Raw genomic sequence first — 54,827 nt, 5'->3', positions numbered from 1 at the left:
GCGAGCGCTGGAACGCGGAGCGCCCCCGGGTGTTTAGATTGATCGTCTGCGACGAGTTCCACTCGAAGACCGGGGGGCCTGCATGGAACGCCGAACGATGTTGAAAGCACTTCTGGCGGTGCCGTTCGCCGCGGCCTGCAGCGGTTCGGACGGTGCCGCCGCCCCGCGCGCGTCTCGTTCTTCCGGGCCGGCGGCCCCTCAGAGCCCCGCCACCACGGCGACGCCGGCCCTCAGTGTCGAGCCGGCGCTGCGGCGCCTGGAGAAGCGCTTCGGAGTCCGTCTCGGGATCTCGGCCACGGACACGGCCAGTGGGCTGTCCGTCGGATACCGGCAGGACGAGCGGTTCGCGATGTGCTCGACCTTCAAGACGTACGCCGTCGCCGCGGTCCTCCGCGCCCATGCTTCGGACTCCGGTCTCCTCGGCCGCAGGATCCGCTTTTCCCGGGCCGACCTGGTGCCGCACTCCCCCGTCACCGAGAATCGCGTGAACAGCGGGATGACGGTCGCCGAACTGTGCGGGGCCGCTCTCCTCCAGAGCGACAACACCGCCTCCAACGCGTTGCTCGACCTTCTGGGCGGGCCTTCCGCAGTGACCTCCTTCGCCCGCTCCATCGGTGACCCGACGACCCGGCTGGACCGCCGCGAACCCGAGCTCAACGACGTCACTCCCGGTTCCCTCCTGGACACCACCACTCCGGCCGGCATGGCCGCCGGATACCGCGCGCTCCTCCTCGGCGACGCCCTCGCCCGGCCCGAACGCGACCGGCTCACCCGCTGGATGAAGGCCAACCGCACCGGCGAGGACCGCATCCGCGCGGGTCTCCCCGAAGGCTGGACGGCCGCCGACAAGACCGGCACCGGCGAGTACTCCGCCGTCAACGACGTCGGAGTCGCCTGGGCTCCCGACGGCCGTTCCCTGACCATCGCCGCCTTCGCCGACAAACCCGCCAAAAACGGCACCTACGAGGACCGGGTCATCGCCGAAGCCACGGAGATCGTCGTCAAGGCCCTCGCCTGAGGCCCTCCGCCGTTCCCCGCCGGAGGAGGTTCTTACCGATCGCGAACGGTCGTGTCCGGGCCGGGGCTTTCAGGGAGGCGCGCTTCTAGGGTGACGCCGTGACTGAGATCAAATGGGGTGTCATCGGCGGGTCCGGGCTGTACGAGTTGCTGGACGACGTGGAGGAGGTGAAGATCTCCACTCCGTTCGGGGAGCCCAGCGACTCGCTCTTCGCGGGTGAGGTCGGCGGGCGCGGGGTGGTGTTCCTGCCCAGGCACGGGCGGGGGCACCGGGTGCCGCCGCACCGGATCAACTACCGGGCCAACCTGTGGGCCCTGCGGTCGCTGGGGGTGGAGAGGGTCCTGGCGCCCTCGGCGGTCGGCGGGCTGCGGGCGGAGTACGGGCCGGGGACGCTGCTCGTCCCCGACCAGTTCGTGGACCGGACGTCGGGCCGCGTGCAGACCTTCTACGACGGTGAGTCCCTTCCCGGCGAGGGGCCGGACCTGCCCGGGGGAGCGGAAGGCGTCGTGCACGTCTCGCTCGCCGACCCCTACTGCCCGGACGGCAGGGAGGCCGCGCTCGCGGCGGCCCGCGCCCACGGCTGGGAGCCGGTGGACGGCGGCACTCTCGTGGTGATCGAGGGACCGAGGTTCTCCACCCGGGCGGAGTCCCGCTGGTTCGCGGAGAACGGCTGGTCGGTCGTGGGCATGACCGGCCATCCCGAAGCCGTCCTGGCCCGCGAACTGGCCCTGTGCTACACGCCCCTGTGTCTGGTGACGGATCTGGACGCCGGTGTCGAGCGCGGCGACGGCGTGACGATGGCCGAGGTGTTCGCGGAGTTCTCCCGCAACGTGGACCGCCTCAGGTCCGTCCTGTTCACCGCCCTGGAGCGCCTCTCCACACGACGGGACTGCGCCTGCTCCCGCGTCCTGGACGGCATGGGGGCGGCATGAACGTCCTGGTGACCGGAGGAGCCGGGTTCATCGGAAGCGCCGTCGTGCGCCGGCTGCGCGCGCAGGGCCACCACGTCCGGATCCTCGACGCCCTGCTGCCCGCCGCCCATCCCGCCGGCCCGCCGGAGCACTGGCCGGCGTCTGGGAGCCGGTCCGCCCGTCCGGCGGAGCCGCCGGCGGTGAGAGCGGGCCCGCCGTACGCGGGGGACGTCGAGTTCCGGGTCGGCGACGTGCGGGACGTCCAAGCGGTGGAGGACGCGCTCGACGGGATCGACGTGGTGTGCCACCAGGCGGCGATGGTCGGTCTGGGGGTGGACCTGGACGACGCGCCGGACTACGTGGGCTGCAACGATCTGGGGACCGCGGTGCTGCTGTCGGCGATGGCGCGGCGCGGGCTGAAGAGGCTGGTCCTGGCCGGGTCGATGGTCGTCTACGGCGAGGGCCGGTACGAGTGCGGGCTGCACGGGGACGTGGCGCCCGGCCCCCGGACGAAGGCCGATCTCGACTCGGGCATGTTCGAGCCTCCCTGCCCGGCCTGCGGGGCTCCCCTGCGACCGGGCCTCGTGGGGGAGGACGCGCCCCTCGATCCGCGCAACGTCTACGCCGCGAGCAAGGTGGCGCAGGAGCATCTGGCCTCCGCCTGGGCCCGTGCGTCCGGCGGCCGGGTGATCGCCTTGAGGTACCACAACGTGTACGGCCCGGGAATGCCGAAGGACACCCCCTACGCGGGTGTGGCCTCGCTGTTCCGGTCCGCGCTGGCGCGGGGCGAGGCTCCCCGCGTGTTCGAGGACGGCGGCCAGCGGCGCGACTTCGTCCACGTCGACGACGTCGCGGACGCGAACACGACGGCCGTCGCGGCGGTCGCCGAGGCTCCGGAGGGGGCGGTCCGCGCCTACAACGTCGGCAGCGGCGAGCCGCACACGGTCGGAGAGATGGCCTCCGCGCTGGCAGCCGCCCACGGCGGCCCGGCCCCTCTCGTGACCGGCGAGTACCGCCTGGGCGACGTCCGGCACATCACCGCGGACTCGTCCCGCCTCCGCGACGAACTCGGCTGGCGGCCCGGAGTCCCCTTCGCCGAAGGCATGCGGGCCTTCGCCCGCGAACCGCTGCGAGGCGGCTGAACCGGGCCGGTTCGTCCCAGGCCGGAGACCCGGCCCGGGACTCGGTCGCTCCGGAGGCCGCCGGTGCCGGGAGCGGCGGCCGGTACGTGGACCGGCCGGGCGGGGTTCAGGAGCGGGTGATCTCCAGCAGGTCGTCGGCCACGCCGGCGAGCCGGTCTATCTGGGGGCGCAGGCGGTCGGCGGCCTCCAGGGTCTCCAAGGTGGAGCGCAGTGCCGTCAAGGGCTCCTGGAGATCCTGGGAGATCCAGGCGACGAGTTCTCTGCGGGCGGCCTCGTGCGCCCGGGCGCGGTGGCGGTCCGCCGCGGCCTGGCGGCCCAGGAGCCAGGCGGTCAGCAGGGAGGTGCCGGCGCCCAGCGCGAGGACGACCAGGACGACGGCCAGGTCCCGGGCGGACAGGTACATCGCCCGGGCCGCGGACAGGGCGCCCGCGGCCGTCGCCAGCAGGGTGACGGCGGAGAGGGCGAACAGGGGGAGGTTCTCGAAGCGCCTCAGGAGCAGCCGGGTCACCGCCCAGCCCAGGATGCCGGTCGTTCCCGTGCCGAGGGCCGCCACGCCCGTGACCGCCATCAGGTCCGTCATCGGACCTCCTCTCCATGAACGCTGTCTCGGAGAATAGGGATCGGCGCGGGGGCCGGGCCCGGCCCGGCCGCGTCCGTAGGCGTTCCGTAAGAACTTCTCCGGGCCTCCCGGAAGATCACATCGTTAGCGTGTGTCCATGAGCGTCGATGTGGTGTTGCCCTGCCTGGACGAGGTGGAGGCCCTGCCCCGGGTGCTGGCCGGGATCCCGGAGGGCTGGCAGGCGATCGTGGTGGACAACGGGTCGTCCGACGGGTCCGCGGACGTCGCCCGGTCGCTCGGCGCGCACGTCGTGGAGGAGCCCCGGCGCGGGTTCGGGGCCGCCTGCCACGCCGGGCTGCGCGCCGCGACCGCCGAGATCGTCTGCTTCATGGACTGTGACGGTTCGCTCGACCCGGCCGAGCTCCACAGGGTCGTGGACCCGGTCGCGGCGGGCGAGGCCGATCTGGTGCTGGCACGCAGGAGACCCACCGCACGCGGCGCCTGGCCGCTGCACGCGCGCCTGGCCAACCTGGAGCTGGCCCGGAGGCTGCGGGCCCGCACGGGGGCCCCGCTGCACGACCTCGGCCCGATGCGCGCCGCGCGGCGCGAGCGGCTGCTGGCGCTCGGGCTCGGGGACCGCAGGTCCGGTTACCCGCTGGAGATGGTGCTCGCGGCCTCCGCCGCGGGCATGCGCATCGCGGAGACCGAGGTGGGCTACCGGCCCCGTGCCGGACGTTCGAAGGTTACCGGGACCCTGCGCGGCACTCGCCAGGCGATCACTGACATGCGCGCGGTGCTGGCCTCCCCGCCGCCGACGCTGCTCGTCATCGCCAAGGAGCCGGCGCCCGGCCGGGTCAAGACCCGGCTGACCCCCGCACGCACCCCGGAGGAGGCCGCCGCGCTGGCCGAGGCGGCGCTGGCCGACACCCTCGCGACCCTGGACGCGGTCCCCGCGGGCGAACGCGTCCTCGTCCTGGACGGCCGCCCCGGCCCGTGGCTCCCTTCCGGCTGGCGGGTCGTGCCGCAGGTGGAAGGCGGTCTGGACCTGCGGCTTGCCGCGGCGTTCACCCGGGTGAGGCAGGACGTCCCCGCTTTCCTCGTCGGCATGGACACTCCGCAGATCGCGGGGGAGCAGGTGGCCTCCCCCCTGTCCCCCGCCGGCCGCCGGGGGGTGGACGCCTGGTTCGGTCCCGCCGCCGACGGCGGCTTCTGGGCGCTCGGACTGGCCCGGCCGGAGCTCGCCGCCCGGCTCCTGCCCGGAGTCCCCATGTCGACCGACCGTACCGGCGAGGTCCTGCTGGCCCGGATGGAAGCGGCCGGGCTGCGCGTCCACCGGCTGCCGGAGCTCACCGACGTCGACACCGCGGAGACCGCCGACCTGGTCGCCTCGCTCGTTCCCGGAAGCCGGTTCGGGGCCCTCTGGTCCGCGCTGCCGGCGGTGTCCCGGTGACGAGGACCGCGGAGCTCCCCGCCGCGCCCTGGACGGGCGACGACCCTTTCGCAACGGCGGTCAGGGCGGGCAGGGGACCGCTCTGGCTGCGCGAGGAGAGCGGCCTGCGGCACCGTCTGGACGTCGAACGCTGGTGCGGTCCCGTGGACGCGGCCGACCGGCGGCTGCTCCACCGGAGCGCGCGGGACGGCGGCCCGGTCCTGGACGTCGGCTGCGGGCCCGGACGGCTGGTGGCGGAACTGCTCGCCCTCGGCGTCCCCGCGCTCGGCGTGGACCTGGCCGAGGCCTCGGTCAGCCGCACCAGGTCCCTGGGCGCGGCGGCGCTCTGCCGGTCGGTGTTCGACCGGCTGCCTGGAGAGGGCCGCTGGAGCGCTGCCCTGCTGGCCGACGGCAACCTCGGCATCGGCGGGGACCCCGCACGGCTGTTCGACAGGATCTCCGAACTGCTCGCGCCCGGCGGCCTCCTCCTCGTCGAGGTGGAGACCGCAGACGTCGACGAGCGGCTGACCGTCCGGGTCGAAGACGGGACGGGACGCCTGGGCGCGCCGTTCGTCTGGGCCAGGCTCGGCGCGGACGCCGCCGTCCTGCACGCGGCCCGCGCCGGCTTCACGGAGCGGGAGCGGTGGGACGACCGGGAACGGCGGTTCGTGGTCCTCGCCGCCGGAGCGCGACGGTCCTGACGGCCTGCCCGGCCACCACCGCGGCCAGGGCCAGGCCGTAGGCCGTGTCCTGGGCTTCGAGCCCGTGCAGGTAGACCACCTGCGCGGCCATCGGCACGCCCAGCCACTCCCACCGCCCGTCCAGAGCGACCAGCCCGACGAGCAGCAGCCCGTACCAGGGGTAGCCGGGAGTGAGCGCGAGCAGCGCGACACCGAACACCAGCAGCGCCCCGCTCCAAGGACGAAGCGGGTCGCCGTAGCGGAGTACGTAGAGGATCACCGCCAGCACCGCCGCCCCTGCGGCGATCACCGCGAGGTCCTCGGGGACGACGAGGCGGAGGAGCGCGAACCGCTTCAGTTCCTCGGAGTCGTAGCCTTCCTCCTTCAGGTATCCGGGCAGATACCCCAGCACTCCGCTGCCTGAGGCCAGCACGTACGGAACGTAGGTGAGCGCGGCGACCACGACTGCCGTGACCGGCAGGACGAGGTCCTTGAGCCGGGGCCGCCGGGAGAGCACCCCCGCCATCGCCCCGGGAACGGCCAGGGCCGGGATGAGCTTGGTGGCGATGGCCGCGCCCAGCAGCGCCCCGCCTCCGGCGAGCCTTCCCTTGGCGGCCAGGGCGAGCCCGCCCACCACCAGCAGCACGCCCAGGGTGTCCACGTGGGCGTCGTTGACGGCCCACACCGCGACTCCGGGGAACCAGCCCCACAGCGCCGCCTGCCAGCGCCGCTCCAGGGGGAGCAGCCACAGCAGCAGCGCGCACAGCGAGAGCGCGAGCACGGCTCCCCCGACCTGTGCGGCCCGGACGCCGTACTTCCCCCCGAGCCCGTAGAGGGCCGCGAAGTACCCCTCCGCCACAGGTGGATAGATCGTGGGCACGGCGGGCCGGTTGACGTGGCTGCAGAAACCCGGCTTGGCCTTGCGCAGGTCCCAGCCCTTGCAGTCCGTCCCGACGGGGAACAACTCCGGTGCCCGCGCCCGCAGCCCGGCGAGTTCCGGAGCGTCCGGCGGGTGGGCGTAGGGCGAGATCCCCTCGGCCTGCACCCGGCCGTCCCACAGGTAGCGGTAGGAGTCGTCGCTGGTGCGCGGCGGCTCCAGGAGGCCCGTCGCCAGCACCGCGACGGTCCCCGCGAGCACCAGGAACGGCACGAGCACCGGCCTCACGAACTTCAACGCGACGACGGCGATCGCGAAGGACCCCAGGGCGATCGGATGCCAGTGGTCCAGCGGAGCGGCGTCGCGCAGGGTGCCGCCGGAGGTGAACGCCCCGGCCATCGCCCAGGACAGGGCCACGAGCGCCGGAACGCAGACAGCCAGGGCGATTCGGGATCGTATGGAGGGCTTCACCCGGCCAGACTGGCAGCGGCTCTCCCCGGAAACCCGCCCCGGCGGAGAGACGTTCGTGGTCTGTAAGCAGACTTTCGTATCCTCCGGGCACGTTCCGATGGTCCGCTGAAGGGCATGAACACCGAGTTCTTCCGCCGAGGGCCGTTCCGCGAGGGCGCGTTCCCGTCACGGCTGCACGAGCCCCGGTCGGCCGTGGTCCTCGGCCGCTGGCTCGGCTCGGCCCTGGTCGTCTGCCTCGCCACCGGGCTGATCAGCCATGCCCTGCAGGAGGGAAGCGGTCCGCTGCCGTCCCGGCCCGTCAACGGCTACCGCGTCACCCAGGGCCTGCACGTCATCAGCGGGCTGGCGATGATCCCGCTGCTGGGCGCCAAGCTGTGGACGGTCTACCCCCGCCTGTTCGAGTGGCCGCCGGTACGCGGCGTGCTGCACGCCTTGGAGCGGCTCGGCGTCGCGCTGCTGGTGGCCGCGTTGCTGCTGGAGGTGTTCACGGGACTGCTCAACACCGTCCAGTGGTATCCGTGGCCGTTCCCGTTCCGGGAGACGCACTACTGGCTCGCCTGGACCGCGGCCGGAGGACTGCTGCTCCACCTGGGTGCCAAGGCGCCCACGATCGCCGAGCACTGGCGGCGCAGAGGGCCCGAAGTCCCGGGCCGGCGCGGGTTCCTCACCGCCGTCGCCGCGTCCGTGGGACTGGTGACGCTCACGACGGCGGGGCAGACCGTGCCGTGGCTGGGCCGGTTCAATCTGTTCGGCGCGCGCAGCCCCGACTTCGGCCCCCAGGGGCTTCCGGTCAACCGGACCGCCGAGCAGGCGGGCACCGTCGAGATCCCCGAGGACTGGAGGCTCACGGTGAAGGGCCCGGACCAGGTCCGGCTGACTCTCGCCGACCTGGAGGCGATGCCCCAGTACACAGCCCGCCTGCCCATCGCCTGCGTCGAAGGCTGGAGCTTCTCCGCCGAATGGACGGGAGTGCGGTTGCGCGACCTGCTCGACCTGGTCGGCCTTCCCGAAGACGCCGCCGTCAAGATCACGTCCCTGGAGCGCCGAGGCTACTTCCGCACCAGCGAGATGGCCGCCTCCTACGCCCGCGACCCGCTCACCCTGCTCGCCCTCAAGGTGAACGGCGAGCCCCTCGCCCCCGACCACGGCTATCCGGCCCGGATCATCGCGCCGAACCGCCCCGGGGTGCTGCAGACCAAATGGGTGAAGACCCTGGAGGCCCTGTGATGCGGGCCTACCGGGTGTCGATGGTCCTCGCGGGCGTCTGCGTCATCGCCTTCGGCCTGCACGGGCTGGTGAACGACCCGCAGATCGCCGAGCCCGCGGACATCCTGGTGTGGGCGCTCTCCGCGGTCGTCGTCCACGACGGGCTCTGGCTGCCCCTGGCCTGCCTGGGCGGAGCGCTCCTCGCCCGGAGCACGGCGCCGCGCTTCGTGCTGATCGCGGCGGCCTCGGTCACCGCGGTCGCCCTGCCCGCCGTCCTGCGCGAGGACGCCGACCACGGCAACCCGACCCTCCTCCCCCTGTCCTACCAGCACCATCTCCTGCTCCTGCTCGGAGCCTGCGCCGCCGTCGCCGGAGCCGCCTGGACGGTCGAGCGGCTCCGGCGACGGCGTTCGGCGCGCGGGGAGGACGAGGTCAGTTCGCGGAGAAGACCTTCACGAAGGTCTCGTTGAAGGACGGGATGTCGTCGGGCTTGCGGCTGGTGACGAGGGTGTTGGTGCCCTTCTCGCAGACGACGACGGGCTCGTCGACCCAGGCGGCGCCGGCGTTCGTCAGGTCGGTGTGGAGGCTCGGCCACGAGGTGAGGGTGCGGCCGCCGGCCTCGTTGGCCTCGATGAGGATCCACGGGGCGTGGCAGATGGCCGCGACGGGCTTGCCGTCGGTGAAGAACCGCCGGACGAAGCGGACGGCGTCCGGGTTCATCCGGAGCATGTCGGGGTTGGCGACGCCGCCGGGCAGGACCAGCGCGTCGTACTCGGAGGCGTCGGCGGTGGACAGCGGCATGTCGACCCGCTGCCTGGCGCCCTTGTCGAGGTGCTGGAAGAGCTGGGCCTCCGAGCCCGCCTTGTCGACCGGCGAGATGAGCACCGGCCTGCCGCCCGCGGACTCCACGGCCCGCCAGGGCTCCTGCACCTCCACCTGCTCGGCGCCTTCGGGGGCGACGAGGAAGGCGACCACCTTGCCACGCAGTTCGTTCGCCATGGTTACTTCCCTCCCAACAGGTCGAGGAGGTCGTCGGCGTGCTCCTCCTCCTCGGCCAGGATGTCTTCCATGATCCGCCGGGTGGTGACGTCGTCGTCGCCCAGCCAGCGGATGATCTCCTGATAGGACTCGATGACGATCCGCTCGGCCACGAGGTTCTCCTGCAGCATGCCCCGCAGGTCCCCGTCCGAGAACGTCTCGTAGGTGGTGTGGGAGCGCTCCGCCAGCGTCTTGGGGTCGAAGTCGGGGTCGCCGCCGAGCTGGCTGATCCGCTCCGCGGCGCGCATCGCGTGGTTGCGCTCCTGCTTGGCGTGCTGCTGGAACTCGGCCACCACCTGCGCGCGGTCGATGCCGACCGCGGCGATGGCGTGCTGGCTGTAGCGCATCCAGCAGACGATCTCGGTGGCGACGACGTCGTTGAGCACCCCGATGACCGCCTCAGGCGCCTTGCCGTACGACTCGGTCACCGGACCGCTGTTCATCTTCTGTCTGGCGCGTTCGCGGATCGCGTTCACGTCGATGCTGAAAGTGTTCTCCGACATGTCAAAGTCCCCCCGAGGAAGCCAACGATTACCCCCATACACCGAATCGTTATGCCTTCCACCTACCCGTTGAGATACTTCCTAACAACGAATTTCGATCATCCTCCGGCTCGTAAATCGTTGGACCGGGGCGGGTGCACGCGCATAGAGTCCCGCCCCATGCCCACGTACACGTTGAGGCTTCGCCGCTCATAGCGGCGGACCGACCTCACTTCCGGCACTCCGCCGCTTCAGCGACTCCTCGCCGAGCGGCTTCCCCAGGCTGCCCGGCTCACCTCGAAGCCGCGGAGATCCTGTGCACACCCAGCGTCCCGGCCGACACGAACTCGGCCAGAACTTCCTCATCGACCGGTCGGTCATCCACGCCTTCGTCGGCCTCGTCGCCGAGACCGACGGCCCCATCATCGAGATCGGGCCCGGAGACGGCGCCCTGACCCTGCCGATGCAGCGGCTGGGCAGACCCCTGACCGCGGTCGAGATCGACGGCCGGCACGTCCGGCGGCTCGCGCACCGCACCCGGCCGCCGACCGAGATCGTCCACGCGGACTTCCTGCGCCACCCCCTTCCCGCCGCTCCCCATGTGCTGGCCGGAAACCTGCCCTTCCACCAGACCACCGCGATGCTCCGCCACATCCTCGACGCCTCCGGCTGGGTCGACGCCGTCCTGATCACGCAGTGGGAGGTCGCCCGCCGCCGTGCCGGCGTGGGCGGGGCGAGCATGATGACGGCCCAGTGGTGGCCGTGGTTCGAGTTCCGGCTTCACCGAAGGGTGCCCGCCTCGGCGTTCCGGCCCCGGCCCGGCGTCGACGGCGGGCTGCTGGCCGTCTCCCGGCGGCGGCGCCCCCTCGTGGAGGAGCAGGCGCGGAAGCGGTACCAGGACGTCGTGCGGCGCGTGTTCACGGGCGGAGGGCGGGGAATGGCGGAGATCCTCGCCACCGCCGTCCCGGGGATGTCCCGCAGACAGGCATCGCAGTGGACGCGGCTGCACGGGATCCCTCCCGCGGCGCTGCCCAAGGCGCTCACGGCCGAGCAGTGGGCCGACCTGTTCCGGCACTGCCCTCCGGCGGCACGGCGCGGCGGGAGGCCGGACGCCCGGAGACCGCACCGAGCTGCAAATTCAAGGGAAAACTCATGAATCAGCGGCGGATACACGTCTATACAACCCTTGAGCCTTGTATCTGCGTAGAGGTACCGTCTTCGGGTGACGAACTTCCGGATCAGTGAGGCGGCCGAGCTGCTCGGGGTCAGCCCGGACACCGTGCGGCGGTGGGTGGACGGCGGGAGGCTCACGGCCGGGCGGGACGCGCAGGGGCACCGGGTGATCGCGGGGGCGGATCTCGCCGCGTTCGCCCGGGCCCAGGTCGAGTCCGCCGACGGCGAGGGCCGGTCCTCGGCGCGCAACCGGTTCCGGGGGATCGTGACCGAGGTCCGCAGGGACGGCGTGATGGCGCAGGTCGAGCTGGCCGCCGGTCCGTTCCGGGTCGTCTCGTTGATGAGCCGCCAGGCCGCGGACGAGCTGGGCTTGGAGCCCGGGGTGCTGGCCGTCGCGGTGATCAAGTCCACGAACGTCGTCGTGGAGCTCCCCCGGTGAAGGAGTCCTCCGTGTTCCGCCGTCTGATCGCGCTCGCGCTTCCCCTGGCCCTGGCTCTGACCGCCTGCTCGTCCAGTGGCTCCGACGGTGGAAAGACCGTCACCGTGTTCGCCGCGGCCTCGCTCACCGAGACCTTCACCGAGCTCGGGCGGGAGTTCGAGAAGACGCACTCCGGGGTGGAGGTCCGGTTCAACTTCGGTTCCAGCTCCACCCTCGCCCAGCAGATCGTCCAGGGGGCGCCGGCGGACGTCTTCGCCTCGGCCAGCCCCGCCACGATGAAGACGGTCACCGACGCCTCCCTCGCCGGGGCGCCCTCCACGTTCGCGCGCAACCGGCTGGAGATCGCCGTTCCCGTCGACGGCCGGGGCGGCGTCGAAACGCTCGCGGACCTCGCCGACCCGAAGGTCAAGGTCGCCCTCTGCGCCGAGCAGGTCCCCTGCGGGGCCGCCGCCGCCAAGGCCCTGGGCGAGGCGGGCCTGAAGGTCGTCCCGGTCACCCTGGAGCAGGACGTCAAGGCCACCCTCACCAAGGTGACCCTCGGCGAGGTCGACGCCGCGCTCGTCTACCGGACGGACGTCATCGCGGCGGGCGGCGAGGTCAAGGGCATCGCCTTCCCCGAGGCGGGCAAGGCGATCAACGACTACCCGATCACCGTGCTCGACGGCGCCCCCTCCCCCGCGCTCGCCGGGGAGTTCACGGCTCTGGTGCTGTCTGAGCAGGGCCGGAACGTGCTCACCGAGGCCGGATTCGACGCCCCGTGACCCCGAGGAGGCGCGTCCCCTGGATGCTGGCGCTGCCCGCGGCGGCGGGACTCGCCTTCCTCGTCCTGCCGCTGGCCGGGCTGCTCGTCCGCGTCCCCTGGTCGACCCTCCCGGCGCGCCTGGCCGAACCGCAGGTCCTCGAAGCCCTCCGCCTCTCCCTGGTGACGGCGACCGCGGCCACGGCCGTCTGCCTGTTCCTCGGCGTGCCGCTCGCCTGGGTGCTGGCCCGGGTCGAGTTCCGGGGGCGCCGCGTCCTCCGCGCCCTGATCACCGTCCCGCTGGTGCTGCCCCCCGTCGTCGGCGGCGTCGCCCTCCTGCTGGTCCTGGGCCGCAACGGTCTGATCGGCCGCCACCTGGACGCCTGGTTCGGCCTCACCTTCCCCTTCACCACGACCGGCGTCGTCCTCGCCCAGATCTTCGTGGCCCTCCCCTTCCTGGTGATCAGCGTCGAGGGCGCGCTGCGCGCCTCCGACCCCCGCTACGAGGAGGCCGCCGCCACCCTGGGCGCCTCCCGCTGGACGGTCTTCCGCCGCGTCACCCTCCCCCTCATCGCTCCCGGAGTTCTGGCCGGGGGCGTCCTGTGCTGGGCCCGCGCGCTGGGCGAGTTCGGCGCGACCATCACCTTCGCCGGCAACTTCCCGGGCCGCACGCAGACCATGCCCCTCGCCGTCTACCTGGCTCTGGAGACCGACCCCGACGCGGCCCTCGTCCTCAGCCTCGTCCTGCTGCTCGTCTCCCTCACCGTCCTCGCCGCCCTCCGCGACCGCTGGCTGCACTGACCATGCCGGAACACGGATCGAAGGAGGTGGGCGGCGTGGGTCTCTCGGCGCGGCTCGGGGTGCGGCGGGACGGGTTCCGGCTGGACGTGGAGTTCGACGTGGCCGCGGGGGAGGTCGTCGCGCTGCTGGGACCCAACGGGGCGGGCAAGACGACGGCGCTGCGGGCGCTCGCGGGGCTCGTCCGGCTGGACGAGGGGCGGATCGAGCTGGACGGGAGGCGGCTGGAAGGGCTGCCTCCCGAAGACCGTCCGGTGGGGATGGTGTTCCAGGACTACCTCCTGTTCCCGCATCTGTCGGTGCTGGAGAACGTGGCCTTCGGGCCGCGGAGCCGGGGCCGGTCCGCCAAGGAGGCTCGGAAGGCCGCCGCGGAGTGGCTGGAGCGGGTGGGACTGTCCGGGTTCGCTCAGGCGAGGCCGAGGGAGCTGTCGGGAGGGCAGGCGCAGCGGGTCGCCCTGGCGCGGGCGCTGGTGGGCGAACCGGAGATGCTGCTGCTGGACGAGCCCCTGGCGGCCCTGGACGCGCGGACCCGGCTGGAGGTCAGGTCCGGGCTGCGCCGGCACCTGGCGGACTTCCCGGGCGCGACCGTGCTGGTCACCCACGACCCGCTGGACGCGATGGTGCTCTGCGACCGGCTGATCGTGATCGAGGACGGGCGGATCGTCCAGGAGGGCGCCCCCGCCGAGGTCGCCCGGCGGCCCAGGACCGACTACGTGGCGCGCCTCGTCGGCCTGAACCTCTACCGGGGCGACGGGCACGGGAACCAGGTGGTGCTGGACGGTCTGGAGCTGAGCGTGGCGGAAGACGTCGAGGGACCGGTGTTCGTCTCCTTCTCCCCGGCGGCCGTGGCGCTCTACCGGACCCGTCCGGACGGCGGCCCCCGGAACCTGTGGCGCTCCGTCGTCGAGGGCGTCGAACAGCAGGGCGACCGCGTCCGGGTGCAGCTGGACGGCCCGGTCCAGGCCATGGCCGACATCGCCCCGGCGGCCGTCGCGGAACTGGACCTCGGCCCCGGCACGGAGGTCTGGACTTCGGTGAAGGCCACCGAGACCCACGTCTATCCCGCCTGACCTCACCAGACCGCAGAAGCCGTTGTGTGACAGCCGTAACGTCTCGTTACCGGCCGATGTCACACGACGGTAACGAGACGTTCCTACCTTGCTAGACGTGACTTCTACCAGCGTGAAGACCGTCTGCGCGTACTGCGGGGTCGGCTGCGGGATGGTGCTCGAAGTCCAGGACGGGCGAGTCCTGCGGGCGTCGGGCGACAAGACGCACCCGGCGAACTTCGGCCGCCTGTGCACCAAGGGCGCGACCACCGCCGAGATGCTCGCCGCCCCCGGCCGGCTGACCACCGCCCTGCGCCGCTCCGACGGCGGCCCCCAGCGGATCGACACCGAAGCCGCGATCACCGAGACCGCCCGGCGGTTCCGCGCGATCGTGGACGAGCACGGCCCGGACGCGCTGGCCTTCTACGTCTCGGGACAGATGTCACTGGAAGCCCAGTACCTGGTCAACAAGCTGGCCAAGGGCTTCGTCCGCACCAACGGAATCGAGTCGAACTCGCGGCTGTGCATGGCCAGCGCGGGCACCGGCTACAAGCTCTCGCTGGGCTCGGACGGGCCGCCCGGCTCCTATCAGGACTTCGAACACGCCGACGTCTTCTTCGTCATCGGCTCGAACATGGCCGACTGCCATCCGATCCTCTTCCTGCGCATGATGGAACGGGTCAAGGCGGGTGCGAAGCTGATCGTCGTCGACCCCCGCCGCACCGCCACCGCGGCCAAGGCCGACCTGTTCCTGCAGGTCAAGCCCGGCACGGACCTCGCCCTCCTGAACGGCCTCCTCCACCTGCTCGTGGAGAACCGCCGGATCGACGAGGAGTTCATCGCCGCGAGCACCGAGGGCTGGGAGGCGATGCCGGAGTTCCTGGCGGACCATCCCCCCGCGAAGGTCTCCGAGATCACAGGGATCCCCGAGGCCGACCTCCGCGAGGCCGCCCGGCTCATCGGCGAGGCCGGCGACTGGATGTCCTGCTGGACGATGGGCCTCAACCAGTCGACCCACGGCACGTGGAACACCAACGCGCTGGTCAACCTGCACCTGGCCACCGGCGCGATCTGCCGTCCCGGCAGCGGCCCGTTCTCCCTCACCGGCCAGCCGAACGCCATGGGCGGCCGCGAGATGGGCTACATGGGCCCCGGCCTGCCCGGCCAGCGCAGCGTGCTGTCCGAGGCCGACCGCCGCTTCACCGAGACCGTCTGGAACGTGCCCGAAGGCACCCTGCGCACGGACGTCGGCAAGGGCACGATCGAGATGTTCGAGCGGCTGGCCGAAGGCTCGATCAAGGCCTGCTGGATCATCTGCACCAACCCGGTCGCCTCGGTCGCCAACCGGAGGACGGTCATCGAGGGCCTGGAAGCGGCCGAGTTCGTCGTCGTCCAGGACGCCTTCGCCGACACCGAGACCAACCCGTACGCCGACCTCGTCCTGCCCGCCGCCCTGTGGACGGAGGGCGACGGGGTGATGATCAACTCCGAACGGAACCTCACCCTGACCCGCAAGGCCGTCGAGCCGCCCGGCCAGGCACTCCCCGACTGGCAGATCATCGCCCGCGTCGCCTGCGAGATGGGCTACGCCGACGCCTTCTCCTACGAGAGCGCGGAAGACGTCTTCGAGGAGATCAAGCTCTTCCACAACCCCGCCACGGGCTGGGATCTGCGCGGCGTCACCTACGACCGGCTCAGGCGCACGCCCGTCCAGTGGCCCGCCTCCTCCGAGGACGGCGACGACCGCAACCCCGTCCGCTACCTGGACGGAGACGGCCTGCGCTTCGCCACTCCGAGCGGCAGGGCCGTCTTCTTTCCCCGTCCGCACATGGATCCCGAGGAGCTTCCGGACGACGACTATCCGTTCGTCCTCAACACCGGCCGTCTCCAGCACCAGTGGCACACCCTCACCAAGACGGGCAAGGTCGACAAGCTCAACAAGCTCGATCCCGGCCCGTTCGTGGAGATCAACCCCGCGGACGCCGCCGCGCTGGGCGTCTCCGAGGGCGACCAGGTGGAGATCGGCTCCCGCAGGGGCCGGGCCGTGCTGCCCGCCGCGGTCTCCGACCGGGTGCTTCCGGGCGCCTGCTTCGCGCCCTTCCACTGGAACGATCTCTTCGGCGAGTACCTGAGCGTCAACGCCGTCACCAGCGACGCCGTGGACCCACTCTCCTTCCAGCCCGAGCTGAAGGTCTGCGCCGTGTCCCTCACCAAGGTCGCCGTCCCGGCTCCTCCCGACGTTCTCGAGCTGGCCGATCCGGCCCCGCCGGTGCTGAGCGAAAGGGAACGGCGTTACCTGAGTGGTTTCCTGGCCGGCCTGAAGGCGGTCCCCCCCGCGCCCGGCGAGCTGCCCGTCCTCCCCGCGGACGCCCCCTTCTCCCCCGACCACACCCTGTGGATCAACGGGATGCTCGCCGGGATCCACTCGCGGACGCGGCCCGAGCCCGTCCCGTCGGCCTCCACCGGGCCCGGAACCCTCATCCTGTGGGCCTCCCAGACCGGCAACGCCGAGGAATTCGCCGTCACGGCCGCTCAGAGGCTTGCAGAAGCCAGCGGGCAGGCGGTTCTGGTCAATATGGACGAGACGTCTCCAGAGGCCCTGCGAGAGGCCGCCGAGGTCCTCGTGATCACCAGTACGTTCGGGGACGGCGACGCCCCTGACAACGGAACCGGCTTCTGGGAGACCCTCGCCGCCCCCGACGCGCCCCGTCTGGACGGCGTCCGCTACTCCGTCCTGGCCTTCGGCGACTCCAGCTACGACGACTTCTGCGGCCACGGACGCCGCCTGGACGCGCGTCTGGACGAGCTGGGCGCCGTCCGCCTCGCCCCGCGCGTCGACTGCGAGCCCGACTACGAACCCCCCGCCCGGCAGTGGCTGGAACAGGTCGTCCAGGCCCTGAAGGGCGGGACTCCCAAGCCGTCCGCGGCGCCTGCCTCCAAGAGCCCTTCCAAGCCCGGGAACACCCCCGTTACGGCGCTTCTCAAGGGAAACCGCCTACTGAGCCTGCCGGGGGCGTCCAAAGAGGTCCGCGAGTTCACCTTCGACCTCACCGGAACGGGCCTCGTCTACGAGGCCGGCGACGCCCTGAGCATCCGCCCCCGGAACTGCCCGGACGTGGTGGAGGAGTGGCTGAAGATCACCCGCATGGACCCCGGCGTCGACCTTTCGGAGTATGACCTCACCCGGATCACCCCCGCCCTGCTGCGCTTCCTGGCCGACCGCACGGACGACCGGACGCTGCGCAAGCTGCTGCGTCCCGACAACAAGAACGAGCTCGCCCAGTGGAGCTGGGGGCGCCAGGCGGTGGACGTGGTGGCGGAGTTCCCCGTCGAGGCCGCCCCCGAGGAGTGGCTCTCGGCGCTGAAGCGGCTCGCGCCCCGCAGCTATTCGATCTCCTCCAGTCCCCTGACGGACCCGGACGAGTTCCGCCTGACCGTCTCGGTCGTCCGGTTCGAGAACCCGCACGGCAGGGTCCGCAAGGGCGTGGCCTCCACCTTCCTCGCCGACGCCGCCCCGGGCACCCCCGTCACGGTGTCCGTCCAGCGCTCCCCGCACTTCCGGCCGCCCGCCGACCCGTCCGTGCCGATGATCATGGTCGGGCCCGGCACCGGGGTCGCCCCCTTCCTCGGATTCCTCGACGAGCGCCTCGCCCGGGGCGCCGGGGGGCGCAACTGGCTCTTCTTCGGCGAGCAGCGCGAGGCCACCGACTTCTACTACCGGGAGAAGCTGGAATCACTCCGCCGTGACGGTCTTCTCACCAGGCTGGACCTGGCCTTCTCCCGTGACCAGCGGGCCAAGGTCTACGTCCAGGACCGGATGCGGGAGCACGGCGCCCGCCTGTGGGACTGGCTGCGGGAGGGCGCCCATTTCTACGTCTGCGGCGACGCGGCCCGCATGGCGAAGGACGTCGAACGCGCCCTGGTCGACATCGCGGCCCTCCACGGAAACCTGACCCCGGAGGCGGCTGTCCAGTTTGTCAAGAAAATGACCTCTGACAAGCGATACGTGCGCGATGTCTACTGAAGTCACCCCTTAGTAAACTACTTCCCGGGACGCTGGCGTCGAAGCGCGCCGGCCGATCGGTAAAGTCAGGCTAGGCGCGCCAGGACCCCACGTTCACCAGCTCGGTGCGAGGTGCGTCACACTGGGCATATAAGTGTTCGGGAGGAGAAAAGGCGTGTCGGATCGCGACATAGAAGTACTCAACAAGGCCCCGCTCTTTGAGGCACTCGACGACCAGGCCACCAAGGCGCTGCGCGCCCATGTCAGCGAGGTCCGTCTGGCCCGCGGCCAGAGCCTGTTCCACGAGGGCGATACGGGCGACCGCCTGTACGTCGTGCTCGAAGGCAAGATCAAGCTGACCCGGATGGCCCCGGACGGCCGGGAGAACCTGCTCAGCGTGCTGGGCCCCGGCGAGATGTTCGGCGAACTGTCCCTCTTCGACCCCCGCCCCCGGACGGCCGGCGCGATCGCCGTGACCGAGTGCCGCCTGGCCGGGCTGGGCCACGACGACCTGCGCCCGTTCCTCACCGCGCACCCGGAGGTCGGCGTCGCCCTCCTCCAGGCACTGTCGGAGCGGCTGCGCAAGACCAACGAGGTGATGGCCGACCTGGTCTTCACCGACGTCCCCGGCCGCGTCGCCAAGGCGCTGCTCGACCTGGCCGAGCGCTTCGGCCAGCCGGGGGACAGCGGACTCCACGTCCACCACGACCTCACCCAGGAGGAGCTCGCCCAGCTCGTCGGCGCCTCCCGCGAGACCGTCAACAAGGCGCTGGCCGACTTCGCCGCCCGCGGATGGCTGCGGATCGAGGCCCGCGCCGTGGTCATCCTCGACATCGAACGCCTCCGCAAGCGTTCCAAGTAGCCCCCGACGGACGTCCGGCCAGCGCCCCCTCCATCCGCTGGTCCGGTCCGTCCCGACCCCCGCCTCGCGCGCCCGGCCCCCCGAGGCCGCTTCGGCATGCTCTCGCCCGGGCCCCCGGAGCTCAGAGATCGCCGATCACTGCCCGGGCGAGGATCGGGCGGGAGCTCCCCGTCCGATGATCGCGACGGGCTTGGACGTCAGCGGCCGCGGAGGTACTCCATCTGCGCCTGCACCGACCATTCCGCGGCGGGCCAGAGGGCCCTGTCAACGTCGGCGTAGACGACCTCCACGACCTCGCGGGGAGTGGAGGCTCCGGCATCCATGGCGTCCTGGACCTGCTTGAGGCGGGCGCGGCGGTGGGTGAGGTAGCCCTCGAGGGCCTTGACCGGGTCCTGCAGGACGGGGCCGTGGCCGGGAAGGATGTGCCCTACACCGTTCTCGGCGGAATGGGTGCGGAGTCTTTCCAGGGAGTCCAGGTAGTCGCCGAGGCTGCTGACGATGGTGGTGCCGTAGCCCAGAACGGTGTCGCCGGTGAGGACGGCCTGGTCGCCGGGCAGCCAGAAGCACAGGGAGTCGTCGGTGTGCCCCGGCGTGCCCCAGACGCGGACCTCGAGCCCGTCGACCTCGACGACGTCGCCCTCGGTGAGCCCCTCGCCGCCGTGGCGGTGCCGCGGGTCGAGGGCGCGGACGGGGGCCTTGGCCAGCCGGCCGAACCTCTTCGCGCCCGCGGCGTGGTCGTGGTGGCCGTGGGTGAGCAGGACCTGGCCCACCTCCATGCCGCGTTCCCGGACGGCCTTCAGCACCTTGCGCAGGTGCGGCCCGTCGTTGGGGCCCGGGTCCACCACGACGGCCCGGCGCGCGCCCGGCTCGGCGAGGATCCAGGTATTCGTCCCCTCCAGGGTCATCGGAGAGGGGTTGGGGGCGCGCAAGGCGGTGGCCCGTTCGGTCCCCCCGACCGCCGCCGGGGGGAGCTTCCGGGCGGCCAGCCGGCCGACCACCCCGCCGCGCGAGCCCATCATCACCAGGGACGCGGCGGGGTCGGCGAGGAACCTCCTCGCCATCGTGATCTCACGCAGTGAAATACCCATCAGGCCCCATACTGGTGCGCGGCTTCGTCTGGGAGCACAAGATACGGAACGCCGTCGACGATCTCGGCGGTGGGTTCGTGCGCGGTGAATCTCCGCTCGTGGGAGAGCACCTCGGCGACCGAGCCGAACGGCAGGAGGTCGTTCAGCATCGCCAGCGTCGGCGGCAGCATGAACATCTCGCCGGCCTTCACCTGGTCCAGCGCGTCCTCCGGCCGGATCCACACCACGGTGTCGGCCTCGGTGCTGACGTCCAGCGCCCGCTGGCCCTCCGGCAGGGCCGCGACGAAGAACCTGGTGTCGTACCGCTTCGTCTCGACCGTCGGCGTGATCCAGTGGCCCCACGGGCGCAGCAGGTCGGCCCTCAGGACGAGACCGTGCTCCTCCAGGAGGCCCGCGAGGGACTGGCTGCGGTCCAGCAGGGCCAGCCTGTCGGCCTCGAACGGCGCGGTGTCCGCGACGATCTCGTCCGAGGAGGGGCCCGCCAGCAGGACGTGCGCCTCCTCGAACGTCTCCCGGACGGCGGCGCAGACCAGCTCCCGCGCCACCCGGGCGTCCGCCCCGAAGGCCTCGCCCCAGGCGTCCCAGTCGGCGCCGGGCTGGTCGTACTCGGAGTCCCGGGGGTCCACCCCGCCGCCGGGGAACACGTACGCCCCCGGGGCGAAGGCCATGGAGGAGACCCGGCGGAGCATGAAGACCTCCAGCCGCCCGTCCCGGTCCCGCAGCAGCATCACGGTGGAGGCGTGCTTGGGGACCGGCGGCTGCGCCCGGCCGGCTTCGTAGTCCCGGATGCGCTCCAGGAACTCCTCGGGAAGTCTGAGTCCGTTCATCCGGTCAATGTGTGCGTAATGCACCTGATAAGTCAAGAATCACCGGATCACCGGCTCACCGGACCTCGGCGATCAGCTCCACCTCGACCGGCGAGTCCAGCGGCAGGACCGCCACCCCGACGGCGCTGCGCGCGTGCGTCCCGGCCTCGCCGAACACCCGGCCCAGCAGCTCGCTGGCCCCGTTGACCACCGCGGGCTGCGCGGTGAAGCCCGGAGCGCTCGCCACGAACCCGACGACCTTGACGATCCGCACGACGTCGTCGAGGTCCACCTGGGTGCCCAGGGCCGCGATCGCGTTCAGCGCGCAGATCTCCGCCAGCTCGATCGCCCGCTCCAGGCTCACCGAGCCGCCGACCTTGCCGGCCTCCGGCAGCCTCCCGTCCACGAAGGGGAGCTGGCCGGAGGTGTACACGTGGGATCCGCTCCGGATCGCGGGGACGTACGCCGCCACCGGCTTGGCCACCTCGGGCAGCTCCAGGCCGAGCTCCCTCAGCCTCGCCGCGACGGCGCTCATGCCAGCGGCCGCTTGAAGTAGGCCACGAGCGTGTCGCCGCCCTGCGGTCCGGGGATCACCTGGACCAGCTCCCAGCCGTCCTGGCCCCAGTTGTCGAGAATCTGCTTGGTCGCGTGAATCAACAGAGGTGCTGTCGCGTACTCCCACTTGGTCATGCGCCAAGCGTAGAAGATCCGCGGCTCAGACTTCTCCCTGCCTGTGGACGGCGGGGTCGGCCTGGGCGACGGCGCGGTCCGCGGGCGACTCGACGGGCGTCACCTCGGGGACCTCGGGGACGCTCTCGATCGCCTCCTCCAGCGCCGGGGGCTCCTCGATCTCCGCGGCCCCGGACGCGGGCTCCTCCGCCGGGCCCGCCGCCTTGTCGAAGAAGCGCAGCAGCTCCACCGGAAGCGGCATGATCAGCGTGCTGTTCTTCTCGGCCGCCACATCGGTGACGGTCTGCAGCAGCCGCAGCTGGAGTGAGGCCGGGTCCTTGGACAGCTCGTGCGCGGCGGCGGCCAGCCGCTTGGACGCCTGGTACTCGCCGTCGGCGGTGATGATCCGGGCACGGCGCTCCCGCTCGGCCTCAGCCGTCCGGGCCATCGAGCGCTTCATGCCCTCGGGCAGCGACACGTCCTTGATCTCGACCCGCTCGATCCGCACGCCCCACGGTCCCTCGGTCATCTCGTCCATGATCGTCCGCAGCTCGGCGTTGATCTTGTTCCGTTCGGCCAGCAGGTCCTGCATCTCCGCCTTGCCGATCACCGAGCGGAGCGACGTCTGGGCGACCTGGGAGATGGCGTACACGTAGTTCTGGATGTTCACGATGGCCTTGCCAGGGTCGATCACCCGGAAGTAGACGACCGCGTCCACCCGCACGGACACGTTGTCGGAGGTGATGCCGTCCTGACCGGGCACGCCCATCGCCACGGTCTGCATGTTGACCTTCTGCAGCCGGTCGACCAGCGGGACGATCAGGGTGAGGCCGGGCGTGCGCACCAGCGCCGGGCCCTGGGGGCCCTGTCTTTGGATCTGGCCGAACCGGAAGACGATTCCCCGCTCCCACTCCTGGACGACCCGGACGCCCGTGGCGGCGGCTACCAGCAGGAGGAAGACGACGACGGCCAGCAGGATGACGAGTGCTTCCATGACGAGCACCTCTCGTTGGCGGCGGACTCTGCCATATCAGACCTTGATATGCCTCGTCCTGGTTCCACCCTAGGCCGCGAAAAGCGTGTCAGGAATTACTTATGGGCGCACGAGAGCTCTTTGCGAGGCGAACGATAACCTCGAAGTGTGAGCGCGAAAGATACCCACTGGGACGGCGTCCGGCTCCACGTTGTCACGGGCAAGGGCGGCACCGGCAAGACCACGGTCGCCGCGGCTCTGGCACTCGCCCTCGCCGCGGGCGGCGGGAAGGTGCTGCTCGTGGAGGTCGAGGGCAGGCAGGGCATCGCTCAGCTCTTCGACGTGCCCCCGCTGCCGTACGAGGAACGCAAGGTGGCCGTCGCACCGGACGGCGGCGAGGTCTTCGCCCTGGCCATCGACACCGAAGAGGCGCTCATCGAGTACCTCGAGATGTTCTACAACCTCCGGCGCGCCGGCAAAGCCCTGACCAAGCTGGGCGTCATCGACTTCGTCACGACCATCGCGCCCGGCCTGCGCGACGTGATCCTCACCGGCAAGGTGAGCGAGTCCGTGCGCCGCCGCGAGAAGAACAACAAGTTCAAGTACGACGCCATCGTCATGGACGCTCCCCCCACCGGGCGGATCAGCAAGTTCCTCAACGTCAGCGACGAGGTGTCGAACCTGGCCAAGGTCGGCCCCGTGCGCAACCACGGCGACCTCGTCATGAGCGTCATCCGCTCCCCGCAGACGGTCGTCCATTTCGTGACGCTGCTGGAGGAGATGCCCGTGCAGGAGACCCTGGACGGCATCCATGACCTGAAGGAGACCGGCATCAGCGTCGGCGGCGTCATCGTGAACATGGAGCGCCCCGCCGTCCTGACTCCCGAGGACCTCGCCGCGGCCGGCCGCGGCGAGCTCGACCAGGACGAGATCGTCCGCGGGCTCAAGGCGTCCGGGCTGGAGCAGAACGCCGGCGAGTACGCCGCGGTGCTGGCCGCCGAGGCCGCCGAGCACGCCCAGCGCACCGCGCTGGAGCAGCGGGAGAAGGCGCGCATCACCCACGAGCCCCGATACGACCTGCCGTTCCTGCCCGACGGCATGGACCTGGCCTGCCTGTACGACCTCGCCCAAGCCCTGCGCGACCAAGGAGCGGCGTGAAGAAACTCGACATCGACGCGCTGATCGACGACCGGCGCACCCGGATCATCGTGTGCTGCGGCGCCGGCGGCGTCGGCAAGACGACGACCGCCGCCTCCCTCGGGCTGCGCGCCGCCGACAGGGGGCGCGACGTCGTCGTCCTGACGGTCGACCCGGCCCGGCGGCTCGCCCAGTCGATGGGCCTGAGCGAACTGGACAACAGCCCGCGCAAGATCGAGGGCGTCCGGGGCGACGGCGAGCTGCACGCCATGATGCTCGACATGAAGCGCACCTTCGACGAGATCATCGAGGCGCACTCCGACCCCGACCGGGCCAAGCTGATCCTGGCCAACCCCTTCTACCAGTCGCTGTCCTCGTCCTTCTCCGGGACGCAGGAGTACATGGCGATGGAGAAGCTCGGCCAGCTGCACCGCTCGAACGCCTGGGACCTCATCATCGTCGACACCCCTCCGTCACGGAACGCCCTGGACTTCCTGGACGCCCCCGAGCGGATGGGCCGCTTCCTGGACGGGCGCTTCATCAGGCTGCTACTCGCCCCGGCCAAGGCGGGCGGGCGGCTGGGCATGAAGGTGTTCTCGGCCGGCTTCAGCATGGTCACCAACACGATCACCAAGGTGCTGGGCGGCCAGCTCCTGAAGGACGTCTCGACGTTCGTGACCGCCTTCGACACCGTCTTCGGCGGTTTCCGCGAGCGCGCGGAGAAGACGTACGAGCTGTTGAAGTCCCCCGGCACGGCGTTCCTGGTCATCGCCGCTCCGGAGCCCGACGCCCTGCGTGAGGCGTCGTACTTCGTCGACCGCCTGAAGTCCGAGCGCATGCCGCTGGCCGGGCTGGTCGTCAACCGGATGGCCCAGTCGAGCGCGAGCGGCCTCTCGTCCGCCCGCAGCCTGGCCGCGGCCGAGACGCTGGACGAGCGCGGCGACCATCCGCTCACCGCCTCGCTCCTGCGTCTGCACGCCGAGCGCATGCAGCTCGCCGCCCGACAGGAGCGGTTGCGCGGCCACTTCGCCTCGGCCAACCCGACCGTGCCGGTGACCACCGTCCCGGTGCAGGCGGAGGACGTGCACGATCTCGACGGGCTCCGGCTGGTCGGCGGTTCCCTGGCCGCATCCGGCCACCCGGCAGCCTGACATTTTAGACACGACACCCCCGGGGTACGAATCTTGTACCCCGGGGGTGGTCATGTCGATAGGTCAGCTGGCGACCAATTCGTCCTCGTCGTCGGATGAGCGTTCGTACTCTTCCTTCGCCGTCTCCAGCAGCTCGCGCCACGAGGTGACGCCGGGCTTGCGGCGCAGCAGTGCCCGCCGCTCGCGTTCCGTCATGCCTCCCCAGACACCGAACTCGATCTTGTTGTCCAGCGCGTCTGCCAGGCACTCGGTTCGCACCGGGCACCCCCTGCAGATGAGCTTGGCGCGATTCTGAGCCGCGCCCTGAACGAACAGCGCGTCCGGGTCCGCGTTACGGCAGGCGGCACGGGCGGTCCAATCAGTGATCCACATCTTGGCCCCACTCCCCTAGGGTCTTGTGTAGTTGTGCGCTACTTGGCCAGACGGGCGCGGGCGTCAGGCCGCCAAACAAAAGCCGTGGGGAGAAACTTACGGAAGCCTGGGGCGTTTAAACAGTCCCCAGAGGGCCCATTCTCGATATAGCCCACAGAGGCCATGGCCGACATGATGACTAGTCACTGCTAGGGTGCGCGGTTCACCGCGTAACGTGAGCCTACGCTGGGTAGCTAGATCAACATGGTCGAATCGGGGGATCGGCGGGAGAGCAGGCGGCACCTGGCGGGAAGGCTGGCCGCGGCGGGGGCCACCGCGGGAGGCCTGCTGGCGATGCTGCTGCTCCCCGGACTGCTGATGGTGGGGCTGGGCGCCAAGAAGATGGCGTCGGACTTCCAGAACATGGACGTCCAGAAGATCACGCAGAGTCCGCCGGTCAGGTCCACCATGTACGCCGCGGACGGTCACGAGATAGCCGCGTTCTTCGACGAGTACCGTCGGCCCGTACGGCTCGACCAGGTCTCGCCCATCATGCAGAAGACGATCCTCGCCGTCGAGGACGCGCGCTTCTACGAGCACGGGGCCCTGGACCTGAAGGGCACCATGCGCGCCCTGATGCGCAACACCTCCACGGGAGAGATCCGTGAGGGGGGTTCGTCGCTGACGCAGCAGTACGCGAAGAACCTCCTGCTCGCCAACGCGCGCACGGAAGCGGAGAAGCAGCGGGTCACCGCGCCCACCGTCTTCCGCAAGATCCGCGAGCTGAGGCACGCGCTGCACCTCGAACAGACGATGTCCAAGGACCGGATCTTCGAGGGCTACCTGAACATCGCCTACTTCGGCGCCGGGGCGTACGGCGTCCAGGCCGCGTCCCTTCGGTACTTCGGCAAACCCGCGTCACAGCTCACGCTGCCCGAGTCCGCGCTGCTCGCCGGCATCACCAAGAACCCGTACGCGTACGACCCGATCCTGCATCCGCAGGCCGCCAGGGAACGGCGCGACACCGTGCTGACGCGGATGGCCGAGCTGAAGCTCATCACGGCGCAGGAGAAGGGTCAGCTCTCCGCCGCGCCCCTGCGGCTGAAACCACGGCCCATACGCGGTGGTTGCAGCATCAGCAAGGCGCCCTTCTACTGCATGTACGTGCGCAGCGAGATGGTCAAGCTCCTCTCCAAGGGCGACCCGAAGAAAGCACGCGAGGCCAACGCGCAGCTCCAGCGGGGCGGCTACCAGATCCGGACGACCCTCGACTGGAAGGGCCAGCAGGGAGTGCAGCGCGCTCTCAGCGCCCGTACGTCCCACGACTCCGCCAAAGTGGCGGCCCAGGCCCTCGTCGAGGTGGGCACGGGGCATCTGAAGACACTGGCCACGTCCAAGCGGTTCGGCTTCAAGAAGCCCCGCACGACGCTGAATCTCGCGGCGGACATGGAGCACGGCGGCGGAGTCGGCGTGTCCGCGGGCTCCACCTTCAAGATATTCACCCTCCTCGCCGCGCTGGAGAAGGGACTCCCGGTCAAGACGAGCTTCCACGCGCCCGGCTCGACCACGGTCAGCGGATACCGCGACTGCAAGGACAGGCTCCTGCCTCCCTGGAACGTGAAGAACTCCCATGAGAGCGAGTCCGGCAAGTTCGACCTGCGTACGGGGACGGCGCAGTCGGTGAACACCTTCTACGCGAAGCTGCAGCACAAGATAGGCATCTGCAGCGCGGTGAAGATGGCTCATCGCTTCGGCATGAAGCGCGCCGACGGCGGGCCGCTGCAGGAAGTGCCATCACAGGTCCTCGGCAGCAACGAAATCGACATGGTGCATCTGGCCGCGGCGTATGCGGGCATCGCCAACCACGGCGTCTACTGCCCGCCGGTCGCCCTTCTGGAGGTCACCGACCCGAACGGCAGGAAACTCGCGCTGCCCAAGAACGAGTGCAAGCAGGTCGTCGCACGTCATACGGCGGACACCACGTACGACATCATGCGTTCCGTCTTCGAGTCGAAAGGCACCGCAGCCAGCGTCGGCAAGCCGTCCGGGAGCGTGGCGGGCAAGACGGGGACATGCGAGAACTTCTCGTGCGCCGTGTTCGCCGGGATCTCGCGCAACCTGTCGGCCGCCGTCGCTTACTGGGATTACCGGGGAGGCTTCAAGTACCCCGTCTACGGCGTCTACGGCGCCGGAATACCGGCGGATATCTGGTCCTCCGGCCTCAGCGCGGTGCACCGGACCTACCAGCCGCTCGTCACCGTGCCCGAATTGCGCAGAACATCGCTGGGGACCGCGATGACGGTGCTCCGGCAGGCCGGACTGAACGGCGTGGTGTCCACGACACCCGTCACCTCCGACCTGCCGAGAGGGAGCGTCGCGCACGTCTCACCCAGCACGCACAGTGAGCGAGGAGGGACTGTAACGATATTTCTAAGTAATGGAGGTTCGGGGTGACAGACCCCCTTAACGGACAGCCTCGGGTGCGGTTACGGGTACCTTAGCTCCGTGCTGTCTTCCTCACGCGACCGGAAAGCGTCCGTCTCCACACTGCTTCGGCTGCTCGCCACCAGTCTGATCGCCGGAGTCCTGGTCGCGCTGATAGCACTCCCGAGCGTCGGAGGCGTGAGTCTCACCGCGCGTGACACCGCCGACGGCTTCATGAACATGGACGTGGCGAAGATCACCCGCGACCCCGCGGAGCGGACCGTCGTGTACGGCTCGGACGGCAAGGTCATCGCGGCGTTCTTCGACGAGTACCGCGAGAACACCACGCTCGACAAGGTCGCGCCCATCATGCAGAAGGCGATCATCGCGATCGAGGACGCGCGCTTCTACCACCACGGCCCGCTCGACCTCAAGGGAACGCTCCGCGCACTGAGCCGCAACGCCTCCTCCGGCGGCACCGTCGAGGGCGGGTCGACGCTGACCCAGCAGCTCGCCAAGAACATGCTGCTCAACAACGCGACGACCGAAGAGGGCTACAAGGAGGCCACGGCCCCCACCGTCTCCCGCAAGCTCCGCGAACTCCGCCTGGCCATCCAGCTGGAACAGACGATGTCCAAGAACGAGATTCTGCGGGACTACCTGAACATCGCCTACTTCGGCGCCGGCGCCTACGGCATCCAGGCCGCCTCCAAGCGGTACTTCAGCAAGAACGCCGTCGACCTCACGCTGGAGGAGGCCGCGACCCTCGCGGGCCTCACGAAGAACCCGTACGCGTACGACCCCACGCTCGACCCGGAGGCCGCCCTTCTGCGGCGCAACACCGTCCTGGACCGGATGCAGCAGCTGGGCACCGTCACCGCCGCCGAGGCCGACACCGCCAAGGCGACGAAGCTCGTGCTGAAGGAGTACAAGCCGAAGGGCGGCTGCGAGAGCAGCAGGTACCCGAACTTCTGCGCGTACGTCTACTACGAGGCGATCGACTTCCTCATGGGCGAGGAGAAGCCCAAGACCGAGGAAGAGCAGCAGAGCCGGTGGGAGATCGCGCGCAAGCAGCTCCTGCGCGGCGGCTACAAGATCTACACGACGCTCGACCCGAAGGTGCAGAAGGCAGCGGACTCCGCCGTCAAGTACGCGACGACGCCCAAGAGCACGCGGGTGAACGTCAACGCCGTCGTGCAGCCCGGCACCGGCAAGATCCTGGCCATCGCCACCAGCAAGAAGTACGGCAACGGACCCGGTGAGACGACCATCAACCTCCCGGCGGACGAGGCGCACGGCGGCAGCGTCTACGGCGTGGACGCGGGCTCCACCTTCAAGACGTTCACCATGCTGGAGGCGCTCAAGCAGGGCCTGCCCATCTCGACGTCCTACACCTCACCGGCCACCACGACGGTGAGCGGCTACGAGGACTGCCCCTACGCCCCGTCGCCGACCGGCCGGATAGGCGGCGGCAGCTGGACGCTGAGCAACGCCAGCGACTCCGAGGCTGGCACGTTCAACATGAAGAACGGTACCTGGCTGTCGGTCAACACCTACTACGCGCAGCTGCAGAAGACGGTCGGCGTCTGCAACGCCGTCAAGATGGCCGAGAAGTTCGGCATGAAGCGCACCAACGGGTCGCCGCTGGAGCCCACCCCGTCGCAGGTGCTCGGCGTCAACCCGATCGACGTGGTCCACCTGGCCGCGGCGTACGCGGGCATCGCGGCGCGCGGCAACTACTGCGCGCCGAACGTCATCACCAGCATCGTCGACCCCAAGGGCGCGAAGGTCGCGATCCCCGGCGTCAAGTGCGAGCAGGTCGTCGACGAGCAGGTCGCGGACGCCGCCACGATGATCCTCCAGGGCGTGCTGACGAACGGCACCGGCCGGGGCCTCGGCATCGGACGACCCGCCGCCGCCAAGACCGGCACCTGCGAGAACTACGCCTGCGCGGTGTTCGCCGGATACACCCCCGACCTCGCCTCCGCGACCGCCTACTGGGACTACCGGAGCGGCGTGCAGTACCCCGTGACGGGCGTCTACGGCGCGACGATCCCCGGCCCGGTTTGGCAGCGGACGATGGTGAACGCGCTGGCGGGCGAGCCCGTCCAGCAGTTCCGGCGCCCGACGCGGGACTTCGGCGACGTCAAGCGCAAGGGGCTCCCGAACGTGATCGGCAAGCCGGTCGACCAGGCCACGCACATCCTGCGCAGCGCCGGGTTCGACGTCCGGGTCGCCGCCAAGCCCATCAGGTCCAAGGCCCGCCGCGGCACCGTCGCACGGACCTCGCCGAGCGGCTCGGCGGACGAGGGCTCCGTGGTCACGCTCTACGTGAGCGCGGGCAAGGGCGGCGGCCCCAGGCGCTGACCGCGCTCCTCTGACAGATGAAAAGGGCCCCTCCCGGAAGCCGGGAGGGGCCCTTCTGCGCCTCGTCAGGCCAGCTGCCTCTTGACCTCGGCGGCGACCCTGCCGCCCTCGGCGCGACCGGCCACCCGCGGGTTGACGATCTTCATGACGGCGCCCATCGCGCGAGGGCCCTCCGCCCCGGACTCGGCGATCGCGGCGCTGACGATCCCGGCGAGCTCGGTGTCCGTCAGCTGCTGGGGCAGGTAGCCGTCCAGCACGACGCCCTCCTCGCGCTCGGCCGCCGCCTGCGCGTCCCGGCCGCCCTTCTCGAACGCCTCGGCGGCCTCGCGGCGCTTTTTGGCCTCCCGCGCCAGCACCTTGAAGATCTCGTCGTCGCTGAGCTCCCGCTCGGACTTCCCGGACTTCTCCTCGTTCGTCACGGCAGCCAGCACCATCCGCAGCGTGCGCTTGCGCACCTCGTCATGCGACTTCAGGGCCGCGATGAGGTCGGCTTCCAGCTTCTCCTTCAACATGTCCTCATCATGCCCCTCGCGGCCGGACAGATCACCTCGTTTAACCCGGTCACCTCCGGCCGTCTGGCAGCATGGGGAGAATGCGGAAGCTTCTCGCGGTCCCTCTGGGCCTTCTCGGCGCCGGCACTGCCACCTTCGCCTATGCCTCGGTCATCGAGCGCAACTGGTTCCGCCTGCGGCGCCACGAGGTACCCGTGTTGAAGCCCGGGACCCACCCCGTGAAGATCCTCCACATCTCGGACACGCATCTGACGCCGTCCCGCACCCGCATGATCCACTGGGTCCGCGCCCTGGACACCCTGGAGCCCGACCTCGTCGTCAACACCGGCGACTCGATCTCCCACCGGGACGCCATCGGCCCGTTCCTGGAGCTCCTGGGCCCCCTCCTGGACCGTCCCGGCGTCTTCGTGTACGGCTCCAACGACATGTTCTCCCCCGTCCTGAAGAACCCGGCCCGCTACGTCTGGCGCACCTCCCAGTCCGACTACGCCGCCCGCAGCCGCACCCCCGACCTCCCCTACAAGGAGCTCGGCGCCGCCCTGAAGTCCGCCGGCTGGCTGGACCTCAACAACCGCATGGGCCGCCTGAAGATCGCCGGCCTGGACGTCGAGTTCGCCGGGATCAACGACTCCCACATAGGCCTGGACGACTACGACAGGATCGCCGGCCCCGTCGACCCCCTCGCCGACCTGACGATCGGCGTCACGCACAGCCCCGAGCCCCGCAACCTCGACCGCTTCGCCGACGACGGCTACCAGCTCCTCCTCGCCGGCCACACCCACGGCGGCCAGGTCTGCGCCCCCTTCTACGGCGCCCTCGCCACCAACTGCGGCATCGAACGCGAACGCGTCAAGGGCCTGCACCGCCACCAGGACTCCTGGCTCCACATCAGCGCCGGCCTCGGCACCTCCCCCAAGGCCCCCTTCCGCTTCTGCTGCCCCCCCGAGGCCACCCTCCTCACCCTCACCCCCCGCCTCACCTGACCCCGGTACCCCGAAACCGATTCCCGGTCACCCCCCAACGTCCTGTAGACTCACCGAGGTGCCGGAGACCGCAAGGTCCCCGAACACCGGGGTGTAGCGCAGCTTGGTAGCGCGCTTCGTTCGGGACGAAGAGGCCGTGGGTTCGAATCCCGCCACCCCGACCAGCTCAAAGCCCCCTTCCGATCGCGGAAGGGGGCTTTTTGATCTCTGTACAGCAGCGAAGTACAGCAACGGCTACTTCAAGTCGAGCCGCCTCCTCAGCCGCTTGAGGGCCCGCCGGGTCTTCTCGTCGGAAGCCTCCGTGTAGACCTCCATGGTCACGTCGATCTGGGCATGCCTCAAGATCCGCATTGCCACGCGCGGGTGGACGTCGAGGGCGGCGAGGAGGGTCGCGCAGGTGTGCCGGGTGTCGTGGACCTTGATCCGCCGGACACCCGACTTGAGGCATCGGGCATCGAACCGCCGGTGAACGTCCTCGGGTCGATCGGGGCGCCCTGACGGCCCGTGAAGACGAGCCCGCGATCCGTCCACTCTCCCCCGGCCGCCTCCTTACTCTGCTCTTGGTCCTTCTGCCGAACCCGCCTCGCGCTGTCGTCCTGGAGCGCGACGAGCGCATCACCGGCTCAGCGCTGACCCGCCTGCGAGCCTCGGCCGCGCACCCGGCGACGTACCACGCAGCCGAACCACGTTGACCGCAACACCACGGATCAGTATTATCCGAAAATGTGCAATACGAATCCGTGATACTTGAGCTTCAACGCGCAACACACGCCACGCTCCAGGTGCTCGCGGCCGAGCTGGTCGACCTGGACCTGACGCCCTCGGAGCTCAACGCGCTGGGCAACCTGGCCGACGGGGCCGCCCGGACCGTGTCGCAGCTCGGCGCCGCAGTCGGCAGCCGGCCGACCACGCTGACCGGCGTACTCGACCGACTGGAGCGGCGAGGGCTCATCACCCGAAGTCCCCGCCCTGGCGACCGCCGAGCGGTCCTCATCGAGCTGACCGCCGACGGCGCGCACACGGCCGCGCAGATCCACCGAACGCTGCGTGCCGTGGAAAAGCGCGCGCTCACCGACCTGCCCCCCGACTCGCTCGCCAGCGCGCGAGCCGTACTGCAAGCGCTGACGGAGCTGGGGACATGAGCCACGACAACTTCGACGCCCTGATGGCGGAGGTCATGACCCAGGCCGACCAATTCGGCCACCGACAGCACATCCACCTCGCCTGGCTCGCCGTACGCCGGTACGGCACGCCCGCGGCCATCACCCTCGTCAGCGAGGGCATCCAGCGCACCGCCCGGTACGCAGGCGCGCCCCACAAGTTCCACGCCTCGGTCAGCCGGGCCTGGGTCGAGCTGGTCGGATATCACGCCGTGGACGACACCGGCGACGACTTCACCGCCTTCGTCGACCGGTACCCGCAGTTGCTGGACAAGCGGCTGCTCACTCACCACTACCGCTCGTCCACGCTAGCCACTGCGGCCGCCCGTACCGGCTGGGTCGAGCCGGACCTCCTGCCGCTACCGGCGCACCGCCGATAGCCGCGCCCAAGCGAGCCTCGCGGTCGCCAGCCTCGCAGTTCGTTCCCGGACTCAGGCATCTGGGCTGGAGACCGCACCCTGGAGCGGGCAACCGTTCAATCCGGCCAACCCCAGGGCGAACATGCTCATCCACACGTTCGGCGAACGCGGCCTCGCCACATACCTCGTACTGGAAGAACAGCGCACGGTATGCCTACTCCGCATCGAATGGCCGTGATCCACAAATCAAGGCGAGCGGCAACGTCCGCCACTACCGACAACCACCGGCGCACATTGAGCACCGCCCGGCTTCGGCCGACAGCGCTGCGCCGTGATGATCACTACTCCTGAAAAGCGGACGGTCGCCGACTGGTGTTCAAGACGATCGCCGTTAGCGCTTGGGTGCTGTGTGGGGTTGCGCGGTGGAGCCTGTACAGCACGGAAGTACAGCAACACCGCCGCACAACGCCTGTCCTGAACGCACATCAGCACACGTCCCGACCAGCGCGGCGAGGGTCTGACCTTGGGGCCGCCGATAGTTCGGGACGAAGAGGCCGTGGGTTCGAATCCCGCCACCCCGACCAGTACAGGGCCGTGATCGAGAAATCGATCACGGCCCTGAGTGTTTTTCTGAGTGACAACGGGATTCCGACTCCTCGGACGGCCGACCCGACGAGCCGGCCCACCCTGAACCCGGGCCTGATCCCGCCGCCCCACACTCTCGGTCCCTCGCTACGCTCGGGGCTCTGCTCACTGGGGCTCCGCCCCAGACCCAGGCGAGAGGCTCCGCCCCTCCCACTCCCCACCTTCCAGAATCGGTGTCCTCCCCCGTCCAAGGACCTCTGCTCTTCCCCGTTCGAGTATCTCGGTCGTACCAGCGAGGCTCTCCGGGCCTGACGGCCCGTGTCGCCTCGCTCCAGCCGTCCGGAGGCGATCGAGGCTCCAACCGGCGATCAACAGCGGCCGGTACCCATCTCGGTTGAAAAGCGACGATCGGCGCGGCGAGCAATCCAGAAGGGACGTGACCGAAGGTGACACCGATTCAGTCGAGCAAGCGGGCGGCGGCTTCGATGAAGCCGCTCGCACGGGACTCGTATGTGGCGATTTCGCCGAGTGAGTTTCCCCTTCAATACGCTCCTGCTGGTTGGAGTGTCTACGGAAGCGGAATCCCCCCTTCGGATGACCTATGAGTCGTGGTTCCAGGGATTGATGAGAAGGGTCTCGGTCCGGGTGAGGTGCTTGGTGTTTCGACTCACCAGAGTCCAGCCGTTGGCGAGTGCCGTGGCGGCGATCAGAGCGTCCGGCGGGTCGATGGCGTCCCGGAACTCTTCAGGCGCTTGTGGATCGTCAGGTAAGCAAGAGCCTCTGATTCCCCGATGGGAGCGATTCGGTCTCTATATTCGTGCCTGATGTCGGCCAGCATCCGTTCGAAGGCGGCGCGGCGGTCGGGATCCGAGGCGGTGGAGATGTCCAGTTCGATCTCGGCGAGTGTCACGACGCTCAGGAAGATGCTCGGGCAGGGACAGAACGAGCCCAGGCCACGACGGCGGGAGACGGACGTGGGCGAGTGGTGAGTTCTGCCGCACGTTCGTGTCGAGGAGTTAGATCACTGGCCGCTCGCGGCGTCGTCATAGGAACGCTCGCCGAACTCCAATCCCTCAAACGGTGCGGAGAGGAGGAAATCCAGGAAACCATCGTTCGCCATGACGGCCCAACGTTGGAGGACGGCGGGCAGAGCGTCGAGGTCGGTGTCGGCGAGTTCGGCGTCGAAGTGCTCGCGCTGCTCCTCTGGCAGGGATTCCCTGATCTCCCTCATGGTCCTCAGGGGATGCTCAGGCTCAGGACGGTGAGAAGACAGCGGCCGACTGGACGCGGTGCCCATGATCTCCTCCCCTCCTCACCAGCGGTTCAGCGGTGGCTATCCACCCACTCTAAAGGCGATGCTTCCCCATGTCAGCCGGTGCCAGGTATGTCGCCTTCACCCGAACTCCCTTGGTACCGACATCGCACCGATCACTTCAAGGCGACTTGAAGCGGCTCTCTGTCGATACCGGCGTCGGTCGGCTGCGCATGAAGCGAGCCACGCCCGCCACGTGATCACGGGCGGAGGCGGCCACGTCTGGTTCAGGTCTTGCGTTGCCGACGTGGGCCTTGTTCCGCTCGTTCGAGTGCGATGCCGAGCCGGCGCCGGGAGGGCCGGACACCCAGGTGCCCGGTCGGCTCCAGCGTGCAGGCGCGGTTGTGCCTCCCGATGGAGGTCAGGGGGCCGGAGGAGTCGGCGAAGAAGGCGAGAGGGGTGGGGCGTCTTTCACCCTCGGTCGGAAGCCCGCTCGATCGCGGGGGCGACGAGGCCGTCCGGTTCCGCGTGGATGACGGTTCGGGGCGGGAGAGGCGGCTGACGGGGAGGGCCCAGCGGGGGTGGGCGGTGGTGGTGGGGTGGTGGAGGCGGCCCTGGAGGGCTTTCAGGGCCGCGACCTGGGTGAAGCTGACGCTGACGAGGAGGGCCCAGGCGCCGAACTTGGCGGGGTGGACGAGGTGCCAGGTCTCGGCCTGGTCCGGGTAGGTCCAGGCGCCTAGGTAGGTGGCGAGGTTCTCGGCGACCCACAGGAAGAAGCCGATGAGGGCAAGGGCGAGGGCCAGGGGCATGCGGTAGCGCTCTTCGCCGACGGTGAAGTGGACGACGGTGCCCCAGGTGGCCAGGAGCAGGGCGAGGGCCAGGGGGACGCGGAGGTCGACGAACCAGTGGTGGGCGATGAAGTTGATGTAGATGGCGGTGGCGACGAGGGCCGTCGTGCGGGTCCGGTAGGCGACGAGGCGGAGGTCGAAGAGGCGCCAGGCGCGGCAGACGTAGCTGCCTACCGCGGCATAAAGGAAACCGCTGTACAGCGGCACGCCGCCGATCTTGGTGTAGGCCTCCTCGGGATAGCTCCACGAGCCGAGCCTGACCTTGGCCAGCTCGAAGGCGAGGCCGACCACGTGGAACCCGGCGATGACCAGGAGTTCCCGGGACGATTCCAGCCGCAGCAGGCGGAACACCACCGTCACGGCGATCGCGTAGAGCAGCAGGGCGTCGTAGCGGGGGATCGGCAGCGGGACGACCGACGCGGCGGCCAGGCCCGCGAACAGCGCCACCGCGAACGCGCACGCGCTCACCTCTATCAAGGCGAACCTCAATAGCTGCCCCGCGAAGGTCCTCATGCCTCTGTGAGACCTCGGCCCCGCCCCTCCGGTTCGCCGTCCCCTGGTTCGAGGATCCGGAAAGAAGTCCCCTCAACGGTGCGAGCCGGGCCGGACGGCGGAACTCGTCACAAGTCCCGCGCGCCGGGACCGCCCCACCGGGCGGCCATGCCCTCGTTCATGCGGGTGCTGATGGGACAGACTCCTGGGTCCCGCCCACCGGGGCTCCGCCCCGGAACCGTTGATCTGGTGCGCGCGATCAACGGCTGGTCCGGTTTTGCCGGGTGTCAGATCATGCGGCGTCGGTGTCGGTGCCGCGCAAAATATACAGGTCATCGCCGAAGACCGCGGAGATCTGGAGATGGCCGCCAAGGGCCTGGACGTAGCGGGCGATGGCGTCCACGGTCGACACCTCACCGCGCTCTATCTGGGAGACCCGGCCCTTGGTGACGCCCATCCGCTCGGCGACCTCGCTCTGGGTCAGACCGAGCGCCGTACGACGCTCGGCGAGCCGGTGACCGTCGACGTAGGACTGGTTTCGCTTGCGGGCCTCGGCCACGGCCTGCTCTCCACCGGCCTCGGCGACGATGCCTGCCCTCACATCACTCCACTTGGGAAAGTTCGTCATCGCTGCCCCTCCTCGGCCTCTCGTTCCTTCACGTACTCGACGTACAACTCCTCAGCACGCGGGATGGCCCGCCGGTACCAGCCCGACCAGTCTCCCGACTTGTCCCCGCCCACCAGCAGGATCGCCGACCTCCACGGGTCGAAGACGAAGACGATCCTCACCTCGGAGCGGCCCGCCGAGCCCGGCCGCAGTTCCTTCAGGTTGTGAACCTGGGAGCCCTCCAACCGGTCGACCAGCGGACGCCCCAAACCGGGACCGCCTTCGGCCAGCCTGTCGATGGCATCGACCACCTGGGCTTTGGACTTGCCGTCCAACGTCTTGATCCAGCCCAGGAACTCGTCGGTGACCCGGATCTCCCACTCCTCCACGGTGCGAGTTTAGCAAATCCTCTACTTCTCTGGCAGAGCACGCGCGGTCATGACCACGACCGCATAGAAGGCCGAGGCCGAAGTCCGAGAGTCATTCGACTTCTTCACAGCACATTCCAACAGTCCCCCATGGAAGTCGGACGATCCGATGGCCGTCGTCAGTCCGGCAAGTCATCGCGGTACAGGTCCGGCTGTTGGCCGAAAATCAGCGGTGCCCTTCCGGGAGCGAGGTCCCGGCGCCCTGCCGGGCCGCGAACTGGAGGATCGCCTCGGCGGCGGCGGCCGGGCCGTCGACGGCGTCGTAGCGCTGCTGGATTCGGCGGGCCGAGCGGCGGTGGGAGTCGTCGGCGAGCATTCGGCGGGTGAGGGCGGCGAGCTTCGGGACGACGTCGTCCGGGGCCAGGCGGCGGGAGGCGCCGAGGCGTTCCAGGAGGACGACGTTGAGGTCCTGTTCCAGGTGGAGGGGGATGCCGATCGCGGGGGTGCCGGCGGCCATCGCGGTCTGCAGGCTGCCCTGGCCCGCGGTCACGATCGCGAGGTCGGCCCGCGGCATGACCAGGTGGCTGGGCAGGACGGACTCGACCATCACGCGCTCGTCCTCCAGATCGGCCAGGTCGTGGACGGTCGCCGCGACCAGCACGCGGGCGTCGACCGCCGCGAGCGCCCCGACGACACGGCGGATGAGCTCCGGCGGGGTGGACGTGAGCGCCGCGTACACGACGGGGCCCGGCGCGTCGAGGAACTTCTCGACCCGGTCGGGCAGCGGGAGGTCGAGATGGGCGAAGAGCGGGCCGGTGTAGTGCAGCCTCGTGTCCGGGCGGTAGCCGCGGCCCGGACGCCAGGCGGCCATCTCCTCGTCCGGGATGCCGACGACCTCGGGGATCTCCGGGACGAGCGTCAGGTCGCCGAGCAGCAGCGCGGGCATGCTCGGGACGGGCTCGACGCCGAGTTCCGCGGCGATCCGGTCGAAGCCCGAGCAGTAGTACCGCAGGGACGGCAGCCTGCGGGCGACCGCCCGGCGGGCGAGGAAGCCGGGCATGAAACGCGGCGGGCCCTGGCGGGTGGTCGGCACGGGCAGCAGGCCGCGTTCGAAGACCGGCGGCACCCAGCTTCCCGCGTGCTCGGTAACGAGCCCGACGCCGGCGAGCCGGGTCGACAGCAGCGTGGTGAGCGTGAACCCGGTGACCGCGACGGTGATGCCGTGCTCGCGGAAGTACTCGGCCTCCGCGAGCACGTAGGTCCGCAGCTCGTCGTCGGTGTACATGCTCTGGCCGGGCGGTCCCAGCCCCAGGCCCGAGCGGACGAACTCGGCGCTGCGCCGCGCGCTCATCCCGGGTCCGACGATGTCGTGGGCGACACCGGCCGCGGCGAGGAGGTCCTCGTGGACGCCGCCGTGCGTGGCCACCCGGACGTCCGCGCCGCGTGCGCGCAGCGCCTTGTGGAACTCCAGCATCCTGGACGTCTCGGATAGGTATCCGCAGTTGGGGAGAAGACAGATCATGGCGACCTCTTCCGCAATATATTGCGCTTTTTCGCTAGCATAGGCGTCATGGATCCTTCGCGGAAGGCCGCATTCGGCCTCGACCCTGACCTCGACCCGTCAGCGCGCGCCTTTCGCATCCTGCTGATGACCGGCCAGCGGCTGCACGCCCTGATGGACGAGCGCCTCCGCCCGGACGGCCTCACCACCCAGCAGGCCGCCCTGCTCACCGTCGTGAAGGCGATGGACGCCCCGTCCGTCACCGAGGCCGCCCGCGCCCTGGGCACCACCCACCAGAACGCCGCCCAGCTCGTCGCGTCCCTCACCCGCAAGGACTTCCTGCGCACCGAACCCGACCCCGCCGACCGCCGCCGCCGCGTCCTCGTCGCCACCGAGGCCGGCGACGCCTACTGGCGCGACCGAGACCCCGCCGACTTCGCCGCCCTCGCCGACTGGTTCTCCCCCCTCACCCCCGACGAACTCCACACCCTCACCGCCCTCGCCGAACGCCTTCTCCTCTCCCTCTCCGCCCCCTCCTCCCCCGAGGCCTGACCGCTGCGCACGAGGGAATCCTGCGGATCTCGGATGGGCTGCGGCACGAAGAGGAGATACCGCCCGGGCCTGGGACGCGGCCGGGAGATCCCGGGCGGTCGGCTCGGCCACCGAGGTGGGACCGGGTCAGGCGAGGGTGGCGGTGATGATGGCGATGTCGTCGTCGCCGCCTTCCGCGTAGGCCTTCAGCAGGTGGTCGCAGAGGCTTTCGGGGTCGGTGGGGCCGGCGAGGACCGAGGCGCGGAACTCGGCGAGGGAGGTGTCCAGGTCGACGTCGCGGACCTCGACCAGGCCGTCGGTGATGAGGACCAGGCGGGTGCCGGGCGGGGTGTCCAGGGTCTCGGGCCGCGGGTGGGGGATCTGCATTCCGAGCAGCGGGCCGTGCGGGATGTGGAAGTGGGCCTCGCCGTCCCGGGTGATCACGAGCGGGGGGATGTGGCCGGCGTTGGCGATGTGGACGCGGCGGGCGCCGGGCTCGATGAGGACGATGCAGAGGGTGACGGTGATGGCCGGGTGGGAAATGGCCAGCAGCGTCTCGAGGCGGTCGAGGATGTGGTGGGGCTGGTGGCCCTCGCTGGCGTAGGCGCGTAGCGCGTGCCGCACCTCGCCCATGATCGTGGCGGCGGCCAGGGAGTGGCCCGCCACGTCCCCGATGGCCAGGAGCAGGCCGTTGTCGGTCTCCAGGGCTTCGTAGAAGTCGCCGCCGATCTCGGTGTTCTCCGAGGCCGGAAGGTAGCGGTAGGCCAGGTCGATGCCCTCGACGACCGGCAGGCTGCCGGGCAGGAACGAGCGCTGCAGCGCGAGGGCCAGGGAGTGCTCCTCGTTGTAGGTGCGCAGTGCTTCCAGGGCCAGGGCGCAGGCGTGGACGAGCTGCTGCAGGAGCTGCTGGTCGTCGGGGCCGGTGACGGCGTCCGCGGAGACCGCGAGGCAGAGGGGCGGCCGTCCGCGCTTGGTGCGGGCCACCGCCAGGGCCATGTCGCCGGGGAGGTGGTCGGCCGGGAAGAGCGCGTTCCAGTGCGCCTCGGGCACGGTCGCCATCGCCGCCCCGGTCCCGTCGCCCAGGCAGTGGGAGGCCAGCCGCTCCAGGAGGTCCGCCTGGACGGGAAGCGTGCGTGCGGGGGCGTGCGGGGCGGCGACCACGCTGTGGACGGCCTGGCCCTGCGGGGAGAGGAAGACGGCGCTGGCCGCGCAGTCGAGGAGGAGGGCCGCGCCGCCGGTCGCGGCGACGGCGAAGGAGTGGAAGCCGACGGCGCTGTAGACCTCCAGGGTGGCCTGGTTGAGCGCCATGAGCCGGGCGGCCAGCCGCTCGGCGCGCTGGCGGGCCCTGGTGTAGCGCAGGGTGGCGGTGACGGTGGCCAGCAGCTCACCCGGGTCGATGGGCTGGTCGAGGTAGGCGTCCGCGCCCCGGTGCAGGCCTTCCGCGTGGTCCTCGGGGCTGATCGCGGCGGCGGAGATCTGGATGACGGGCAGGTCCGCCGTCGCCGGGTCCCGTTTGATGCGCTCGCTGACCTCGAAGCCGCTCATGTCGGGCAGCCGGACGTCGATGATCGCGATGTCCGGCGCCGAGGCGGCGAGGTGCGCGAACCCCTCGCCCGCGTTGCCCGCCTCGAGGACCGCGTGTCCCGCGCGCCGCAGCCAGCTGGCCAGGACGTAGCGGTTGGTGTCGTTGTCGTCGATCACCAAGATGGTGGCCGGAGCCGTGTCCCGGGTGTCGTCAATCACCGCTGGTCCCTTCCGGTGCGGGCGCCTGCCGCACGGCGGTGCGGTCCGGTATCCGTACCTCTGCCCGCGTACCGACGCCATGAGTGCTGGTGAGCGTGAGGGTGCCGCCCAGCAGTTCGGTGAGCTTGTGCGCGTAGGGCAGGCCCAGCCCGGTGCCGGGCCGGCGGCTCTGGTGCCTTCCCTGAACCTGGTAGAACTCCTCGAAGACCCGGCCGAGCTCTTCCCGCGGAATGCCGATTCCGGTGTCGGCGACGGTGAACAGCACGACCGGTTCCATCCCGGTCCGGTCGATGTGGACCGATAGGCGCACTTCGCCCTGTTCAGTGAACTTCAGTGCATTGGACAGCAGATTGCGCAGAATGCGCGTCAGCAGCGTCTCGTCCGTGGTGATGACGGGCAGGCTCGTCGGCTCCGGGGCGACCAGGGCGACGTCGTCGCCGGGATAGGTGCCGCGCATGATGCCGCTGAGCTGTCCCACCAGCAGCCGCAGATCGACCGGCGCGTTGTGGATGTCCAGCTGGCCGGATTCGGCTTTCGCGACGTCCAGCAGGTCGCTGACGAGCGACAGCATCGTGTTCCCGGAGGAGGCGATGAGTTCGATCTGCTGTTTCTGCTCCGCGGTCAGGTGCTCGGATTCCGGTGCGAGCAGCAGTCGGGAAAGAGCGACCACCGCGTTTATCGGAGTGCGCAGTTCATGGCTGATGTTCACCCAGAACCGCGTTTTCGCCTCGCTCGCCTCGCGCAACTGACGCGACTTGTCCTCCAGTTCGGTGTGCAATGCCAGCACTCCGCTGTTGGTCGTCTCCAATTCCTGCGTCAATTCCGAGTAGAGGGCCAGGACTCCCTGGTTCGTCTCCTCCAGCTCCTCGTTCAGCCGGAGCAGTTCCTCTCGCTGGGCGCGCGTCTCCTCCAGCGCCGCGATCAGGTCGCGGGTCTGAGCGCGCAGATCGTCGACCTCCGAGATCGGGGTGTTCTCACGCAGCGCCTCGACGAACCCGACGCGCGCCTCGTGGCGGAGGACGCCGTTGCCCGACAGCGGCTGGCGTACGAGGATCCTGTCCCGCTCGCCCCCGGGTTCGTAGCGCACCTCCTGCACCAGCCGGGAGGCCAGTTGCAGCGACTCGGACGCGGGCGCGTCTCCGGCGGGCCATTCGAACGTCACGACGACGGCGGCCGGCGGCCGGTCGTCCAGATGGAAGGTCACCGACAGACCGCCGCGGAGCATCTCACGGCCGAGCTCGCTCAGGGCGGTCGCCAGGCGCACCTGGTCCTGGCGTTCCATGCCCAGCGCGGCGGCCGCCTTCTGAGCGCTGCGACGCAGGGTGAAGACGTCCTGGGAGGACGACAGGCCGAAGGTCACGGGAGCGGAAGCCTGCTGCCCATGACCCGTCACCATGTGTTCTTCACCACCACCACACCCGCGTCGTCCTTACGCACGCCCGCCTCCCGCAGCAGCTGTCCCGCCACGACGGCGGGCGAGTGCTGCAGCAGCCCCGGCAGCGCGTGGAGATCCCAGCGTTCGGTCAGGCCGTCGGAGTGCATGACCAGGGCGCCCCCCGGCGGCAGCTCCTCCTCGAAGGTGCGGAGCCGGCGCATCTGCGCCCCCACGATGCCCGGGGCGGACAGCAGGGCCCGGCGCGCGTCGTGGCCGATGATGAAGCCGCTGATGTTCCCGATCCCGCAGTACGACAGCCGCCCGGTGTCCATCTCGATCCGGGCGACCGCCACGGCGCCTCCCCTGGTTCCCTTCAGCGCGCGGTGAACGGCCTCCATGACGCCTTCGGGATCACGGGCGGGAGTCGCGTGGAAGGCCCGCACGGCGGTGGTGGAGGCCAGCGCCGCCAGCGGTCCGTGCCCGAGCCCGTCGCACATCATCACCAGCAGCACCGAGGGGTCCAGGGCGCGCACCGCCCAGGCGTCCCCGCAGCTCAGTTCGCCGCTGATCGGCCGGGTGACGCCGGACGCCACCGGCGTGCGGCCGCCCGGGACCGGGTGGACGGGCTTCCCGCCGGGACCGCGGTTCCAGAACTGCGCGGCCATGACGGTGCCCCTGCCCGGCACGGAGTGCACGTCGAAGGCGTCGGCCAGCCGGGCCACCGCCCCCAGCCCGATGCCCAGCGTGCCGGCGCTGGACGTGCCGTCGGCCAGCGCGGCGGCGACGTCGGCGATCCCCGGGCCCGAATCGACGGTGAGGAACTCCACGCCCGCCCGGTTCTCGTCGCGCAGCACGCGCAGCAGCAGGGCCCCGTCCTCGGCGTGCCGCTGGACGTTGGTGGCGGCCTCGGTCACGGCCAGGGCCACCTCGGCGGCGCGGTGGGCGTCCAGGCCCGTCCGCCGGGCCAGTGCCGCCGCCGCTCCCCGGGCGGCCGCGGCCAGCGAAGGACCGTCCCGGAACCAGGACACGTCCTCGCAGTCCAGGACCTCGACGGCTTTCACCGGACCCATTTCGTGATCGTCACGGTGGTACCCGCTCCGACCTCGGTGGCGAGGTCGAACTCGTCGACCAGCCGGCGTGTTCCGCTGAGGCCCAGGCCCAGGCCGCCGCCGGACGTCCAGCCGTCCGTCATGGCCAGCTCCACGTCCGGGATGCCCGGCCCGTCGTCCGCGAAGACCGCGGCGACGCCCCGGCGCACGCCCTTCTCCACCATTCCGGCCCTGACGGTGCCGCCTCCGCCGTAGACCAGGGCGTTGCGGGCGAGTTCGCTCGTGGCCGTGATGAACTTCGTCTGGTCCACCAGGGACAGCCGGCACTTCTGGGCCAGGGTGCGGACCATCTGCCTGATCTGCACCACGTCGCTACTCCGCGCGATGGAAAGGACGTGTGGCTCCTCACCGACCGCCCAGGGCGGTGTCATGCCAGGTCCGAGGACTGGAAGGACCGGTGCAGCCGGGCCAGCCCCTTCTCCAGGTCGAGTGCCGTGGACACTCCGCCCAGCGACAGGCCCAGTTCGACGAGGGTGATGGCCACCGCGGGGCGCATGCCCACCACGACGGTCTGCACGTCGAGCAGGCGGGAGATGTCCGCGATGGTGGCCAGCATCCGGCCCACGAAGGAGTCGACGATCTCGACGGCGGTGATGTCGATGACGACGCCCCGCGCGGAGCGGGCCACGATCTGCTCCGCCAGGTCCTCCTGGAGGTTCAGGACGGTCTGGTCCTCCAGGTCGAACTGGATGGAGACCACCAGTACTTCCCCGATCCGCAGGATCGGCACGCGTTCGGTCACCGGCGTCCGCCCGTTTGCGCCACCAGGTCCACGCCCGACCTCTTCAGCGCCAGCCGCAGCGCGTCCGCCAGGGTCGCCTTCGTCGTGATGTCGCCGAAGTCGATGCCCAGGGCGACGATGGTCTGCGCGATCTGCGGCCGGATGCCGGAGACGGTGCACTCGGCGCCCATCAGGCGGACGGCGACGATCGTCTTCAGCAGGTGCTGGGCGACCTGGGTGTCGATCGCGGGAACACCCGTGATGTCGATGATCGCCTGCTCGGAGCCTGTGTCCACCAGCGCCTGGAGCAGGCTCTCCATGACGATCTGGGTGCGCGCCGAGTCCAGCGTCCCGACGATGGGGACGGCGATCACCCCGTCCCACAGCTTCACCACGGGCGTCGACAGCTCCATCAGCTGCTCCGACTGCACCATGATGATCTCTTCGCGGGTCTGCGTGTACGCCTCGATCGTGAACAGGCCCAGCTCGTCGAGCAGCAGGCCGAGCCGAACGTAGGCCTTGATCTGCTCGGCCGACCCGTCCTGCAGGACGGGCTCGAGGACCCGCTTGAGCGCGAAGATGCTGACCGCCGTCTCGCTCGGCGTGAAACCCTGCCTGGCCCTGGTCCGCGACAGTTCGGTCAGCAGGGCCCGCACCTCCGACATCTGCTCGGAGTGCACCTCGCGCGCGCCCTGCCGCAGCGCCTCCACCAGAGCGGCGTACAGCTCCTGCAGCTCCCGTTCCAGCACCTGCAGGCTCATCCGGCCCGACAGGGAGCCGAAAGCCCGCTGCGCCCACTCGGCGGCCAGATCGCGGCCCTCGGCCGACAGCAGCCCCACCAGGTCGACAGCGGTGTCCCGCTCTACCATCACGTGCTCCTCGTATGAAAGATCACCAACCAAGGGTGAACGGGTGAAGCCTATGTCATCTAGGCGACATGACGAGATTCCCCCACGAAACGGCTAACTACGGGAAAAAATGCCGGTCGGCACCCCTCCAAAAATCGCACCGATTTTCGGTACCGCCGATAACAGATTTTCTTCTTTTCGCACAGGAGACCGCCGGGCCTCCGTCGAATCAATCGGTATTCCAAGAAGCCTTACCCGACGCCGTAATGGCCGAGGCGAATTCGACCCGATCCGCGGGAGGCGGAGGTCAGGACGGCGCGGAGCGGCTGAGAGGATCGAGGAGGGGGAGGCCCGTCATGACCCGTGAACCCAAGGTGGACACCAGGTCCGTGCTCGGCAAGGTCGCGGCCGTGCTCTACGCCTTCACCGCCGACGACCACGGGGTCGGCCTCGCCGAACTGGGGCGCAGGACGGGAATCCCCAAGGGGACGCTGCACCGCGTCCTCGCAGGCATGGTCGAGGTGCGTCTGCTCGACCGGACGGGCGACGGGTACCGGCTGAGCGGGCAGGTCTTCCAGCTGGGCATGCGCGCCTCGGTCGAGAGGGGTTTGATCGAGGTCGCCACCCCCTTCATGGAGGACCTCTACGAACGCACGCACGAAACCGTCCATCTCGGGGTGCTCGAGGGGACCGAGGTCGTCTACGTGTCCAAGATCGGCGGGCACCGGCAGGCGGTCTCCCCGTCCCGGATCGGCGGCCGGATGCCCCTGTACTGCACCGCGATCGGCAAGGCCCTGCTGGCGCTCTCCCCGCCCGACCTGCTGGAGCGGGTCCTGGCCGAGGGGCTGGCCCGCAGGACGCCCCGGACGGTCACCGCGCCCGGCCTGCTGCGCCGGCAGCTGGAGCGCGCGGCCGAGACGGGCGTCGCCTTCGAGCTGGAGGAGTCCGCGGTCGGCATCGTCTGCGTGGCCGCTCCGGTGCTCGATCCGGCGGACCGGCCGATCGCCGCGGTCAGCGTCACCGGGCCGGTGACCCGGTTCCGGCCGGAGGCCCACGCGGCGGTGGTGAAGGCCGCCGCGGCCGGGATCGCCGGGACGCTCGCCCGGCGGGCCGCGCTCGTCCAGAAGGACTGAAGCGCTTCGACCGGCGTTCCACTGAGTGGAACGTTCGGGTGGCTGTGAGCCCGTGACCTGGGCGATCGTTCTGTCATCAGCCCGACGCGAGGAACTGTGATGACACCGAACGACCCCCTGGACCGCGAAGCGGCCGTGGCCGCCGCAGCGGCGCGGCTGGAGGCCGCGGAGGCCTCCCGCACGCCCTGCGCCCCGGTCCGCGACCTGCTCGGCGAGACCGACATCGAACTCGCCTACGCCGTCCAGCGGAGGCTCACCGAGAACCGGCTCGCCGCCGGGGCCCGGATCGCCGGCCGGAAGATCGGCCTCACCTCCCCCGCCGTGCAGCGGCAGCTGGGCGTCGACCAGCCCGACCTCGGGGTGCTCTTCGAGGACATGGACGTCACCTCCCTGGACGAGGTGCCCGGCGGGCGGCTGCTCCAGCCGAAGGCCGAGGCCGAGATCGCGTTCGTCCTCGGCGCCGACCTCGACCACGAGATCTCCGGCGTCGACGACGTGCGCGCGGCGGTGTCCCACGCGGTGGCCGCGCTGGAGATCGTCGACAGCCGGATCGCGGACTGGGACATCAAGATCACCGACACGGTCGCGGACAACGGCTCCAGCGCCCTGTACGTGCTCGGCGACCGGCGGCTGACCCTGGAGGAGTTCGAACCGGTCGACGTCGGGATGAAGCTCTACGCCGACGGCGTGCTCGTCTCCGAGGGGAACGGCGCGGCCTGCCTCGGCGACCCGCTCGCGGCGCTGGCCTGGCTCGCCCGGACCGCCCGCGCGTTCGGCTCCCCCCTGCGGGCCGGGCAGGTCGTGCTCTCCGGCGCGCTCGGCCCGATGGTCCCCGCCCCTCCCGGCTCCGTGATCCGCATGGAGCTGACCTCGCTCGGCTCCGTGACCGCGACGTTCTCCAAGGAGGCCCGATGAAGAAGACGAAAGTGGCGGTGATCGGCTCCGGCAACATCGGGACCGACCTGATGATCAAGGTGATCCGCCTGTCGAAGACGCTGGAGATGGGGGCGATGGTCGGCATCGACCCCGACTCCGACGGCCTGGCGCGCGCCCGCCGGATGAAGGTCCCGACCACCCACGAGGGCGTCGACGGGCTGATCGCGATGGACGGCTTCGACGAGATCGAGATCGTCTTCGACGCGACGTCCGCCGGAGCCCACAAGGTCAACGCCGCCAGGCTCGCCCCCCACGGCAAGAAGCTGATCGACCTGACCCCCGCGGCGATCGGCCCGTACGTCGTCCCGCCGGTCAACCTCGAGGAGCACCTGCGGGACGGGGCGGGGAACCTCAACATGGTGACCTGTGGCGGGCAGGCGACGATCCCGATCGTGAACGCCGTCTCCCGCGTCACCCCGGTCGCCTACGCCGAGATCGTCGCCTCCATCTCCTCGAAGTCGGCGGGCCCCGGCACCCGCGCCAACATCGACGAGTTCACCGAGACCACCTCCCAGGCGATCGAGGCCGTCGGCGGCGCCGGACGCGGCAAGGCCGTCATCATCCTCAACCCCGCCGAACCTCCGATGATCATGCGGGACACCGTCTTCTGCCTGATCGGCGACGCGGACCACGACGAGATCCGCGCGTCCGTCGAGAAGATGGTCGCCGAGGTGAACCAGTACGTGCCCGGCTACCGGCTCAAGCAGGAGGTGCAGTTCACCCCGGTCGCCGAGGACGAGCCCGTGCACACCCTGCTCCCCGACGGCGGCCCCCTGACGGCCGTGACCACCAGGGTGGCGGTGTTCCTGGAGGTCGCGGGAGCCGCCCACTACCTGCCCGCCTACGCCGGGAACCTCGACATCATGACCTCCGCCGCTCTCCGCGTCGCCGAGAGCATCGCCGCAGGAGCCGCCCGATGAACGCCCAGCCGAACCTGTACGTCCAGGACGTCACCCTCCGCGACGGCATGCACGCCGTCCGGCACCGCATCGACCCCGAGAACGTCGCGAAGATCGTCGCCGCGCTCGACGCGGCCGGAGTCGACGCCATCGAGGTCGCCCACGGGGACGGCCTCGCGGGCGGAAGCCTCAACTACGGCCCCGGCAGCAACACCGACTGGGAGTGGATCGAGGCCGCCGCCGACAACGTCCGCGACGCCGTGCTCACCACCCTGCTGCTGCCGGGCATCGGCACCATCAAGGAACTGAAGCACGCCCACTCCCTGGGCGTGCGCTCCGTCCGCGTCGCCACCCACTGCACCGAGGCCGACGTCTCCGCCCAGCACATCACCGCGGCCCGAGAACTCGGCATGGACGTGTCCGGCTTCCTGATGATGAGCCACATGGCGCCCGCCGAGAAGCTCGCCGAGCAGGCCAAGCTGATGGAGTCCTACGGAGCGCACTGCGTCTACGTCACCGACTCCGGCGGCCGCCTGACCATGGACGGGGTGCGCGACCGCGTCCGCGCCTACCGCGACGTCCTCGACCCCGGGACGCAGATCGGCATCCACGCCCACCAGAACCTCTCCCTGGCCGTCGCGAACTCCGTCGTCGCCGTCGAGGAGGGCGTCACCCGCGTCGACGCGTCCCTGGCGGGCCACGGCGCGGGCGCCGGCAACTGCCCCATCGAGCCGTTCATCGCCGTCGCCGACCTCCAGGGCTGGAAGCACGGCTGCGACCTGTTCGCCCTGCAGGACGCCGCCGACGACCTGGTGCGCCCCCTTCAGGACCGTCCCGTCCAGGTCGACCGCGAGACCCTGACCCTCGGCTACGCCGGCGTCTACTCCAGCTTCCTGCGCCACGCCGAGACCGCCTCCGCCCGCTACGGCGTCGACGTCCGCACGATCCTCCTCGAGGTCGGCCGCCGGAACCTGGTCGGCGGCCAGGAGGACATGATCATCGACATCGCCCTCGACCTTCAGGCCGCCGCGAAGCCGGAAGGTCAGCCCTTGAAGTAGACCAGCTGGTGAGTGGAGGCCAGCAGGGTGCCGTCGCGGCCCCACATCTGGGCGGTCTGGTCGAAGTAGCCGCGCGAGAAGCGCCGGCTGCGGGCGGTGCCCAGGACGTACTCGTCCCCCTGGGCGGCGATCTCCTCGGCGTCGGCGTGGAAGTACACGGTGAGGGAGACGGTGCCCGCCGCCATGTACTGGCCGCGCCGCAGGAACACCCGCGGGTAGAACACGTCGCACAGGGACGTCAGGGCCGGGAAGTCGAGGGGCCGGGCCGGAGCGTCGCGCACCCACAGCGTGGTGGTCGAATCCGGGTGCTCGCCGGAGGTCTCGTCCGGGATGGCCCCCTCCACGAAGCGCATCTCGTAGTTGCGGGCCCAGGCGATGAAGTCCGGGAGGTCCTGGAGGGGGACGGCGTCCGGCGACGGGACCGACGGCATGTCGGTCTCGGTGTCCGACCACGTGTCGCGGCGGATGCCGAACACCGCGGTGGCGGTGGTCTTGACCTCGCCTTCCTGGGCCAGTTCGAGCGTCCAGTGCTGGTTGCTGCGGTTGGTCCGCATGATCCGCGCGGTGATGTCGAAGTCGCCGTCGGCGATGGGGGCGGCGTAGTTGACGGTGAGGGAGATCGGGTCGCCGAGCCGGTCCGGGTGCTGCTGCACGGCCCGCACGAAGGCGGCCGCGGTGACGCCGCCGAAGGGGCCGACCATGTTCGCGTACGCGGGCAGGGTCCGGCCCCGTACGAGGCCGTCGGCGGCGGGGACGAGCGCGACCGCCGCGTCGAAGCGGTGGGGCGGAGCAGCGATCTCGGTCATGCTCTCTCCTTGTGGGAGGACAGGCGGTTCTGCCCATACCGGACTTATGTATGTCAACATACATAGGAATCGACACCGTGGGGAATACGGAATGGCGAGACGCAGAGACCCGGACGGCCCCCGGGCCGCGATGATCCGCAGCGCGATCAGGCTGATCCGGCGGCGCGGCGTCGCCGCGACCTCGTTCGCGGACGTGCTGGCCGACAGCGGCGCGCCGCGCGGCTCGGTCTACCACCACTTCCCCGGAGGCAGGCCCCAGCTCGTCGAAGAGGCCACCCGCAGCGCCGCGGACCACCTGAGCGCCTCGATGGCCGGCGTGCTCGAGGCCTCGGACACGCCGGGCGCCCTGCGCGCGCTGACCGGCCTGTGGCGCCGCGGTCTCGAAGCCGGCGACTACGCCGTGGGCTGCCCGATCGTCGCGGCGGCCCTCGGCACCGAGCGGACCGCCCGCGACGTCGCCGGAGAGGCGTTCGAGACCTGGTGCGGCCTGATCGCCGACAAGCTCGTCTCCGACGGGGCCGAGCGGCGGCGGGCCGAGTCCGTGGCGGTCCTCGTCGTCGGCGCCCTCGAAGGCGCGCTCGTCATCGCCCAGGCCAAGCGCACCTCGGCCCCCCTCGACGCCGTGGTCGACGAACTGGGCGACCTGTGCCGGTCGGTGACCCGACGCCCGTCGCCCTCCCCCGGACCCGGCGAGACCCCCTGAACCGGGGCCTCGCGGCGGCCGCCGCGAGAGGCGCCGCCCTTCCCGAACGCCGAGACCGCACACCTCCGGGGCGTCGGAAGGACGATAAGATCGCGATCGACCCCTCACCGACCGCAGCACCCATCTAAGCGCCACGCTCCTCTCCGTGGGCCCACCCGGCAGGCATCCACCGGTACGCCGCGCCTGCCGGAGCCGACGCCAAGGTGATCGAGAAGGTCCCCATGTCGTACACCGACCCATATCCATCCCGCCAGGACGCGCAGCCCGCCGCACCCGAGGACCGCCTGGCGGTACGCCCGGACGTCCTGTTCGCCTACGGCAGCCTCCAGTTCCCCGAGGTCCTCCTCGCCCTCTTCGAAAGGGTGCCCGCGCACAGCCCGGCCCAGGCCCCCGGCTGGAAGACCACGACCCTCCCCAACCGCGTCTACCCCGGGCTGGTCCCCGCCATCGCCTCGGCGTCCGGCTACCTCCTCACCGACCTCAGCCCGCACGAGTGGCGGCTCCTGGACGCCTTCGAGGACCCCGGCTACGACCTGTGCCCCCTCGACCTCACCGGAGGCCGCCGCGGCTGGGCCTACGTCTGCGCCCTGGGCGCCGAGACCCTCCCCGACCCGTGGTCCCCCGACGAGTTCGCGCGCTTCCACCTGCAGGACTACGTCAACCGCTGCACCACGTGGCGCCAGCGCTACCAGGACCGCGGGCCGGCGCACCGGGGATGAGCCCGCGCTCCGGGCACGCCCCGGCCGCTCCCGGGCCGGCGGACGACGCCGGCCCGGGAGCGGAGTCATCCGCGGGCGGAGGGTCAGCGCTGCCGGCGCAGGGTCCAGAAGAGCCAGTTGCCGCCGGCCGCGCAGGTCGCCACGTCCCAGCCCTGGCCTCCGAGGTCGGAGAGGATGGAGACGACCTCGTTGTAGCCGCCGGAGAACATGCGTTCCTGGTCGCCGGGGAGGTTGACCCGGATGGAGCCCCCGTCCCACAGCCACTCCAGGGTGGCGAACTCGTAGGTGAAGATCACGGCCTCCCGTTCTGGACGATCGCGGCCGAGGCTAACACGAGACCCCATCCCGCATTATTCGTACCGATCAGCCAGGTCGGGCGCCGTTCACTTCCGTGCCTTTTCGTCCCGGGCGGGTACGGGAGGGTCGGGGGTGAGTCGTGGGGAGGGTGTTCCGGTGGGGGCGGAACGCGGGGGCGTCGGCACTGCGGCGGATGGACGCCAACGCCTGGACCGTGGTCCAGGCGACGCTCGCCGTGACCGTCGCGTGGATCGTCGCGGTGCGCGTGTTCGGACACCCCAGACCGTTCTTCGCGCCCATCTCGGCCGTCGTGGCGCTGACGGCGGCACGGGGGGAGCGCGGGACGACGGCCGTGCGGCTGCTGTTCGGGGTCGTGGTGGGGATCCTGGCGGGGGACCTCGTCATCCTGGTGCTGGGGCAGAGCCTGTGGGCGCTGCCGGTGTCGGTGTTCGTGGCGATGATGGCCGCGGCCGCGCTGCGGGCCGTCCGCATCATCATGGTCCAGTCGGCCGCGTCCGCGATCCTCACCGTCGTCTTCGCGGGCGGCGCGGCGGGATGGCAGCGGCTCGTCGACGCGCTGGTCGGAGCGGGCGTCGCGATCCTGATCGTCCAGTTCCTGTTCCCGCCGGACCCGGTCCGGCTGCTGCGCCGGGCGGTGTCGGCGACGCTCGCCGAACTGGCGGACGGCCTGGACGCGGCGGCCCTCGCGCTGGAGAACGACGACGAGGACGCCGTCCGGCAGGCCAGGGACCGGTTGTGGGAGGAGAGCGGCCGGCTCGCCGAACTCGCACAGGCCCGGACCTTCAGCCGCCGCATCGCCCAGCGGGTGCCCGCCCGGCGTCCCCTGATCGGGCGGGTGCGGTCGGCGAGCGAGAACGCGAGCCTCCTCAACCTCCTCTACGTCAGCTGCATGCTGCTCACCCGCGCGGCGCTCTCCCTCGCCGCCCCCGAACGCGAGCGCTTCGCACCGGTCGTACGCGGCCTGGCCGAGGCGCTCCACGAACTGGCCGCCCACCCCGACAGCCGGGAGGCCCGCCAGGCCTCCGTCGACCGCGCGCTGGACACCGTCCGCCCCCTCGCCGGCGAAGCGCCCGCCCCGCACCCCTTCCACGCCACCGCCGTCATGGCCGCCCGCATGGTCGTCCTGGACCTCATGATGTTCACCGGCGTCGACCCCGACCAGGCCCTCTCCGCGGTGCGCACCGGAAAGGGCGAACCCGCCGTCCCGCCGCCCCCGCCCCGGGACTAGGCCCTGGGGCCGGGACCGGCGAGCCTTGAACTTCCGATCATCGGCGCGCTCCCGGTCAGACCTTGGGGAGGGTGGACATGTGGGTGTGGAGGATTTCGTGCAGATAGTGGGGCGGGTAGGACTCCGGGTGCAGGGCGGCGTGGATGGCCAGGCCGTCGACGAGAGCGTGGAGGCGGTCGGTCTCACGGTCCAGGTTGCCGGTGGTCAGCGGCTCCAGTAGGGAGCGGCAGCCATTGCGGAGGGCGGTGCGGCTCTCGTCACAGAGGGCGGCCAGATCCGGGTCGACCATGGCGCGGGCCGTGAAGGCCAGCCAGATGCGGTGTTCGGTGAGACGTTCCTCGTCGAGCGGTAGCAGTTCGGCCAGGACCAGAACGGCGCGGCTGAGCGGGTCGGGCGAATCGGGGAGCGCGGAGATGCGCTTGTCGACTCCCGCGATGACGGCACGGAGCGTGAAAGCCATCAGGTCGGCCTGCGTGGCGAAGTAATGGCGGAGCGAGCCCATCGACAGCTCGGCTTCGGCGGCGACCTGACGGACGGAAGCCCGATCCAGGCCGTCGCGGAGGATCACCCGGCACACGGCTGCCACGACGTCCTGACGGCGCTGCTCGGGATCGACGGCTCTCGGCACGTGTTCTTTCTAGCACACCCGTGCTAGCTTCCGAAGTAACACGACTGTGCTACTAAGGAGCCTCCGGTGAAATCCGTCGTCCTCGCGCTCCTCGCCTGGCTCGCCGCCAACGCCCTGATCCTCTGCCTCGCCGGTCCCGAGCTGCCGATCAATCTGCCGGACCCCGCCACCGGCAAGCAGCTGACGGGTGTGAACACCCTCATCGCCGAAACACTGCTCATGCTCGTTCTGATCGGACTCCTGACGCGCAGGCGACCACGCCCGGACCTCGCTGCACGCGCCCCGGAGCACGCCGGACGCGAGACGCTCGGTCTCCTCGCCTACGGGGCCGTCGCCATGGCCGTCGGCTACGCACTCGGCAAGACCCTCGGCTGGCACCCGTTCGGCTGGCACCTCGCCGGCTCGGTGTTCGGCACGCACGACGACGTCACGCCGCGCGAGGCCGTCACCTGGGCCGGGTACAACCTCGTCGCCTACGCGATCATCCCGTTCGCCTACTTCCGTCGGCGTTACAGCGCCCGCGAGCTCAACCTCCGCTCCGCGGACCGCCGCGCGGACACGACACTGATCCTGGCCGTGCTGACGGTCGAGTCCCTGGTCCAGATCGTCGCCCTGGAACCCGCGATCTTCGACCTCTCGGCGCGCCAGCTGGCCCTCGGCGCCCCGCTGACCTTTGTCCTCTACTTCGCCGGAACAGTCCTTCCCGCGATGGTGTTCGTCTTCGCGATCCTGCTCCCGCGCCTGGCCAGGCTCACCGGCTCGACGGCGGCGACCGTCATGCTCGGCGGCCTGGCCTACACGGTCTTCCACCTTTGGGACGCCTGGGCCGTCTTCGGATCGCCGCGGGAGGTGACCGTTTCCCTGTGTTTCCTGCTGCTGACCTACACCGGCCCCGGCATGGTCAAGAGCTGGTTGACCGTCCGAACGGGCAACGCCTGGGTACACGTGTGGGCCTACCACGCGCTCGCACCGCACACCCTGAACGACACCTCCCTGATCGTCCGCGCCTTCAGGATCAGATGAGGCGATCCCGGACAACCGGCATGCACCAGCACGCATGGCGAGACACACCGAACGGACTTCTCGCGGACGCGCTACGGCAGAGGCCACGCGCCCAAAACACCATGATCTGGACTACGAACAGGCCCTAGAAGGCCGACAGGGCCGTCCCCGCAGCGAAGCCGAGCATGGCGATGAGGCCCGCCGCTCGGCCGCCCTTCTCGGCGGCCGTGGGGATCATCGAGTCGATCAGCATGACGAGGGTCGCTCCCGCGGCGAACCCGTTGACGGCGCCGTTCAGCGGCCCCGACGTCACGTCGGCCAGGGCGTTCCCGGTGACGGTCGCGAGGGCGCAGAGCACGGCGACGCCCAGCCAGATCAGCCGGATGCGGGCGGGGGAATGACCCGCCTCGCGCATCTCGGACGCCGAACCGACCGCCTCGGGAAGGTTGGAGACGAAGACCGCGGCCAGCAGCCCGACGCTGATCCCGCTTCCGGCCGCGACGCCGAGGCCGAGGACGAGCTGCTCGGGGATCCCGTCGAGGACGGCTCCGAGGGCCAGCG

Annotated in this window: 58 protein-coding genes and 1 tRNA gene; 31 read left to right on the top strand and 28 right to left on the bottom strand. The window is 70.6% G+C overall.

Going from position 1 to position 54,827, the window contains the following annotated elements:
• Nucleotides 1–82 precede the first annotated feature (82 nt).
• The 3 genes from bla to ABD327_RS02770 all read left to right on the top strand — a co-directional run bounded on the left by bla (nucleotide 83) and on the right by ABD327_RS02770 (nucleotide 3,071).
• Entirely contained in the window at nucleotides 83–1,018 is a 936-nt protein-coding gene (gene bla, locus ABD327_RS02780) for a class A beta-lactamase (protein WP_425547031.1), read from the top strand.
• Between the two features lie 98 nt (nucleotides 1,019–1,116).
• On the top strand, nucleotides 1,117–1,950 hold the full coding sequence (locus tag ABD327_RS02775; RefSeq protein ID WP_344448483.1) for an S-methyl-5'-thioadenosine phosphorylase: 834 nt from the start codon (nucleotides 1,117–1,119) through the stop codon (nucleotides 1,948–1,950).
• Nucleotides 1,947–3,071, top strand: a complete 1,125-nt coding sequence (locus ABD327_RS02770; protein WP_344448482.1) for an NAD-dependent epimerase/dehydratase family protein — start codon at nucleotides 1,947–1,949, stop codon at nucleotides 3,069–3,071. Before ABD327_RS02775 ends, ABD327_RS02770 begins: the two co-directional genes overlap by 4 nt.
• Nucleotides 3,072–3,177: 106 nt before the next feature.
• On the opposite strand, the gene ABD327_RS02765 is transcribed toward ABD327_RS02770, so the two are convergent.
• Nucleotides 3,178–3,651, bottom strand: coding sequence for a hypothetical protein (locus ABD327_RS02765; RefSeq protein ID WP_344448481.1), 474 nt, complete (start codon nucleotides 3,649–3,651; stop codon nucleotides 3,178–3,180).
• Nucleotides 3,652–3,787: 136 nt separating this feature from the next.
• On the opposite strand from ABD327_RS02765, the gene ABD327_RS02760 reads away from it, so the two are divergent.
• On the top strand, nucleotides 3,788–5,080 hold the full coding sequence (locus ABD327_RS02760) for a DUF2064 domain-containing protein (RefSeq protein ID WP_344448480.1): 1,293 nt from the start codon (nucleotides 3,788–3,790) through the stop codon (nucleotides 5,078–5,080).
• A complete protein-coding gene (locus ABD327_RS02755) occupies nucleotides 5,077–5,760 on the top strand; it encodes a methyltransferase domain-containing protein (RefSeq protein ID WP_344448478.1) in 684 nt (227 codons plus the stop codon). Before ABD327_RS02760 ends, ABD327_RS02755 begins: the two co-directional genes overlap by 4 nt.
• Here ABD327_RS02755 and ABD327_RS02750 read toward each other — a convergent pair.
• Nucleotides 5,687–7,087 carry a hypothetical protein gene (locus ABD327_RS02750; protein WP_344448477.1) on the bottom strand — a complete coding sequence of 467 codons (1,401 nt, stop codon included), beginning with the start codon at nucleotides 7,085–7,087 and terminating at the stop codon, nucleotides 5,687–5,689. The genes ABD327_RS02755 and ABD327_RS02750 overlap by 74 nt on opposite strands.
• Nucleotides 7,088–7,201: 114 nt before the next feature.
• Here ABD327_RS02750 and ABD327_RS02745 point away from each other — a divergent pair, with 114 nt between their 5' ends.
• Both ABD327_RS02745 and ABD327_RS02740 read left to right on the top strand, forming a co-directional pair.
• Nucleotides 7,202–8,314, top strand: coding sequence for a molybdopterin-dependent oxidoreductase (locus ABD327_RS02745; RefSeq protein ID WP_344448476.1), 1,113 nt, complete (start codon nucleotides 7,202–7,204; stop codon nucleotides 8,312–8,314).
• Nucleotides 8,314–8,763 carry a hypothetical protein gene (locus ABD327_RS02740; protein WP_344448475.1) on the top strand — a complete coding sequence of 150 codons (450 nt, stop codon included), beginning with the start codon at nucleotides 8,314–8,316 and terminating at the stop codon, nucleotides 8,761–8,763. The genes ABD327_RS02745 and ABD327_RS02740 overlap by 1 nt, the downstream gene beginning before the upstream one ends.
• Here ABD327_RS02740 and ABD327_RS02735 read toward each other — a convergent pair.
• Both ABD327_RS02735 and ABD327_RS02730 read right to left on the bottom strand, forming a co-directional pair.
• Entirely contained in the window at nucleotides 8,726–9,292 is a 567-nt protein-coding gene (locus tag ABD327_RS02735; protein ID WP_344448474.1) for a type 1 glutamine amidotransferase domain-containing protein, read from the bottom strand. The genes ABD327_RS02740 and ABD327_RS02735 overlap by 38 nt on opposite strands.
• A gap of 2 nt (nucleotides 9,293–9,294) precedes the next feature.
• Complete coding sequence (locus ABD327_RS02730; RefSeq protein WP_344448473.1) at nucleotides 9,295–9,834, bottom strand: DUF892 family protein; 540 nt, start codon at nucleotides 9,832–9,834, stop codon at nucleotides 9,295–9,297.
• 295 nt (nucleotides 9,835–10,129) lie between these two features.
• Between ABD327_RS02730 and erm the strand changes: the two genes are divergently transcribed.
• The 7 genes from erm to ABD327_RS02695 all read left to right on the top strand — a co-directional run bounded on the left by erm (nucleotide 10,130) and on the right by ABD327_RS02695 (nucleotide 18,876).
• Complete coding sequence (gene erm / locus ABD327_RS02725) at nucleotides 10,130–10,969, top strand: 23S ribosomal RNA methyltransferase Erm (RefSeq protein ID WP_344448472.1); 840 nt, start codon at nucleotides 10,130–10,132, stop codon at nucleotides 10,967–10,969.
• Between the two features lie 66 nt (nucleotides 10,970–11,035).
• Nucleotides 11,036–11,425 (top strand): TOBE domain-containing protein, encoded by a 390-nt coding sequence (locus ABD327_RS02720; protein WP_344448471.1) that lies wholly within the window; start codon nucleotides 11,036–11,038, stop codon nucleotides 11,423–11,425.
• A gap of 11 nt (nucleotides 11,426–11,436) precedes the next feature.
• Nucleotides 11,437–12,186: a molybdate ABC transporter substrate-binding protein gene (modA, locus tag ABD327_RS02715; protein WP_344448470.1), complete on the top strand. Its 750-nt coding sequence runs from the start codon at nucleotides 11,437–11,439 to the stop codon at nucleotides 12,184–12,186.
• A gap of 23 nt (nucleotides 12,187–12,209) precedes the next feature.
• Complete coding sequence (modB, locus tag ABD327_RS02710) at nucleotides 12,210–12,965, top strand: molybdate ABC transporter permease subunit (protein WP_344448468.1); 756 nt, start codon at nucleotides 12,210–12,212, stop codon at nucleotides 12,963–12,965.
• 35 nt (nucleotides 12,966–13,000) lie between these two features.
• The gene (locus ABD327_RS02705) at nucleotides 13,001–14,032 is read left to right on the top strand and encodes an ABC transporter ATP-binding protein (protein WP_425547027.1); all 1,032 of its coding nucleotides are present in this window, start codon (nucleotides 13,001–13,003) and stop codon (nucleotides 14,030–14,032) included.
• Nucleotides 14,033–14,129: 97 nt separating this feature from the next.
• The gene (locus tag ABD327_RS02700) at nucleotides 14,130–18,035 is read left to right on the top strand and encodes a bifunctional nitrate reductase/sulfite reductase flavoprotein subunit alpha (RefSeq protein WP_344448466.1); all 3,906 of its coding nucleotides are present in this window, start codon (nucleotides 14,130–14,132) and stop codon (nucleotides 18,033–18,035) included.
• Nucleotides 18,036–18,189: 154 nt separating this feature from the next.
• Complete coding sequence (locus tag ABD327_RS02695) at nucleotides 18,190–18,876, top strand: Crp/Fnr family transcriptional regulator (protein ID WP_344448464.1); 687 nt, start codon at nucleotides 18,190–18,192, stop codon at nucleotides 18,874–18,876.
• A gap of 197 nt (nucleotides 18,877–19,073) precedes the next feature.
• Here ABD327_RS02695 and ABD327_RS02690 read toward each other — a convergent pair whose 3' ends face one another.
• The 5 genes from ABD327_RS02690 to ABD327_RS02670 are packed head-to-tail and all read right to left on the bottom strand — an operon-like array spanning nucleotide 19,074 to nucleotide 22,433.
• Nucleotides 19,074–19,964, bottom strand: a complete 891-nt coding sequence (locus ABD327_RS02690; RefSeq protein WP_344448463.1) for an MBL fold metallo-hydrolase — start codon at nucleotides 19,962–19,964, stop codon at nucleotides 19,074–19,076.
• Nucleotides 19,964–20,791, bottom strand: a complete 828-nt coding sequence (locus ABD327_RS02685) for an NUDIX hydrolase (protein WP_344448462.1) — start codon at nucleotides 20,789–20,791, stop codon at nucleotides 19,964–19,966. Before ABD327_RS02685 ends, ABD327_RS02690 begins: the two co-directional genes overlap by 1 nt.
• 55 nt (nucleotides 20,792–20,846) lie before the next feature.
• Nucleotides 20,847–21,305 (bottom strand): RidA family protein, encoded by a 459-nt coding sequence (locus tag ABD327_RS02680; RefSeq protein ID WP_344448461.1) that lies wholly within the window; start codon nucleotides 21,303–21,305, stop codon nucleotides 20,847–20,849.
• Complete coding sequence (gene sp36, locus ABD327_RS02675) at nucleotides 21,302–21,460, bottom strand: Sp36 family protein (RefSeq protein ID WP_344448460.1); 159 nt, start codon at nucleotides 21,458–21,460, stop codon at nucleotides 21,302–21,304. The genes ABD327_RS02680 and sp36 overlap by 4 nt, the downstream gene beginning before the upstream one ends.
• A gap of 25 nt (nucleotides 21,461–21,485) precedes the next feature.
• On the bottom strand, nucleotides 21,486–22,433 hold the full coding sequence (locus tag ABD327_RS02670) for an SPFH domain-containing protein (protein ID WP_344448459.1): 948 nt from the start codon (nucleotides 22,431–22,433) through the stop codon (nucleotides 21,486–21,488).
• Nucleotides 22,434–22,580: 147 nt separating this feature from the next.
• Between ABD327_RS02670 and bagA the strand changes: the two genes are divergently transcribed.
• Together bagA and bagB are read left to right on the top strand one after the other, a co-directional pair.
• Entirely contained in the window at nucleotides 22,581–23,570 is a 990-nt protein-coding gene (gene bagA, locus ABD327_RS02665) for an ATPase BagA (RefSeq protein WP_344448458.1), read from the top strand.
• Nucleotides 23,567–24,700 (top strand): ATPase BagB, encoded by a 1,134-nt coding sequence (gene bagB / locus ABD327_RS02660; RefSeq protein WP_344448457.1) that lies wholly within the window; start codon nucleotides 23,567–23,569, stop codon nucleotides 24,698–24,700. Before bagA ends, bagB begins: the two co-directional genes overlap by 4 nt.
• A 63-nt stretch (nucleotides 24,701–24,763) precedes the next feature.
• On the opposite strand, the gene ABD327_RS02655 is transcribed toward bagB, so the two are convergent.
• Nucleotides 24,764–25,072, bottom strand: a complete 309-nt coding sequence (locus ABD327_RS02655; RefSeq protein WP_344448456.1) for a WhiB family transcriptional regulator — start codon at nucleotides 25,070–25,072, stop codon at nucleotides 24,764–24,766.
• A gap of 243 nt (nucleotides 25,073–25,315) precedes the next feature.
• Here ABD327_RS02655 and ABD327_RS02650 point away from each other — a divergent pair, with 243 nt between their 5' ends.
• Together ABD327_RS02650 and ABD327_RS02645 are read left to right on the top strand one after the other, a co-directional pair.
• Nucleotides 25,316–27,505 carry a transglycosylase domain-containing protein gene (locus tag ABD327_RS02650; protein WP_344448455.1) on the top strand — a complete coding sequence of 730 codons (2,190 nt, stop codon included), beginning with the start codon at nucleotides 25,316–25,318 and terminating at the stop codon, nucleotides 27,503–27,505.
• Between the two features lie 51 nt (nucleotides 27,506–27,556).
• Nucleotides 27,557–29,842, top strand: coding sequence for a penicillin-binding protein (locus tag ABD327_RS02645; protein WP_344448454.1), 2,286 nt, complete (start codon nucleotides 27,557–27,559; stop codon nucleotides 29,840–29,842).
• A gap of 65 nt (nucleotides 29,843–29,907) precedes the next feature.
• Here the strand turns inward: ABD327_RS02645 and ABD327_RS02640 are convergent, their stop codons facing one another.
• Nucleotides 29,908–30,354, bottom strand: coding sequence for a GatB/YqeY domain-containing protein (locus ABD327_RS02640; RefSeq protein ID WP_344448453.1), 447 nt, complete (start codon nucleotides 30,352–30,354; stop codon nucleotides 29,908–29,910).
• Nucleotides 30,355–30,434: 80 nt separating this feature from the next.
• Between ABD327_RS02640 and ABD327_RS02635 the strand changes: the two genes are divergently transcribed.
• Complete coding sequence (locus ABD327_RS02635) at nucleotides 30,435–31,337, top strand: metallophosphoesterase (protein WP_344448452.1); 903 nt, start codon at nucleotides 30,435–30,437, stop codon at nucleotides 31,335–31,337.
• An 87-nt stretch (nucleotides 31,338–31,424) separates the two neighbouring features.
• Nucleotides 31,425–31,501: transfer RNA gene (locus ABD327_RS02630), tRNA-Pro, on the top strand.
• Between the two features lie 70 nt (nucleotides 31,502–31,571).
• Here the strand turns inward: ABD327_RS02630 and ABD327_RS02625 are convergent.
• Entirely contained in the window at nucleotides 31,572–31,868 is a 297-nt protein-coding gene (locus ABD327_RS02625) for a tyrosine-type recombinase/integrase (protein WP_344448451.1), read from the bottom strand.
• Between the two features lie 209 nt (nucleotides 31,869–32,077).
• Here ABD327_RS02625 and ABD327_RS02620 point away from each other — a divergent pair, with 209 nt between their 5' ends.
• Nucleotides 32,078–32,479 (top strand): MarR family winged helix-turn-helix transcriptional regulator, encoded by a 402-nt coding sequence (locus ABD327_RS02620; protein WP_344448450.1) that lies wholly within the window; start codon nucleotides 32,078–32,080, stop codon nucleotides 32,477–32,479.
• The gene (locus ABD327_RS02615) at nucleotides 32,476–32,877 is read left to right on the top strand and encodes a hypothetical protein (RefSeq protein WP_344448449.1); all 402 of its coding nucleotides are present in this window, start codon (nucleotides 32,476–32,478) and stop codon (nucleotides 32,875–32,877) included. Before ABD327_RS02620 ends, ABD327_RS02615 begins: the two co-directional genes overlap by 4 nt.
• A 1,270-nt stretch (nucleotides 32,878–34,147) precedes the next feature.
• Here ABD327_RS02615 and ABD327_RS02610 read toward each other — a convergent pair.
• The 6 genes from ABD327_RS02610 to ABD327_RS02585 form a co-directional block, all read right to left on the bottom strand.
• Nucleotides 34,148–34,351, bottom strand: a complete 204-nt coding sequence (locus tag ABD327_RS02610) for a hypothetical protein (protein WP_344448448.1) — start codon at nucleotides 34,349–34,351, stop codon at nucleotides 34,148–34,150.
• A gap of 111 nt (nucleotides 34,352–34,462) precedes the next feature.
• Nucleotides 34,463–34,672 (bottom strand): hypothetical protein, encoded by a 210-nt coding sequence (locus tag ABD327_RS02605; RefSeq protein ID WP_344448447.1) that lies wholly within the window; start codon nucleotides 34,670–34,672, stop codon nucleotides 34,463–34,465.
• 308 nt (nucleotides 34,673–34,980) lie between these two features.
• A complete protein-coding gene (locus ABD327_RS02600) occupies nucleotides 34,981–36,054 on the bottom strand; it encodes a DUF817 domain-containing protein (protein WP_344448446.1) in 1,074 nt (357 codons plus the stop codon).
• A 271-nt stretch (nucleotides 36,055–36,325) separates the two neighbouring features.
• Entirely contained in the window at nucleotides 36,326–36,661 is a 336-nt protein-coding gene (locus tag ABD327_RS02595; protein ID WP_344448445.1) for a helix-turn-helix domain-containing protein, read from the bottom strand.
• A complete protein-coding gene (locus ABD327_RS02590) occupies nucleotides 36,658–37,029 on the bottom strand; it encodes a type II toxin-antitoxin system RelE/ParE family toxin (protein ID WP_344448444.1) in 372 nt (123 codons plus the stop codon). The genes ABD327_RS02595 and ABD327_RS02590 overlap by 4 nt, the downstream gene beginning before the upstream one ends.
• Before the next feature lie 205 nt (nucleotides 37,030–37,234).
• The gene (locus ABD327_RS02585; RefSeq protein ID WP_344448442.1) at nucleotides 37,235–38,530 is read right to left on the bottom strand and encodes a glycosyltransferase; all 1,296 of its coding nucleotides are present in this window, start codon (nucleotides 38,528–38,530) and stop codon (nucleotides 37,235–37,237) included.
• A 48-nt stretch (nucleotides 38,531–38,578) separates the two neighbouring features.
• Between ABD327_RS02585 and ABD327_RS02580 the strand changes: the two genes are divergently transcribed.
• Nucleotides 38,579–39,061, top strand: a complete 483-nt coding sequence (locus ABD327_RS02580; RefSeq protein WP_344448441.1) for a MarR family winged helix-turn-helix transcriptional regulator — start codon at nucleotides 38,579–38,581, stop codon at nucleotides 39,059–39,061.
• A gap of 126 nt (nucleotides 39,062–39,187) precedes the next feature.
• On the opposite strand, the gene ABD327_RS02575 is transcribed toward ABD327_RS02580, so the two are convergent.
• From ABD327_RS02575 to ABD327_RS02550, 6 genes are read right to left on the bottom strand one after another with little or no spacing between them, the layout of a single operon-like run.
• Nucleotides 39,188–40,783: a SpoIIE family protein phosphatase gene (locus ABD327_RS02575; RefSeq protein ID WP_344448440.1), complete on the bottom strand. Its 1,596-nt coding sequence runs from the start codon at nucleotides 40,781–40,783 to the stop codon at nucleotides 39,188–39,190.
• Nucleotides 40,776–42,179: a sensor histidine kinase gene (locus ABD327_RS02570; protein ID WP_344448439.1), complete on the bottom strand. Its 1,404-nt coding sequence runs from the start codon at nucleotides 42,177–42,179 to the stop codon at nucleotides 40,776–40,778. Before ABD327_RS02570 ends, ABD327_RS02575 begins: the two co-directional genes overlap by 8 nt.
• Nucleotides 42,173–43,228 (bottom strand): ATP-binding SpoIIE family protein phosphatase, encoded by a 1,056-nt coding sequence (locus ABD327_RS02565; protein WP_344448438.1) that lies wholly within the window; start codon nucleotides 43,226–43,228, stop codon nucleotides 42,173–42,175. Before ABD327_RS02565 ends, ABD327_RS02570 begins: the two co-directional genes overlap by 7 nt.
• Nucleotides 43,216–43,575 (bottom strand): ATP-binding protein, encoded by a 360-nt coding sequence (locus tag ABD327_RS02560; protein WP_344448437.1) that lies wholly within the window; start codon nucleotides 43,573–43,575, stop codon nucleotides 43,216–43,218. The genes ABD327_RS02565 and ABD327_RS02560 overlap by 13 nt, the downstream gene beginning before the upstream one ends.
• 59 nt (nucleotides 43,576–43,634) lie before the next feature.
• Entirely contained in the window at nucleotides 43,635–44,009 is a 375-nt protein-coding gene (locus ABD327_RS02555) for an STAS domain-containing protein (protein WP_344448436.1), read from the bottom strand.
• Nucleotides 44,006–44,857 carry an STAS domain-containing protein gene (locus ABD327_RS02550; protein ID WP_344448435.1) on the bottom strand — a complete coding sequence of 284 codons (852 nt, stop codon included), beginning with the start codon at nucleotides 44,855–44,857 and terminating at the stop codon, nucleotides 44,006–44,008. The genes ABD327_RS02555 and ABD327_RS02550 overlap by 4 nt, the downstream gene beginning before the upstream one ends.
• Before the next feature lie 335 nt (nucleotides 44,858–45,192).
• Here ABD327_RS02550 and ABD327_RS02545 point away from each other — a divergent pair, with 335 nt between their 5' ends.
• From ABD327_RS02545 to dmpG, 4 genes are all read left to right on the top strand, one after another.
• Nucleotides 45,193–45,969, top strand: coding sequence for an IclR family transcriptional regulator (locus ABD327_RS02545; RefSeq protein WP_344448433.1), 777 nt, complete (start codon nucleotides 45,193–45,195; stop codon nucleotides 45,967–45,969).
• 99 nt (nucleotides 45,970–46,068) lie between these two features.
• Nucleotides 46,069–46,884 carry a 2-keto-4-pentenoate hydratase gene (locus ABD327_RS02540; RefSeq protein ID WP_344448431.1) on the top strand — a complete coding sequence of 272 codons (816 nt, stop codon included), beginning with the start codon at nucleotides 46,069–46,071 and terminating at the stop codon, nucleotides 46,882–46,884.
• The gene (locus tag ABD327_RS02535) at nucleotides 46,881–47,825 is read left to right on the top strand and encodes an acetaldehyde dehydrogenase (acetylating) (protein ID WP_344448430.1); all 945 of its coding nucleotides are present in this window, start codon (nucleotides 46,881–46,883) and stop codon (nucleotides 47,823–47,825) included. The genes ABD327_RS02540 and ABD327_RS02535 overlap by 4 nt, the downstream gene beginning before the upstream one ends.
• On the top strand, nucleotides 47,822–48,862 hold the full coding sequence (gene dmpG, locus ABD327_RS02530; protein WP_344448429.1) for a 4-hydroxy-2-oxovalerate aldolase: 1,041 nt from the start codon (nucleotides 47,822–47,824) through the stop codon (nucleotides 48,860–48,862). Before ABD327_RS02535 ends, dmpG begins: the two co-directional genes overlap by 4 nt.
• Here the strand turns inward: dmpG and ABD327_RS02525 are convergent.
• Nucleotides 48,847–49,668, bottom strand: a complete 822-nt coding sequence (locus tag ABD327_RS02525; RefSeq protein ID WP_344448428.1) for an acyl-CoA thioesterase — start codon at nucleotides 49,666–49,668, stop codon at nucleotides 48,847–48,849. The genes dmpG and ABD327_RS02525 overlap by 16 nt on opposite strands.
• Before the next feature lie 91 nt (nucleotides 49,669–49,759).
• Here ABD327_RS02525 and ABD327_RS02520 point away from each other — a divergent pair, with 91 nt between their 5' ends.
• Together ABD327_RS02520 and ABD327_RS02515 are read left to right on the top strand one after the other, a co-directional pair.
• Nucleotides 49,760–50,371, top strand: a complete 612-nt coding sequence (locus ABD327_RS02520; protein ID WP_344448427.1) for a TetR/AcrR family transcriptional regulator — start codon at nucleotides 49,760–49,762, stop codon at nucleotides 50,369–50,371.
• Nucleotides 50,372–50,592: 221 nt separating this feature from the next.
• On the top strand, nucleotides 50,593–51,090 hold the full coding sequence (locus ABD327_RS02515) for a gamma-glutamylcyclotransferase family protein (protein ID WP_344448426.1): 498 nt from the start codon (nucleotides 50,593–50,595) through the stop codon (nucleotides 51,088–51,090).
• Between the two features lie 83 nt (nucleotides 51,091–51,173).
• Here the strand turns inward: ABD327_RS02515 and ABD327_RS02510 are convergent, their stop codons facing one another.
• On the bottom strand, nucleotides 51,174–51,386 hold the full coding sequence (locus tag ABD327_RS02510; RefSeq protein WP_344448425.1) for a hypothetical protein: 213 nt from the start codon (nucleotides 51,384–51,386) through the stop codon (nucleotides 51,174–51,176).
• Between the two features lie 140 nt (nucleotides 51,387–51,526).
• Here ABD327_RS02510 and ABD327_RS02505 point away from each other — a divergent pair, with 140 nt between their 5' ends.
• Nucleotides 51,527–52,636 (top strand): FUSC family protein, encoded by a 1,110-nt coding sequence (locus ABD327_RS02505; protein ID WP_344448424.1) that lies wholly within the window; start codon nucleotides 51,527–51,529, stop codon nucleotides 52,634–52,636.
• A gap of 55 nt (nucleotides 52,637–52,691) precedes the next feature.
• On the opposite strand, the gene ABD327_RS02500 is transcribed toward ABD327_RS02505, so the two are convergent.
• Nucleotides 52,692–53,264, bottom strand: coding sequence for a TetR/AcrR family transcriptional regulator (locus tag ABD327_RS02500; RefSeq protein WP_344448423.1), 573 nt, complete (start codon nucleotides 53,262–53,264; stop codon nucleotides 52,692–52,694).
• Nucleotides 53,265–53,330: 66 nt separating this feature from the next.
• On the opposite strand from ABD327_RS02500, the gene ABD327_RS02495 reads away from it, so the two are divergent.
• Nucleotides 53,331–54,287: a hypothetical protein gene (locus ABD327_RS02495; protein WP_344448422.1), complete on the top strand. Its 957-nt coding sequence runs from the start codon at nucleotides 53,331–53,333 to the stop codon at nucleotides 54,285–54,287.
• A gap of 124 nt (nucleotides 54,288–54,411) precedes the next feature.
• Here the strand turns inward: ABD327_RS02495 and ABD327_RS02490 are convergent.
• A partial coding sequence (locus ABD327_RS02490; RefSeq protein WP_486303493.1) for a ZIP family metal transporter occupies nucleotides 54,412–54,827 on the bottom strand: 416 nt, incomplete at its 5' end.

Source organism: Actinocorallia aurantiaca (assembly GCF_039533685.1).
GTDB classification, from domain to species: domain Bacteria; phylum Actinomycetota; class Actinomycetes; order Streptosporangiales; family Streptosporangiaceae; genus Actinocorallia; species Actinocorallia aurantiaca.
The sequence above is the reverse complement of the archived record's forward strand: the minus strand, read 5'-3'. Positions and strand labels throughout refer to the sequence as shown.

What these genes read in the sequence shown, in the direction of transcription:
- bla (WP_425547031.1), top strand. Translation starts at nt 83, where the DNA reads ATGGAACGCCGAACGATGTTGAAAGCACTTCTGGCGGTGCCGTTCGCC.
- ABD327_RS02770 (WP_344448482.1), top strand. Translation starts at nt 1,947, where the DNA reads ATGAACGTCCTGGTGACCGGAGGAGCCGGGTTCATCGGAAGCGCCGTC.
- ABD327_RS02765 (WP_344448481.1), bottom strand. Translation starts at nt 3,651, where the DNA reads ATGACGGACCTGATGGCGGTCACGGGCGTGGCGGCCCTCGGCACGGGA.
- ABD327_RS02760 (WP_344448480.1), top strand. Translation starts at nt 3,788, where the DNA reads ATGAGCGTCGATGTGGTGTTGCCCTGCCTGGACGAGGTGGAGGCCCTG.
- ABD327_RS02745 (WP_344448476.1), top strand. Translation starts at nt 7,202, where the DNA reads ATGAACACCGAGTTCTTCCGCCGAGGGCCGTTCCGCGAGGGCGCGTTC.
- ABD327_RS02740 (WP_344448475.1), top strand. Translation starts at nt 8,314, where the DNA reads ATGCGGGCCTACCGGGTGTCGATGGTCCTCGCGGGCGTCTGCGTCATC.
- ABD327_RS02735 (WP_344448474.1), bottom strand. Translation starts at nt 9,292, where the DNA reads ATGGCGAACGAACTGCGTGGCAAGGTGGTCGCCTTCCTCGTCGCCCCC.
- ABD327_RS02730 (WP_344448473.1), bottom strand. Translation starts at nt 9,834, where the DNA reads ATGTCGGAGAACACTTTCAGCATCGACGTGAACGCGATCCGCGAACGC.
- modB (WP_344448468.1), top strand. Translation starts at nt 12,210, where the DNA reads ATGCTGGCGCTGCCCGCGGCGGCGGGACTCGCCTTCCTCGTCCTGCCG.
- ABD327_RS02690 (WP_344448463.1), bottom strand. Translation starts at nt 19,964, where the DNA reads ATGGGTATTTCACTGCGTGAGATCACGATGGCGAGGAGGTTCCTCGCC.
- ABD327_RS02685 (WP_344448462.1), bottom strand. Translation starts at nt 20,791, where the DNA reads ATGAACGGACTCAGACTTCCCGAGGAGTTCCTGGAGCGCATCCGGGAC.
- ABD327_RS02680 (WP_344448461.1), bottom strand. Translation starts at nt 21,305, where the DNA reads ATGAGCGCCGTCGCGGCGAGGCTGAGGGAGCTCGGCCTGGAGCTGCCC.
- sp36 (WP_344448460.1), bottom strand. Translation starts at nt 21,460, where the DNA reads ATGACCAAGTGGGAGTACGCGACAGCACCTCTGTTGATTCACGCGACC.
- ABD327_RS02670 (WP_344448459.1), bottom strand. Translation starts at nt 22,433, where the DNA reads ATGGAAGCACTCGTCATCCTGCTGGCCGTCGTCGTCTTCCTCCTGCTG.
- ABD327_RS02655 (WP_344448456.1), bottom strand. Translation starts at nt 25,072, where the DNA reads ATGTGGATCACTGATTGGACCGCCCGTGCCGCCTGCCGTAACGCGGAC.
- ABD327_RS02650 (WP_344448455.1), top strand. Translation starts at nt 25,316, where the DNA reads ATGGTCGAATCGGGGGATCGGCGGGAGAGCAGGCGGCACCTGGCGGGA.
- ABD327_RS02640 (WP_344448453.1), bottom strand. Translation starts at nt 30,354, where the DNA reads ATGTTGAAGGAGAAGCTGGAAGCCGACCTCATCGCGGCCCTGAAGTCG.
- ABD327_RS02635 (WP_344448452.1), top strand. Translation starts at nt 30,435, where the DNA reads ATGCGGAAGCTTCTCGCGGTCCCTCTGGGCCTTCTCGGCGCCGGCACT.
- ABD327_RS02615 (WP_344448449.1), top strand. Translation starts at nt 32,476, where the DNA reads ATGAGCCACGACAACTTCGACGCCCTGATGGCGGAGGTCATGACCCAG.
- ABD327_RS02605 (WP_344448447.1), bottom strand. Translation starts at nt 34,672, where the DNA reads ATGAGGGAGATCAGGGAATCCCTGCCAGAGGAGCAGCGCGAGCACTTC.
- ABD327_RS02600 (WP_344448446.1), bottom strand. Translation starts at nt 36,054, where the DNA reads ATGAGGACCTTCGCGGGGCAGCTATTGAGGTTCGCCTTGATAGAGGTG.
- ABD327_RS02595 (WP_344448445.1), bottom strand. Translation starts at nt 36,661, where the DNA reads ATGACGAACTTTCCCAAGTGGAGTGATGTGAGGGCAGGCATCGTCGCC.
- ABD327_RS02585 (WP_344448442.1), bottom strand. Translation starts at nt 38,530, where the DNA reads ATGATCTGTCTTCTCCCCAACTGCGGATACCTATCCGAGACGTCCAGG.
- ABD327_RS02580 (WP_344448441.1), top strand. Translation starts at nt 38,579, where the DNA reads ATGGATCCTTCGCGGAAGGCCGCATTCGGCCTCGACCCTGACCTCGAC.
- ABD327_RS02570 (WP_344448439.1), bottom strand. Translation starts at nt 42,179, where the DNA reads ATGGTGACGGGTCATGGGCAGCAGGCTTCCGCTCCCGTGACCTTCGGC.
- ABD327_RS02565 (WP_344448438.1), bottom strand. Translation starts at nt 43,228, where the DNA reads ATGGGTCCGGTGAAAGCCGTCGAGGTCCTGGACTGCGAGGACGTGTCC.
- ABD327_RS02550 (WP_344448435.1), bottom strand. Translation starts at nt 44,857, where the DNA reads ATGGTAGAGCGGGACACCGCTGTCGACCTGGTGGGGCTGCTGTCGGCC.
- ABD327_RS02545 (WP_344448433.1), top strand. Translation starts at nt 45,193, where the DNA reads ATGACCCGTGAACCCAAGGTGGACACCAGGTCCGTGCTCGGCAAGGTC.
- ABD327_RS02540 (WP_344448431.1), top strand. Translation starts at nt 46,069, where the DNA reads ATGACACCGAACGACCCCCTGGACCGCGAAGCGGCCGTGGCCGCCGCA.
- ABD327_RS02535 (WP_344448430.1), top strand. Translation starts at nt 46,881, where the DNA reads ATGAAGAAGACGAAAGTGGCGGTGATCGGCTCCGGCAACATCGGGACC.
- dmpG (WP_344448429.1), top strand. Translation starts at nt 47,822, where the DNA reads ATGAACGCCCAGCCGAACCTGTACGTCCAGGACGTCACCCTCCGCGAC.
- ABD327_RS02525 (WP_344448428.1), bottom strand. Translation starts at nt 49,668, where the DNA reads ATGACCGAGATCGCTGCTCCGCCCCACCGCTTCGACGCGGCGGTCGCG.
- ABD327_RS02520 (WP_344448427.1), top strand. Translation starts at nt 49,760, where the DNA reads ATGGCGAGACGCAGAGACCCGGACGGCCCCCGGGCCGCGATGATCCGC.
- ABD327_RS02515 (WP_344448426.1), top strand. Translation starts at nt 50,593, where the DNA reads ATGTCGTACACCGACCCATATCCATCCCGCCAGGACGCGCAGCCCGCC.